Source organism: Synechococcus sp. W60.3 (assembly GCF_047502615.1).
GTDB lineage: Bacteria > Cyanobacteriota > Cyanobacteriia > Thermostichales > Thermostichaceae > Thermostichus.
The window spans coordinates 38,628-95,774 of the sequence record NZ_JANSHJ010000005.1 but is presented as its reverse complement, the minus strand read 5'-3'; the positions used below and the strand labels follow the sequence as shown (position 1 = coordinate 95,774).

Here is a 57,147-nt window from a genome sequence, read left to right as displayed (position 1 = left end):
GGAATGATCTCGTCCCGGATCCCATGCACAATCAGGGTGGGCACAGGCCGGCGCAACGCCCCATCCGGGTAGCGTTGGGCATCGGTGACAAAACCGTACTCCAACGGCAGCGGACGGCCTTCTCCGTAGTGAAATACTGGCATTTGGCCGGTGCGTTGCCAGCTTTCCACCGCTTCCGTCCCCAGCCGCGGCAGCCAATGGCCCAGAAAGCCAAAGGCCGGTGCCAAGAGCACCAGACGCTGCACGCAGGGTTGCTGCTCGGCCACCCAGGCGGCCACCAGTCCCCCCAAGCTCGAACCAATAAGGGTAACGGGAGGATGGCCCATTTGCGCCAACTGCTCAGAAACCTGCCGGATCTGGCGGGTCAAGGTAAGCTGGGCAAAGTTGCCCTGGTTGAGATCGGGCACCTGCAGAGGGATCCCAAGCTGCTGCAGCCGCTGCCGGAAAAAAGTAGCCTTAGCCGATTGAGGCCCAGAGCCGAATCCGTGCAAGTAGATGACCGCCACGATGACAGGGATCCCTAGGGGCCTGTGGCTGCCAAGAGCCAGCCTGCCCCCAACACCACGCTAATGGAGAGGAAGAGGGTGGCCACCGTCCAGGTGATGCGGTTGAGGTTCTGCTCGGCACTTTTGGAGCTGGAGAACAATTGGGCCTGGCCGCCAATGCCCGCCAGCCCATCCCCTTTGGGGCTATGCAACAACACCAGTATCACCAGCAAAACGGCCGAGGCAGACCAAAGGAACTCGAAGAAGGCTTCCATCGCAGAGGATCCCACTAGGGCACGTTGCTGAAGCTATTATCGCCTGTATCTCCACCCTGGCACACCCTGCGCTCCCCTTCCAAAATCCATTAGATTGGAGTTTCAGCGTGGGATCTCTCACTGCCAACTTTTCCCTCTCTGGGGGACGTTATACAGCCGAGCCTGACCCCGTCTTGACACTTCCCCGACTAAGGGGGGGGATTCTTACGCAGTTCAAAAACGAACTTGTAAAGGCGTTGCCAAACCGCCTCTAGACAGTTCTTTCAGTCAAAGCCCCAAGGTTCTGCTTACTTGTCTGATCGCGTCAGCGGGACGGAGTCCTTGCAGGTTGGCCGAGAGGTTGGCATCTCGCAGACGCTTGCCACCGGTCGGGTTTTTCACCGTGATTAGAGGCTCGCCTGGGAACGGTACGCCTCGTCTACACTATTGGCAAGCAACTAAAGCTGCTTACGGGCTTTTCCGCTCCGCACTAAAGTACGGGGCTAGCAAGCTATCCTTCTGTATTGCTGGTGTCCTGTATGAGCTCTCTTCCGCCTCCTCTGAGCGGGGCCATCGCGTGGCTATTGCTACTCTTGCCGTTGTGGACGGTGGCCAGAGCAGTCGCGGACTTCTTGCATCAAGCTCAACAGATGCACCGCATCCCCTGCCACAAGTGCAGGTTTTACAGCGGCGATCCCCACCTCAAGTGCGCTGTCCATCCTCAGCAAGCTCTGACAGAGGCGGCAATCGGCTGCCCCGACTGGCTTCCAATTTCTGGAGATCCTCGCCAGGGGAGCGCAGTAACCAACAACTGAGCTGCCAGAAGGTGATACTTGCGAGTTTCCCAGGGGATCCCCTAAGTGGGGGGAAACAGTCTCTGATGAACATCGCCGACAAAGGCTTCCACCGCTTCTCGGATCACCTCTCGCAGGTTGGCGTAGGCTTTGGCGAAGGGCGGGATCCGCTCGCTGAGGCCGAGCAGGTCGTGGGTGACGAGAATTTGGCCGTCGCAGGCCGGGCCAGCCCCAATCCCCAGAGTCGGGATCCCGACTTGCTGGGTGATCTGGGCAGCCAATTCCGCCGGCATGTGTTCCAAAACCAGGGCAAAGGCTCCTGCTCGCTCTAGGCTCAGGGCTTCCTGGCGCAGCCGCTCCGCCTCCGAGGGGGTTTTCCCCTGCTGGCGATACCCCCCCAGTTGATGTTTGGCCTGTGGGGTGAGGCCGATGTGGCCCAAGACCGGGATCCCTCGCTGGACCAGAAAGGCCACTGTTTCCACCATGTCTGGGTAGCCCCCCTCCAGCTTCACCCCATTCACCCCTGCCTCCTTCATCAGACGTCCTGCCGAGAGGAGGGCCTGCTCTTTGCAGACTTGGTAGCTCAAGAAAGGCAAGTCGGCCACCAAAAAGGCTCGTTCTACGCCGCGGCGCACTGCCTGGGCGTGGTGGATCATCTGTTCCAGAGTCAGGGGCAAGGTGCTGCTGTGCCCCAAGCTGGTCATGGCCAGGCTGTCGCCTACTAAGATCAAGTCGATCCCGGCCCGATCCAAGATCTGCGCTGTGGCGTAGTCAGCAGCCGTGAGGGCCACCAACGGTTGACCCGCCTGTTTGGCCTGGCGAAAGTGGTGAATGGAAAGGGCAGCCATACCTCTATGATCTCATTTGCCCCGCCATTTCCGGCTGGTCGGGCCGTACCCCCCAAGGGCTTTGGCCCTGGGGTGCTTGGCCAGCTTGCATCTGCCCCATTCCACGAGAGGGGATCCGGGCAGGATAGCCCGTTTGCCGCTAAGATGGTAAAGCCCTATGCAGACTGGAAGGGTGACAGAGTGGTTGATTGTGACGCTCTCGAAAAGCGTTGTGGCCGCAAGGTCACCGTGGGTTCGAATCCCACCCCTTCCGTCCTCGATCAATCCAATGGCGCTCAACGCTGCCAACGCCCGCTAGGGTCAGCATCCGGCCCTCTCCACCTCCGCCAAAGCCCCCGGCAGCCCTGGACTGGCTGGGATCCCTCGCTTTATTAAGTCCCACCTCAGCTTCCTGAAACCTGGATCTCAGGAGGGCACCTTTGCGGATTGGCCCGGCAGGGCTTTCGAGGACTTGTCGCTTAACCGGTCTTCTTGGCTCCCATGTTCACCGCCCCTGCTCTGCAAGCGCAACTGCATCCCCTCATCCAGCGCCTTTCGGAGGCGATTCTGAGCATTTGGGGATCCCACCTCAGCCTGGCTCCCTATGCCCTGCCGGCGGAGCTGGGCTATGTGGAGGGCCGCCTGGAAGGCGAGAAACTGCAGATCGAAAACCGCTGCTACCAAGGGGATCCCTTTCGCAAGCTGCACCTGGAGCTGGCCCAGGCCGGGCAAAGCCTGGATATCCTCCACTGCGTCATGTTTCCGCAGCCGCAGTACCCGCTGCCGCTGTTTGGCTGTGACATTGTGGCCGGCCGCGGCCAGGTGAGCGCCGCCATCGTCGATCTCTCGCCGGTCACCCCCACTTTGCCGGATCCCTACATTCAAGAGCTGGAAGCCTTGGGAGCTCATCTCGCCCCTTTCCAAAACCGGCGCCAGTTGCCGCCGTGGGGGACGATTTTTTCTCCCTACTGCCTGTTCATCCGGCCCGGCGATGAGGCGGAAGCCGACCGCTTTTTGTATTTTGCCTGCCGTTACCTGGAAATCCACTGCCGGCTGGCGCAACAGATCCCCCCGCAGACAGATCCTGTCCAGATCCTGGCCCACTACCAAGGGCAGCAGCGCTACTGCAGCCAACAACAGCAAAACGACCGCACCCGCCGCGTTTTGGAAAAAGCTTTTGGCCCCGCCTGGGCCGAGCGCTACCTGAGCACCGTCCTTTTCGATTTGCCCCCCAGTCCTATGCAGATCTAGTGCCGATTAGACGGGATCCCCTTGCAGCCGCTGCTGGATGCTCAACGCCAATTTTTGCCCTAGGAACTCCGGCAGGGTTGGAGTTGCATCCGGCCCCAGCAAGTAGAAAATGAAGCGCGTCTGCTTGCGGCGGAGCATCAGATTGAGGTGAACAACGGTCAACTCCTCCTGCGCCAGAGCGGTCATCACCCGGTAAAACACGCCCGGCTGGTTGTCCACATCCACCAACAGCGTGGGCAGATGAAACACCGGGTCAAAATAAAAAGAAACCTGGGTGTCTTTCAAGCCGGCCTTGAGATCAAACTCCAGCGCCAAGGTTTCGTGAACGGGAAACACCCCCGCCAAGCACTCGTGAATAGCCCGTTCTAGGTTGAGCTTGGTCTGGGCAGAAAGGCTGTGGCCATCGCGCGAGACGGTGACGCGGATAAACACCAAGTGCGGTGAGTAGATCTGCCCGTAAAGGTGGATGCCGTGCACCGAGAGATTGAAAGCGGTGAGCACCCCAAACAGGTCGCTGAGCAGAGAAGGGCGGTTGCGATAGGCCAGACAAACCACCGTCTTGCTGCGCTCGTCCCGCATCTGTACCACGGCCTTGCGGGTTTGGTAGAGGGCATAGGCCAAGCGCAGATTTTGAGCCTGCACCTCGCTGCTGACGAACTGGCTATAAAAAGGCGGAAAGCTGCGGTTAAAGCGCTGCATGAGAGCCGTTCGCGCCAGCGGGACGGAGTGCTTGCGAGTGCTGACTGCGAGCGGCTGGGGATCCTCGTGGCCAGCCCTTTCCCCTCTGGCAAGAAGAGCCACCTTCGGCTGCTGCGCTGACTGCTCGGTTGACATCGACTTTGCCGCCTGCATTGCTTCCTCTCCATCGTTACTCAGCATGCCCCGGCCAAACCTCATCTATCAGTAAAATCACTGAGGCTGGAAAGCACGTCAACGCTGTACCCAATTCTTGTTCAATGCTTTTGGATTTAATCTATCTCACAAGGCCGAGCTGGGCATCCAAGGAACCGCTGAGGGCCATCCCCCAATTGGGGGGAAGTCCATCCCTGCGTCGCTGCCAAGCCGACGGGTGTGCGCCTTCAAATCCCAGACCAACCAGGAACAGTGGGGCAGGCTCTTAAAGCCTAAACTATGAATTGAGGGGAGAACTGCAATTTTTGATATAGAGTGCTGGATTAAGTGCTAGCCTGCTGGCAACTTGGAGCGCTATTCTGTTAGCCAAAACTTCGGTTTTCCTTAGGTTTGTTGAAGGGATCCCCGTGAGCACAACCGTTGCCGACCCCAGCCTGCTCTCGCCTGCCCAAGCGCCGGATCCCGGTGGGGCCTGGTGGGCTCTCAACATCATCGCTTCCCCTGCCCAGGAGGATCAGATCTTTTGGCGGCTGGAGAGCTTTGGCTGTCAGGGCATGGCCAGCCAGGCTCATGGCGAAGATCGAATCAGCATTCACGCCTATTTGCCCTGGTTCCGCGCCACCCTTTTGGATTTGGCCGCTCTGGCGCTGCGCCTGCGGCAAGACGCCCTTGTGGCTGGCCAGCCCATCCCCAAACTGCGCTGGGAACGCATAGAAGCGGAGGATTGGAGCAACAGTTGGAAGCAGCACTGGCAGCCCGAGCCAGTTGGGGACAAGCTGCTCATCTGTCCGGCCTGGCTGGATCCCCCCCCCCATCCCGGTCGTCTCCTGTTGCGGCTGGATCCGGGCATGGCCTTTGGCACGGGCACGCACCCCACCACCCAGCTCTGCCTGGAGGCTTTGGAGATGCGCCTGGGGGCGGGCACAGAGGGGGTAACAGTGGCCGATGTGGGCTGTGGATCGGGCATTTTGTCGGTGGCGGCGGCTCTTTTGGGGGCAAAGCGGGTGTTTGCGGTGGACATCGACCCGCTGGCGGTGCAGGCCACGCTCCACAACCGCGACCTCAACGGCCTCACCGATCGCATTGTGGTGGCCCAGGGGAGCCTGGAGCACATTCCCGAGATGGTGGACGGGCTGGTGTGCAACATTCTGACGGACGTGATCCTGGATATGATCCCAGAGTTTGGCCTGGTGGTGAAAAAGGGGGGGTGGCTGATCCTCAGCGGTATCCTCCTCGAGCAGGCCAAGTTGGTGGCGGAGATGTTGGAGGCCAACGAATGGGCGGTGGCAGCCCTCTGGCGACGGGGAGAATGGTGCTGTCTGAACGCACGCATGACCTGAGTTCTCTGCCCCGCCTGGCCATCGACCCGGCTCAACGGGATGCCGGCGGTGTTCTCCATTTAACCGGCCCGCAAGAGCACTACTTGCAGCGGGTGCGCCGCCTCAAGCCGGGGGATCCGTTCTTGGTTTTGGATGGCTCCGGCAAGCTGTGGCTGGCCCATTGGCAGCCGCAGGGATCCCAGGTTATGGGCGAGGTGGAGGCGCTGCCGCGGGAGCTGCCCGTTTATTTGCATCTGGGCTTGGCAGTGGTCAAGGGGCCGGGGTTTGACGAGGTGTTTCGCCAGGTCACCGAGCTGGGAGCGGCGCGCATTACCCCTCTGCTGACGGAGCGCACCGTGGTGGAGCCGGGATGGGGCCGGCGGGAACGCTGGCAGAAAATTGTGCAGGAGGCCGCCGAACAATGTGAGCGGCTGCGCTGGCCCCAGGTTGATCCCCCTACCCCTTGGACAAGTTGGCTGGCCGAGCTCAAAGCCGATTGGTGGGGCATTGCTGTGGCGCGGGAGAACGCTCCCCTCCTGCTGCAAGCCCTGCCGAAGCTGAGGCTCTCGGAGAGGGATCCCGTCTTGGCGGTGGCCATCGGCCCAGAAGGCGGCTGGACGGAGGCCGAGCGCCGTCAGGCGGAAGCCCATGGCGGAGTGCCGGTTTCCCTGGGCACCACCATTTTGCGCTCCACCACCGCCGCTGTGGCTGCCAGCAGCCAAGTGGCCGCCACCTACTCCTGTTGGGGTTTAGCTCAGGCTCAGCTTGCCCCGTCGGCAATGGGGAACGCGGCTGCCGATAGCCGATAATCGATAATTGAGTTGATAGGAAAAAACTGACGCCGACCATTGGCGCAGCAAGCCGTGGTTCTGGGCGGGGGAGAACAGGCATGGAGATGATCCAGGCGGTGCGCGGCACCCGAGATATCCTGCCGCAGGAGGTACGGCTTTGGCAGCAGGTGGAGGCCAGCGCCCGCGAGATCTTGGGGCGAGCCAACTACCAGGAGATCCGCACCCCGATTCTGGAGCTGACAGAACTCTTTGCCCGCAGCATTGGCAGCGCCACCGACGTGGTGGGCAAGGAGATGTACTCCTTTAGCACCCGCGGCGAGCAGGAGGTGAGCCTGCGCCCCGAGAACACCGCCGGCGTGGTGCGGGCCTACATCCAGCATGGGTTGCAGGTGGCCGGCGATGTGCAGCGCCTCTGGTACTGTGGGCCGATGTTTCGCTATGAGCGTCCCCAGGCGGGGCGGCAGCGCCAATTCCACCAGTTGGGGGTGGAGCTGCTGGGCAGCCGCGATCCCCGCGCCGATGCCGAGGTCATCGCCTTGGCCTGGGATCTGCTGCGGGCAGTGGGGGCGGAAAACCTCACCTTGCGGCTCAACTCCCTCGGGGATCCGCAGGATCGGCGGGCCTATCGCCAAGCCCTGGTGGACTACCTTACCCCTTTGAAGGAAGAGCTGGATCCGGACTCCCAGGAGCGCCTTGTCCGCAACCCGTTGCGCATCCTCGACAGCAAGGATCCCCATACCCGCACCATTGCTGAACAAGGGCCCAAGCTGCCCGATTACCTCAGTGCTGACTCGCGGGCCTTCTTCGAGCAAGTGCAGGCCCATCTCCAAGCCCTAGACATTCCCTATGAGCTGGATCCCTACCTGGTGCGCGGCCTGGACTACTACACCCACACCGCCTTTGAGATCGTCTCGCCGGAGCTGGGATCCCAGAGCACCGTCTGTGGGGGTGGCCGCTACGACGGTCTGGTGGAGGAGCTGGGCGGGCCTCCCACCCCGGCGGTGGGCTGGGCCATCGGCCTGGAGCGGCTGGTTTTGCTGCTGCAGAAGAAACAACAGGAGATTCCGCCAACATCGGTCGAGGTTTACGTGATCTCCCGCGGCGCCAAAGCGGAGGCCCAATCCCTTCAGATTGCCCAAGCTCTGCGCCAAGCCGGCTTCTGCACCGAGCTGGATCTGAGCGGCAGCGCTTTCAGCAAGCAGTTCAAGCGGGCCAGCCGCAGCGGTGCGACCTGGGCTGTCGCGCTGGGGGATGCGGAAGCTGCGGCCGGGGAGGTGCAGCTCAAGCACTTGCCCACGGGGCAGCAGCAAACCCTCTTGCAAGCTGACCTGGTGAAGTATTTGGTGTCCCAGAGGTGAGGGAGCGATGTTGAGTTTTTGGGTGCGGCGCAACGGCCGAGAAGACTGGCAGCCGGTACCAGCCGAGGGAGCCATTTTGGAAGAGGACACCTACACCATCGTTGCCCGTTCTCCCCAGCCCCACTTCACCATCACAGTGGAAGTCCGCCAGCGCCCTCTGCCGACCGAAAATAGCGGATCCCCAGCGGTAGCCAACCCCAAGACAGCCGCCTCGCTCATGCAAACCCGTTCTGTTCGCACCAACGAGGAGGGGATCGGCGTCATCCTGCCGGCCACCCACCTCGCCCCTGGTTTTTGGGAGTTGCACTGCCGAGATGCCGATTTGATCGCCGAGTTATTTGGCGAGGCGGAGCTGAACAATTGCCTGCGCTTCCAGGTTGTGCCCGCCCCGGTGCAGCGGAAACAGGCACTATCCCCGGCGGCCCAAGAAGTCGCGTCTGAACCTCCTGAGCTGGCTCAGAAAAAAGAGGTTGCCATCCCGCCAGAGCTGTTTTCCCTGATGCACAGCGAATTGGAGGGATCTCCGGGGGAAGTGCTGGTGGTGACGGGGCGGATTGGCTGTAGTGGCGAGCTGCGGGTACGAGTTTGGCAAGAAGATGAAGGGGAGCAGAGCCCGGTTTTCGAGGGGCAACGGCTGATTCAATTTCCGACTGAAGCCCGGACGGCAGTGTTCAGCATTCCCATCACCCTGCCGAGCCATACCTGGAGCCGTCCGCTGCGGGGGGAACTGCGCCTCACTCCCTCTTCCTGGTCGGATCCAGAGCCGCTGCGGATCTCCTTTTCCGTTCGCTGTCGCGGCCAGGGGGAAGTCCTCCCACCCTCCCCAGGGATCCCTGCCGGTCAGCAGCGGCAAGAAGAAACGCCAGCCGCAGCCGGCAGTTCTTCCCCGCCCTCACCCTTGCTGTCCCCCGAACGCACCCTGCAGAAGTTGTTGCGCATCTCGCAGCGCAGCGCCCCTGCGGAAAAAGAGGAGGCTGGAGAAGTTTTGGGCCCGCTTCAGCCAGAAGAGCTCCCAGCCTCCCTAGCAGACACCGCGCCCGAACCTGCCGCCCAACCTGAGGTTGGGCCAGTGCCCATCTCATCCTCTTCTCCACCACCCCAACCTGAGCCACCTCGCGAGGAGGCGGTTCCGCCGCCACCGCTCGCCGCCGCCAGTCCGGGAACCTCGCCTCTTTCCCCGCAGGTGCCGGGAGCTTGCCCGGCGCCGCAACTGGTGGTGCCTGAGCAACTGCGGGCAGGTGACAACTTCGATGTAGTGCTGCGTTTGCCGGCTTCCGTCAATTCTGCCAGTAGCTCCACCGCTCAGCCTCCTTTGTGGATTAAGTTTTGGGTCAAGCACGGTCACACCCGCTCTTTGGTGGATGGCCCCCGGTGGTTGTTGGACTTCTCCCGCGACGAGCAGGGGCGGTGGCAAGCCCTCACCCGCATGACCATCCCCCCTGGCGTCCCTGAGCTCATCTTCGAGGCTTGGGCCGTCAGCCCGGATCGCCAGCAGCAAAGCGACCGCGTGACGGAGCGCCGTTCTATCCTGCCTTAGGGAGTGACCAGTCTCTAGTCTTGAGCAGACCGCACCATCAGCACGGGGCAGCCGATGTGCACCCGCACATAGTCGGAGATGGAGCGCCCCAGCAGGCGATCCAAATCGGGGATGCTGCGGGCAATGCTGGGCCGGCGATCTGGGGATCCCATCACCAGCAGGTCGGCCTTGCTCTCTTCCGCCAGGCGCACGATCTCGGCGCCGGGATCGCCGACGGCAGTTAACACTCGGTGGCCAATTTGGCGACTTTTGAGGGTAGCGATTGCCCGGTCTAGGGTTTCGTCCCGAGCTTGGGCATCGGCATCCAGTTGCACAGAGGCTAGGAAAATCTGGGCTCCCGGGATGCCGGCCACTAGATCCAGGGCCGTGGCAAAGGCGGCCTGGGCGGCGGGGGAGTTGTTGAGGGCCACCATGACGTGGCTGGGGTATTTGACGTAGGCGTCGTCTTTGACCAGCAGCATGGGGCAGGAGGCGAGCTGGAACACGTATTGGCTGACCGAGTTCTGCAAAATGGCCATGATGCGGTTGCGCCCCCGCGATCCCATGACAATCAGGGGATTGGGTAGAGATTCCGCCACCTGCAGCACCACCACCTTGGGATCCCCTTCCACCAGTTGAGTGCTAATCTTCAGCCCAGGCCGCGGGGGAAAGGTCTGCAGCGTCTGGGCCAATAGCTCCTGCCCCTTTTGCCAGGCAGCCCGCATCTCCTCGGCAGAAGTCTGGGAAGGCACCGCATGCAGCAGCGTCACGTGGCACTGGGCAAAGGCCGGCAAGGACAGGAGGGTATGCACCATCTGCTCGGTGGGGCCGCTGCCGTCGATGGCGGCAATGATGTTTTCAAAGCGAGGCATGGGATCCGTTCTCCTGGCCAACAGCTGCCAAGACTCATCCTAGATCTGGCGCTGCGGATCCCTGTTACCGAGGCGGATATCCCGCAACATTTTGTTGGGTTTTAGTAACTCAGCCACACATAGCCAGTGAAGCCGCCGCCGGCATTGGTGTTGCGGCCTGTTAGAAATTGAAACCCGCCCAGCCCCAGCGTCAGACCTCCCTGTAGCCGCCAGTTGAGCTGGCCGGAGAGCTTGAGGCTGTCGTAGTCGGGATCCTGCACTGCCACATCCCCAAAGAGCAAAGGGGCGCCGTTGCCGAGGGTAAAGTCGCCATCCAGAGCCACAATGGCCTGCACCTCAGGGCTGAGATCCGCTCCAAAGGTCAAGTTGGCTTTGAGGCGGTCGCCCGGATAGCCCAGGTAATCCCGAAACGTAAGACAAGAGTCGAAAAAGGCGGGCAGGGATCCCAGCTCGACATTGGCTGCCGCTCCTAAGCTGAAGTCGTAGCCAAAGACTCCGTACCCCAAGGGCAGGGGGGTATTTTCGGTGGCGTATCCAGGCGGGATGAGGGCCGTCAACTGAGCTGAGAAAAAGGGATCCCCCTCTCCCCAAGTATGGCGCAGGCCCAGTTCCAGATCCCGCAGGCCCTGGTTGCGCTGGGTCACGAGCTGGTCGCCGCTGGCGAAGCGGTTTTCCAGGAAAACATAGCTGGTGTTGAGGTTGAGGGTGAGGCGATCGCTGAGGCCGGTTTCGGCAAACAGGTTGAGGCGGGTCTCGCCGTACTCTGAAGGGGCCTGCTGCAGGCGTCCCCCCTGGTCAAAGCGAGTGCGGGGTTGGTACACCTCGGGCTGCAGCGAGAAAAACGTCTTCCCTTCTCCGCGAGGAAAGCCACAGCCTGCCCAGGCTGGCAGCTCCAGACCCAAGACAAGGCTTAGGCCCAGCAGCCAGCTTCTTGCTATGGCAAAAGGCTTCATCTGGGGATCCCCAACAACAGCGCCGCCAAGGGGGATTGTATCTGCCAAAGGCCGTTTTGGGTCCTCGTCTCCACGGCTACACCCTCCTGGCAACAGCTGGCAAACCTACCCGGGCCCGGAATTGCCGCGCTGCTGTCAGCGCCCCATAGGGATCCCCCTTGTAGAGGCCGTAGTGCATGAGAGACATGCGCCGCAGCCCCAGTTGCGACACCTCCTGCAGCCACTCCCGCCGGCTCATGATCGCAAAGTCCACCTGGACCGTGTCGGCCCGACCGCCGTTGGGGTGTTTGTCCTTAATCGATGGCTCGTAGTGGGCCAACATCAGGTTGGAGTGGATGGGGGAAAACAGGCGGCAACAGAGGCGGATCTGCTCAGGGTTGCCCGGATCCGGCCCGTTCAGCTCTGGGTTAAACTCCCCTGGCCGCCGCTGGCGCATGGACTGGAAGGCGATCCCGTCCATCCGGCTCAGGGTCTCGGCAAAGGGCTCCACCATGCTGCGCCCCGACCCGCGCTGGGGATCGTCGAAGGTGGCAATCCACCCGCCCCAACAGAGGGCCACTTCGGCCTCTGGCAAACGCTCCTTGATGGCCTGGCGAGCTCTTAGGACGTTGCGCATGAGAGCCTGGTAGTAGGGGGCAGTGTCGGCGTTGTAGGTATCGGCAGGGATGCGCCAGTAGGAGAACTCGGTGGCCAAGCTCCAGTAGGTAGGGCGGCCTTGGGGGTTGGCTTGGGCAATATACCCCGCCAGCTCGGCTACGTCTTGGATAAACTGCTGGGAGATGTGGTAGTCGCCGCAGGGGCGGTGGGTGTCGTCTTCCCAGGTGATGATGTGGAGAGTATAGCCCCGCTCAAACCACTGCCGCAAAAGCCCGGCCTGGTGCCAGTTGCGCCAAAAGGAGAGATCCCCCTGGCGGTGGTCAAAGCTGTTGAGCCAGCCACTCAAGAAATGGGGATCCCACCCCTGCGCCACTGCCGCCACCTGAGGATCCGACTCAATCTCCCAGAGAAAGCGACCGGGATCTGCCCCGATGCCCACTTCCCAGCGGGCCAGCAGCTTTGACAAGTTCAGGTTCCCAAGGGCAACGCTTTCGGAGCTTTGACCACAGCTGGCAACTCCATAGGCAGCTAGCAGCGCTCCGCCCATCTGCAGCACCTGTCGCCTCGGCCATCGTCGTCTCCAGCTCATTCCGTCTCCTCCTCAAGCTTTACCTGGCGGGCCCACAGCCGCACCTGTGGGGAGCTGTAGACCTCCCTGAAGCCCGGCAGCCCCTCAAAAGTAAGCCCAGGCCAAAATTGCAGGATGCGATCGACACTCCGCAAGGGATCCGCTGGCCCCGCCACCAGCAAGTAGTCCACCCGCTCCTGGGGGTGCTGCAAAGCCAGGGCAAACTCGTACTGGTGAGGGGTGAGAAACAGGCGCGGGTCTCTTGCCCAAAAGATAGCCTCAAAGTGGATGTCGTCGTCCACCAGCACCCTCTCGCCGGGCAATAGGTGGCGACGGAGATATTGCCCCACCTGGCGCTTTTCCTGGCGCTGTCTTCGCCATGTTTCTAGAGCTTGCCCGCTAGGAGTTACTTCGTACAGGTCTTGGGCAGCTTCCAACTGGGGGCTTATGGGTGCTACCCCTGCCACCAGTCGCTCCCAGAGATCCCGCTCTTCGGCTACCAAGGGCGCCCAAAAACCCGACTCTTGGCTTAGCCCATAGCCGGCGGTCAAGCAGTTCAGCCCCAAGAGAGCGGTGATCAACAGGCACCTAGCCCAACGAGAACCAGCTCCACGAGCGAGGTAGGCGCTCATCCCAAGAGGCAAGGGTACCCAGAAAACAGCAAAACGGCATAGCTCTGGCAGAAACAGCCCTTGCCCTAGGGAAGCCAAGAGGAGCCCTAGCGGCATCCCCCAGATCAAGGCCCAGACGCGACGGCCCAAACCGTGACCCAACAGGGATCCCATCCCCAACAGCAAATAGGCAGGAGCCAGCAGCGCCAGCCACTTCCCCGCTTCAAGCAGCCCTCGCCAGCCACCCACCTGCTGCAAGTCTTCCCGCAATTGCGGCAGCCGCAGGCCACTGCCCACCTGAAAGGTAAAGGCCCAGGGATCCCCCACCGACAGCCAGTTGACGTACAGCCAGCTCAGGATCAAGGCCAGACTGACAAAGCCTGCCACCAAAAGCGAAGTCCAGCGAAAGCCCCAGGATTCGCGGCGAAAAGCTAATAGCAGTGCTATCGCCAGCCAGGGCAGCAGCCAGCTACTTTCCCAGCGCAGCACCATCAGAGGCCCCAAGGTCAGGCCAATGAGCAGCAGCCGCAGCGTAACGGGCAGCTCATCCTTCTCCACTGCTTGTTTCTCATCGGCCAGGGGAAACAACAAGGCCATGTTCACCCCCAGCAAAAGCGAGGTGGCCGTCCAGGCGGGGCTACGCAGCAGCATCAGGATCAAAGCTGGCTGCAGCAGCAGCAACAAGCCCCACAGCCAGCGCCACCCCAGGCCAGCGGGCAGACGGCGCAACTGTTGCCCCATCCAGCCCAACAACAGGGCTCCCAAAATGGCCTGCAGCAACAGCGGCGATCGCCCCAAGATGGCTGTGGCCAGCACCAGGGAAGGGGGAAAAGTGGTGCCGACAATGGGCAGGCGCGGATCCGGCCCCAGGGCGGCTACGGATCCCTTGTAGCCAAGAAACTGCATCTCCAGGCTTACCCAGCCCCAGCCTTCCTTGAGCCCCCACAAAAGGCCAGCTAGGAGCAGCAAGGGGATCCCTGCCGGCGCAACGAGCCTCCAGAAGGCTTTAAGCTGAGTTGCAAACATAGATGCTTCACGAACAAACTTAGCTAAACTTCACAATTAGTTCTAGGAGACTTGAACACCTCATCGAATCCCAAGGAGTGACTTAATGCCAACAAGTTTCAGAAAAACTATTTGGGATCGATGGACGTGTTTTGGGATCCCTACAAAGCTAGACTAGTTTTCCCTTTTTTGAGGCGTTTCTTCTACGCATTTTGGCGTATTGGGTTCAGCAAAATGGTCGATGAAAAGTTGGCGGGCTGCAGGTGAAGATAGGAAGGTCTTTGAACGGGAACAGGGTGTGACCTCAATGCTACAGTCTGCGCGGGACAGGGACAACGCGGCAATTCCGGCGCTGGAGCTTTTGCCCTCCCAGGCTGAGACCCGCCCCTGGGGCTCCTTCTGCGTCTTGGATGAAGGCCCGATGTATAAGATCAAGCGCATCGAGGTCAAGCCCGGCCATCGCCTCAGCCTGCAGATGCACTACCACCGCAGCGAGCACTGGATCGTGGTCAGGGGCACAGCGAAGGTTACCCGTGGAGAAGAGGTGATGCTGCTGAGCTCCAACGAGTCCACCTACATTCCCCCCTGCACCAAGCACCGCCTGGAAAACCCTGGCACTACCCCTTTGGTCGTCATCGAGGTGCAGAACGGGGAGTATCTTGGGGAAGACGACATCGTGCGCTTTGAGGATGACTACGACCGCGCCTAGGCCAGTTCCTGAGCGAGAGGGCTCTCCTGTGGCCAATTGATAACTATTGCGCCATATACTTCTAAAAGCTTGGCAGTTGCCCCTGCTTTGGGTCTAGGCTTTTTTTGTCGTCGGGGCAGGTTCTGGGGATCCAGCAAATGGCTGAGGTGAGGCAGGCAAGAAGGCGGTGGGGATGGCTGGTGGCCGGCTTGCTCTGCTGCGTGCCGACCCAGGCAGTGGGGGCGGAGCCTCTTTCTTTCCAGAGGCTGGGCTACGAGCGTTCGGTGCTGCTGCAGGGATCCAACCCGCGCCTGGATGTCACCGTCCCTGCGCCCATCAACGGCATCGACCCGGAAGCCAGCTTTGTCCAGTTGCGCCTGGATCCCTCGCCGGTGCTCAAGCCCACCTCTACCGTGCGGGTGCTGATCAACGACGAGCTGGCGGGGATCTTTCTGGTGGGAGATTTGCGGCAGGAGCCAGTGGTGCGGGTGCCGATCCCGGCCCTGCCCCCAGGGGAGCGCTTCATCACGGTGTCGGTGCAGCCGTTTTTGAGCATCACCGACGACATCTGCGCCGATCTCAACACCGGCAATCTGTTGCTGACGGTGGGGCGGGACAGTTTCTTTGAGTTGGTGCCCCGCGTTCCGGATACCACGGTGGCTGGCTTTCTGCGCCTGGTATACCCCCAGCTCACTTTGGTGGTGCCAGCTAACCTCACTCCTGAAGCCGCAGAAGCGGCCCTTTGGCTGTATAGCTTGCTTTCCCACCTCTTTCCCCAGACCCCTATTCTCTGGAGCAGCCGCCCGGTTACAGGAGCTCAAGTTACCCTAGAACCGGCCAACTTCACCCCCCACTTGCAGCATGAAATTACCCCCGAGGGATCCCGCCTACGGGTAGCCGCCCGCCGCGAGTCCATTCTTGCCCTCTATGAAGAGTGGAAGCGGGCAGGTCTGGTGAGCCGAGGGATCCAGGTGGTAGCAGTATCCGATTTGGAGAAAGCTCTCAGGGCCAACCGCCTCAGCTTCCGTGAGCTGGGGATCGTGGATCCCCTGCTGCGGGGGTTTGGCAGCCAGTCTTTGGTCTTCAACTTCAACCTGTCCCAATTAGGGGGACGGCCGCGGGATCTGGCGGCGCAACTAGACGTCATTATGAACCCGGTGGATGGCCGAGTGGGGGATCGCCTGACGGGCTACGTGTTCTTGAATGGCGTTCTGTTGCGCACCTACAACCTAACCGGGCGCACCCAGCTCAACGAGACCGTTACCCTGCCCACCCGCCTGCTGCGCCGCTTTAATCAACTGGAGCTCCGCTTTGACTATGGCGCCAGCCCCGGTAATTGTCGAGGATCCCTGACACCGCTAACAGTCCAGGTGCGCTCGGATAGCTCTGGCCTTCTCTGGAGTGGCTACCAAGCTCCCACTGGGGAGCTGCAAGAGATTCCAGCAGTGCTGCGGGGATCGGGCCAAGTGTGGCTGGGGGATCCGCAGTTGCTGCCGGCTGCTGCCTATTTGGTTGGGGCCCTGAGCCGGCTGGCCGCCCGACCGCTTTTGCCCGCCGTGAAGTTTCTGCCCAAAGAGGGAGGCAAACTGGAGAGCGGAAACTTCGCTTGGCAAATCCTGGTAGCCGCCCCAGAGCAGGTGGATCTAAATAGCCCCATTCGGCTGGGATCCCAGTTTGAGATCCTCAATCCCTTAAACCAGCAGGTGGCCCTGGCTGCTCAACCACAAGAAAACCTTGGCCTGCTGCAGTACTTTTTGGTTCAGGGCAAGCCCACCCTGTGGCTGTCTTGGTGGGGATCCGATCCAGCTTTGGCAGAACGCCTCAGCCGTGGCCTTGCCGATCCGCGCAGTCGCCTAGCCAGCCAACTGCAGGGAAATGTGCTCACTGCCTACGCTGCCACCCCCCAGCTCACCCAGGTACAGAGCTGGGATCTCACCCCGGCAGGCTATCGAGTGCGCTACCCCGGTCGCTTCAGTTGGCAGCTTTTGTTGTGGCAATACCGCTATTGGTTAGTGCTGCTGCTGGCCCTTTTGCTGGCAGTAGGAGCCTGGAATACCTACCAACGCTTGGCCCGCCGCCCTGAGTCGCCCACCCTTTCCTAGGGGGGTTGGCAGAGGACTTCCGGTTAAACCAGACTTGAGTCAAGCAAGGACTCCGTCCCACTTGCGCGAATAGGGTTTCCAGCCACGCTCTATGCTCCAGTCCCTCAAATCCTCGCTTTTGCGCACGGGCTACCTTACCCGGCAGCAATTGGCTAAGGCTGAGGAGTATCGCGAAGCAGCTAGTTGCTCCTTGCCTAGGGCTCTTTGGAGCCTGCGGGTCATGCACCCCGACAAGTTCGCCGACCTGTGTCGCCAGATTCTGGATCGGCCCAAGCTAAGAGACTGGCTGCTCAAGCACTCCCTGGATCCAGAGCTGCCTTGGCTGATCGAGCCTATCGATCTGGTGCCGGTGCGCTTTTTGCCCTGTGGCTGGCTCAACCCGCAAACCGTTGTCGTGGCCACTGAAGAGCCGGGCTACCCCGGCGTTTGGCAGGCTGTGAAACGCCTGTGCCCGGAAGCAGAAAAACTCTGGGAGATCCCGGCTACCGAAAAGCAGATCCTGACGGTCATCCTTGAGCGCAAGCTGGCCGCCGAACTGCTGGGCAGTCGTCTTACCTTAGAGCAGTGGCAGCAGGCTTTGGACATCCGCCGCCGCACCGGCTCCAGCCTGGGGCAGGTGCTGACCCGGCTGAGCTACCTCTCCACCCCCGAGTATCTCAGCATCCTAGCCCATTTGCTGGGCTACCCCGCTGTTTCAGAACTAATGGGGACAGGGCTGCTCCACCGCGACGAGAGCCTGAGCCGGCAGTTTGATCCCGAGGTGATGATGCGCCACCTCTTCTACCCCTTGAGCTGGACGGATGAGCACACCCTTACAGTGATGGTCAATGACCCCCTGGACTGGGCGGTGGATGAGATCCTTTACAGTTGGCGGCCAGGCTTGCGGATTGAAAAGGTGCTGGGCACCGAGCAGGATATCACGCAACTGCTCAGCCAAGACCAGGGATCCCGCTTCAGCCAAGAGGCGGTGTACAAGCTCATGGCCCGCCTGCCAGAAGAATCGGCCTCGCGGGTGTTTACTCCTTCTCAGATTGCAGTGGGCTACGGCCTGCTGCTGCTATTTCTATTGGGGTTGGCCACTGCTCCCTGGACGACTCTGACCATTTTGGTGCTGCTGATCAATCTTTTTTACGTCGCTTCGATCCTGTTCAAACTGCTGCTCAGCCTAGTGGGATCCGCCGATCGCTTCCACCAGATTACCGATGAAGAAGTGGCCGCCCTCGATGACCACACCTTGCCCATCTACACCATCCTGGTGCCGGTTTACAAAGAGCCAGAAGTGATGCCAATTCTCATCAACTCCCTCTCCAAGCTGGATTACCCCCACGAGCGGTTGGATGTGCTTATTCTGTTGGAGGAAAACGACCGAGACACCATTGAGGCGGCCCGGGCTGCCAAGCCCCCCCGCTACGTGCGCCTGCTCATCGTGCCAGATAGCAAGCCCAAGACCAAACCCAAAGCCTGCAACTACGGCCTGGCCTTTGCCCGCGGCGAATACCTCACCATCTACGACGCTGAAGATATCCCCGACCCCGACCAACTCAAAAAAGCGATCATCGCCTTCAAAAAAGGGGATCCCAGCTTGGTTTGCGTCCAGGCTGCCCTTAACTACTTCAACCGCAACGAGAACTTCCTCACCCGCATGTTCACCCTGGAGTATTCCTACTGGTTTGATTACCTCCTGCCAGGCTTGGAAACTCTGAAAATGCCCATCCCCCTGGGTGGCACGAGCAACCATTTCCGCACCGACCGCCTGCGGGAGCTGCAGGGATGGGATCCGTTCAACGTCACCGAAGACGCCGACTTGGGCATCCGCGCCAGCCAGCACGGCTATACCGTGGGCGTGATCAACTCCACCACCTACGAAGAGGCCAACTGTGCCGTTAAAAACTGGATCCGGCAGCGCTCCCGCTGGATCAAAGGCTACATGCAAACTTGGCTGGTCCACAACCGCAACCCCCTGCGCTCCTTGCGCAAGCTGGGCCTCAAAAACTGGCTATCCTACCAATTTTTTATCGGGGGCAGCTTCTTTACCTTCCTCACCAGCCCCATCATGTGGCTGCTGTTTATTTACTGGCTGCTCACCCGCGCCCATTGGCTGCAAAACATTTTCCCGAGTTGGCTGATCTACCTAGGCTTGTTCAATCTCCTGGTAGGAAATGCCATCGGGATCTACCTAAACTTGGTGGCTGTCTTCCGACGCGGCTACTACGATCTGGCCTTCTATGCCCTGCTCAACCCCATCTATTGGCAACTGCACTCCATCGCAGCCTATATGGCCCTGTGGCAGCTTTTTACCAAGCCCTTCTACTGGGAAAAGACCATCCACGGCCTGAGCAAGTTTACCCACGCCAAAGTCCAGGAAGCTGCTCACAAAGCAGCCTAGGCTACGGACTGAGTTCCTAAGCAGTAGCAGCGAAGTGAGGACAGCCAGCACCCTTCTAGAAGCTGTAGTCCGAGTCTACGATCACAGCACAACCACTGGGGTGGAGACAGCTAGCCATGATCACCTTGACAGAAAAGTTGCCCTCGTAGGGCGCCTGCACGATGGGGAAATCGTCCAACAGTTCGTCTGCAGCCACCACCTGACCGCTGGCATCGTAAAGCACCAGATCCACATCGAAGCAATCCTGGTCGCACTGCGCCCAGATGTTTTCACCTCGGTAGAAATAGCCTGTAACTACGGTCGATTGTCCATTAAGAAGCCACAAACTACGGCTCTGAGCCCAGGCGGCAGCACCCCCGACAACCGCGGCTGCCCCTATCAGGCTTGCCACCAACCAGCCCCGCACCGAAGCCATAAGACTGCCCTCCTACTGAAAAACGGAGATAGATTTTCTACAGGGATCCACCTCAACGCTCACACTATAGCACCCAGATCCGTTTCTCCCGAATGATCCAGATCACGTTAAGGATCTTAAGAATCTCATGCTGAAAATCGCGAAAAAGAGTTACAAAAAAAGGGATCCCGAGTAGAGCAGGGATCCCTCAATTCTGACCAGAAATCCGGCGAAGCTCCCGCATCGGTCTGGCCGACTTCTCATTGCGGCAAATTCAGCCACCTGCAACGTCACCGCAACCGTGTCTGTTGCACTGGCCGGGATCACCCGCGTGGAAAGCACCGCCCCTTCTGCGGTGGGATCCCCGGCAAATACCCCTTGAGGGAACCCGGGCTCTCCCAGGGGGGGAATGGAGGAACTGGAGGTGCCCCCACAGGCAGCCAGGGCAGCTGCCCCACCTCCAAACATCAGCAACTGCAGGAAAAAGCGACGGGAACGCAGGGAACTCATGAGACCCACCTCAGGGACGCAGGCAAATGTAAAGGGATCCGCAACAAAGGCCAACCGCCCTCAGTCAAGCATTTTTGCGCCCAAACTGAGGTTGTGGGCCGGTGAAAACTGGGTTAGCTTCTGTTTAAGAACGCCGACCTCCGTGCGCCGGCTTTTCACAACCCTTGCTGAGAAGGCTAAAATTCCATTAAGGTTTTTTGCTTTTTGGCTCTGTTTTCCGGTTTTGCGTTCTAGAACCTCTTGTTGACCCAAGGAGGGATCGTCGTGGCTACGGAGACTCTGGTTAAGCCTTCTGTAACCCCGAAGCACATGCCCATGTACCGGGTGTTGCTGCACAACGACGATGTCAACACCATGGAGTACGTGGTGCAGGTGCTGGTGAAGGTGATCCCATCGATGCTGCCGCCGCAAGCCACCGAAATCATGCTGGAAGCCCACAACAACGGCGTTGCTGTGGTCATCGTGGTGCCGCGGGAGCATGCGGAGTTTTACTGCGAGCAGTTGCGCCAGCACGGCCTCACCAGCTCGATCGAGCCGGAACGCTAACTAGGAGCGGGTTGGGTGGGCCTGCAGATTGCCAGACTAAAAGCTTTTCCATTTCCGCTGCGCCTGTTGCTGTTTTTGGGGATCCCCCTTTTGGCCTGGCTGCCGTGGGTCGGCCTAGGGGGGTTTTTCTTTGGGCGAGAGTACCTCTGGCTGCCGCTGTATGCCCTGCTGCTCCTTTGGCTGTGGCTGTGGGGATCCGGGTTTGCCGCCTATGGCTTAGACAAGAGTTGGGCCTGCCGGGCTGGGATCCTCTGGGGCCTGGGGATGGGTGTTGGCGGGCTTTTTCTGCTCTTTGGCCTAGAGGGTGCCCTGGGCTGGCTGAGCTGGCAGCCGGTGGCAGGGGGATCCCTGCTCGGCTATGGCTTGCTGGGGTTAGGGGTGGGCCTGGCGGTGGCGCTGGCGGAAGAGCTGTTGTTCCGCGGTTGGCTGCTGCAGGAGATGGCCTTGGACTACGGCTGGACAAGCGCTCTGTGGGGATCCAGCCTTCTCTTTGCTTTGGCCCATTTCTTAAAGCCGCTGGCGGAGATTCTCGCCACCTGGCCCCAGTTTCCGGGGCTATGGCTGATGGGCTTGCTGCTGGCCCAGGCCAAGGTGTGGAACCAAAACAAGCTAGGACTCAGCCTGGGGCTGCACGCCGGCTGGGTGTGGGGCATCACCTGGGTCAACAACTTGGCCTGGATAGACTACACCGGCAGGGCGCCAGCGTGGCTAACGGGGATTGGTGGCAACCCCTTGGCGGGCCTGATGGGCTTGCTTTTTCTAGGAGGGACTTTCGCATTTCTCAACGGCCTGGCTCAAGCTGGCTGGCTACCGGCAGACCTGGAAAAGCGTTGATTGAGCTGATCGATAAAGAATAACCTACTCTCCCCAAGGCCCTTCCTCGTAGTAGGCGGTCACCTGCTCCTTGGGCGGCTGGGTAAGCAAGCTTACGCCAATTAACACCCCACTGCCGATCACCACTGCCGGGATTACGGGTAACCAGCCCCCTGTCCAAGCCCGCGGCAACAGACCCGACAGCCAACCTAAAGTCAGGCCACTGGAGACGAGGGCCCCGGCTACTGCCCCGGCGCGGGTAGCCCGCTTCCAGTACAGGCCGGCAATTAAGACAGGGAACAGCATGGCGTTGCCCTGAAAGCTCCAGGTGGCAATCTCCACAATCAGCCCCGGCGGGTTAAGAGCAATCACAAAGGAAGCTAGGCCGATCCCCAGCACCACCCAGCGGCCTAGCAACTCTTCTTGGTGGGGGGAAAGCTGGCGCCTGAAGAAGGTAACCACCAGATCCCGCGTCACTAGGGAGCTGGCGGTGAGAAGCTGGGAGTCAGCTGTGGACATGAGAGCAGCCAGGGCCGCCGTAATCACCACCGCTGCTACGCCGCTGGGCAGGGTTTGCAACATCATGGGCATAATCTGATCCGTTTTCTCCAGGCTGGGAAAAGCCAGGCGGCCCCAAACCCCAAGAAGAGCTGCCGGGAAAAAGACCAGCAGAATCAGCAGCGGCCAGACTACCATCAGGGTCTGGAAGGGCCGGGCACTTTTGGCCATGTAGAAGCGCTGGAAAAATTGCGGGAAAAGGGGCGTGGCCATGAAAAACAGCAACTGGTTGCCAAATAGCCCCTGCCAGCTCCAGCGCCCATTGAGGCCGGGCAAGCTCAGCCAGGGATCCAGTTCGCTACCCGCTTCTCTCCCTAGGGAGAAAGCCACTGCAACAAAGGCCACCCCCATCCCCAGAATCAAGATGATCCCCTGCACCACGTCCGTCCAGACCACCGCCTGGGATCCGCCAAAGAGCACATACCCCAAGATCACCAGCGCCACCACCACTGCCAAGGGCCAGTAGGGAATCCCCTCCCCCAAGACAGCCGCCAGGGTGCGGGCTCCGCCAATGATCTGGATGCTGATGTAGGGGGCGGTAAACGTCAGGGCGCTAAGGCAGTAGAGTAGAGCCAAAAGAGGGCTGTTGAAGCGGTGGCCGAAAAACTCGGAAGGGGTGATGAAGCCAAAGTGTTGGGCTGCTAGCCATACCCGGTAGCCCACCCACAAAAACAGCCCCGAAATGAAGGCGGTGGTCACTCCCACCCCCAGGAAGATCCCTAGGCCGTGGGTATAGGCATCTGCCGGCACCCCAATGAAGGTAAAGGCACTGAGCAGCGTCGCCAGCGTCGTCAAGGTTAGAGCCAGGGATCCCAACCCCCGCCCTGCCAAAAAATAGCTCACCGGATCCTGGCCGCTGTGGCGATAGCTCCAGAAGCCAATGGCCGCCAGCAGCAGCAAGTATGCCCCCACCACACCCAGACTCAAAACCGTGTTACTCATCTCCGCCTCTCGGCCAGCAAACGCGCACAATGTAGAAGTTAAGAGGTACCAACAGCAGGACAGCCAATGCCGCCAGCCAATACCAGGCCGGGATCCCCAAAAACTGGGGCTGGGCCGAGCGGGATCCCACCCAGGTCAACAGCCACAGCAGGGGATAGGCCCCCCACACCCAAGCTTGGCGCATCCGCCCAAACCGCAGCTGCCTTGATCCTTGAAGGTTACCGGCGGGATCCAACCCTGACATCTACCCATCTCCTGCTTTTTTGCCAAGCGTTCCTTTTGCCAATCATTTTAAGATACGGCCACTACTGCGCAGAGCTAAATTGTCTTTTCCCCTTTCCCCTTCAGATCCTGTTGGCAAGAGGGAGCCTTCCCGTGGGCCAGGCCATGAAGAACGGGAGCGGCCCTACTGGCTAGCTTGGGCCCGCATCAAAGGGATTGGCCCCCACCGGCTCAAGCGGCTGGCGGAGTTTTTTGGATCCCTGGAACGAGCTTGGCAAGCGGATGCCCCGGCCCTGCAGCAGGTGGAAGGGATCGGCCCCACCCTGGCCCAGGCTATTGTCTCTGCCCGTCCTGGCCTTGATCCCGAGCAGATCCTGGAGGAAACCCTCAAAGCGGGGATCCCCTTTCTCACGCCTGCAGATCCGGACTATCCGCCGCTGCTGTGGGAGGTGCCAGATCCCCCGCCCATTCTCTATGCCCTAGGAGAATGTCCCAATTGGCAACAGCCGGCTATTGCCATCGTCGGCACCCGCGCCCCTACGGCCTACGGTCGACAGTGGACCCAGAAAGTCAGCGCTGCCCTGGCGGAAGCTGGCTGTGTGGTGGTCTCGGGGCTGGCAACGGGGATCGACGGCATTGCCCACCAGGCCTGTCTGGATGCCGGCGGCAAGACGGTGGCCGTGGTGGGAACGGGGGTGGACAAAGTTTACCCAGCTCACCATCAAGCTCTCTACCGGCGCATCCTGGCCCAAGGGGCCATCCTCAGCGAATATCCTCCCGGCACGCCGCCGGCCAAGGAGCACTTTCCCCAGCGCAACCGCATCATCGCCGGCCTCTGCCGCGCCACCTTGGTGATGGAGGCCCCAGAGCGCTCGGGGGCGCTGATTACCGCCCACCTGGCCAACCACTACGGTCGGGAAGTGTACGCCCTACCGGGGAATATCGACACAGCGGCGGCCCGCGGCTGTCTGCAGCTCATCCGCAACGGCGCCGGCATGATCCTGGGGATTGAGGAGCTGCTCCAAGAGCTGGATTTGGTTCAGGGATCCCCTCCCCCAGAACAGCCCCCCTCCTTCGGCCCCAGCGATCCCCAGCAGCAGCTTCTCTGGCAGCTTCTGGGCAACGAAATCCTCAGCCTCGACGCCCTGGTTCAGGCCACCCAGATGGACATTGCCACCCTCTCCAGCACCCTGCTGCTTATGGAACTGGAAGGCTGGCTGGTGCAACTGCCGGGGATGCGCTACCAGCGGGCTCGCTGAGGTTGGATCCCTGCCCAGCTTCTCCGATGGGAGCACGACACGTGGGATCCTCGTGGCGCGGGTTGTTCACATGGGTGCTGACGGGGTAGGCGGCCATGGCCTCTGCCGGGTAGGGGCGGAGCAGGGGCAACAGCAGCTTGGGATCCCGCACCCGTGGATCCAGCCATAGGTCGTAGTCGTTTTCCGTCAAAATGGCCGGCATCCGCTCGTGGAAAGGCTCCATCATGGCCGGCGTGTTGAGGATGGCGCAAGTTTCTATCTCCACCCCTTGTGGGCTGCGCCAGCGCTCCCAAATACCGGCAAAGGCAAACACAAGAGGATAGCTTGCTAGCCCCGCACTTGAGTGCGCGCCGGAAAAGCCCGCTAGCCACTTTAGTCGCTTACCCATGATGGGGGTCGTTGATATAGTTTCATAGCTCAAACAACCTCTTCCTGACTTCTCCTACCAACACCTTTTTCCTTCTCTTTGGCCAAAAAATAAGATAAACAACCGCTAGCCCCACACCATGGTTGTAGTGATTGTACCGTTGACTTTCCTCTCGCACTATCGCTTATTTAGGTTGGAACAAAGAACAAAAACAAGAATGCGGTTTTAACCAAAACTTTGTTTTCATTCCAACAGGTCGGTTCAAGGAGCGTATTGCGCAATTATGTCGGCATTATGGCATGGAGTTTATTGAGGTAGAGGAGGCGTACAGCTCGCAGGCAAGCTTCCTAGATGGAGATGAGCTACCTAATTATGGTGAAAAACCCGACGGGTGGAGACCCTCTGGAAAGCGTGTCAAGCGGGGCCTGTACCAAACGGCAAAGGGGTGGTTGGTCAACGCTGAGGCAAATGCTGCCGCCAACCTGCTTAAGAAAGTCAGCAGAACCTTGGGGCTTTGCGTTAAGGAACTGTCTAGAGGCGCTTTGACAACGCCGTTGCGGGTTCTTTTGTGGACTGCGTAAGCATCCCCCGCCTTTAGGCGGTGGGAGTGTCAATACTCAGGCGATACTGGAAAAGCTCTTCTCCAGGGATCCCATCATGCCTCACGCCAGTGCCTTTCTCGAGGTGATCCCCGCCATCGACCTTTTACAAGGCCGCGCCGTGCGTCTTTACCAAGGCGATTACGCCCAAGCCGAGCAGGTGGCCGCCGACCCCGTCCAGCAGGCAGAAATCTGGGCCACCCAAGGGGCGCCTCGCCTGCATGTGGTGGATCTGGACGGGGCCAAAAGCGGGGATCCGGTTAACCTGCCCATCATTGCAGACATTGTCCGCAAACTGGCCATCCCGGTACAGGTGGGGGGTGGGATCCGATCCCTGGAGCGGGCGCGGCAGTTGCTGGACTTGGGGGTGGAGCGCGTGATCGTCGGCACGGTGGCTGTAGAGGATCCCGCCCTGCTGGAGGCCATGACCCAGGCTTTGCCGGGACGCATCTGGGTGGGGATCGACGCCCGCCAAGGTCAGGTAGCCACCCGCGGCTGGCTGAGCACCACTCCCCTAGCCGCCACCGAGCTGGTGCAACGGGTCCAAGCCCAAGGGGCTGCCGGGATCATCTACACCGACATTGGCCGGGACGGCACCCTGGCCGGCCCCAACCTAGAGCAGTTGCGCCAGATCCTGGCTGTCTCCCGCCTGCCGGTTATCGCTTCCGGGGGGATTGGCTCGCTCACCGATTTGCTTGCCCTGCTGAGCTTGCCGGGTTTGGCCGGAGCCATTCTGGGCAAGGCCCTCTACTCAGGAGCTATCTCCCTGCCAGAGGCGTTGCGCGCCGTGGGGCCGGGCCGCTGGCAAGATCTGCCGCCAGAAACTGGATCCCGGTGGGCCTAGGGAGAAACAGCCCTGGCAAAACTTTTGCCATACTGGACGGAATCGACATGTAACTGATACATTTACGCTGAACACTGCTGAACATCACTGTTCAACTATGCAGCGATAGCATTCTGTTTGTTTCCAAACAGAATGGCGGTATCCCGCAAAGCTTTGAGTAGAATACCCAAAGCGCAGTTTCCGTGTCGTCTTACTACCAATTTTCTGCTTTGCTTTGGCTACCATGTTGGCAGACTCGCAAGTAAACAGAAAGATCAACTGGTAGTAATCCGTACTGAACATATTGTACATTATTTTCAGTATAGTTGAGCTTATTATTGACTAGAGTCATGCTCTAAACAGCTTCTAGGAAACCAACCGGGAAGGAAGATCTTCCCCAGGCTGACTCTTGTCTAAGCGTTTTTTAGGATAGCCATGGAAGTTCCCGCCCTTCGCCCTGCCGTTCAAGCCTTACAGCCGGAGTTGGTGACCTGGCGCCGCCACCTGCACAAGTATCCAGAGCTGGGTTTCCAGGAGAAGCAAACCGCCGCCTACATCAGCCACCGCCTGAGAAGTTGGGGGATCCCGCACCAGACCGGCATCGCCCACACCGGCATTGTGGCCACCATCGCGGGAGAAGAGCCAGGGCCGGTTTTGGCGCTGCGGGCCGACATGGATGCCCTACCCATTCACGAAGCCAACGAGGTCGAATACCGTTCCGCCATCCCCAACGTTATGCACGCCTGCGGCCATGATGGCCACACGGCCATTGCCCTGGGCACCGCCAAGCTGCTGCAGCAGCACCGCCAAAGCCTCAGAGGCACCGTCAAAGTTATTTTCCAGCCTGCTGAAGAAGGCCCCGGCGGAGCCAAGCCAATGGTGGAAGCGGGGGTGCTGAAGAACCCAGATGTAGAAGCCATCCTCGGCTTACACCTGTGGAACAACCGACCTCTGGGCACCATTGGCGTCAAAAGCGGCCCCTCGATGGCCTTTGCCGATCGCTTTCAAATCGAGGTCATTGGGCGCGGTGGCCATGCCGCTCTTCCTCAGCAGACGGTGGACGCCATTGTGGTGGGATCCCACATTGTGAGCGCTTTGCAGACCATCGTCTCCCGCAACGTGGATCCGCTGCAGCCGGCGGTGGTGACGGTGGGCCGCTTCCGGGCCGGCGACACCTTCAATGTCATTGCTCCCCGGGCAGAAATTTGGGGCACCGTGCGCAGCTTTCAGCCGGAAGTGCGGGATTTGCTTGCAAGACGTATAGAAGAAATCGTGGCCGGCATTTGCCAAGCCTATGGGGCCACCTACGAGTTCCAGTACGAGCGGGGCTATCCGGCGGTTCACAATGACCCGGCCATGGCAGCCCTGGTAGAACAAGCCGCCCGCCAGCTGTTCGGTTCAGAAGCGGCGATTATTCCAGAGATGACCATGGGCGGCGAGGACGTCTCGTTTTTCCTCAACGAGGTGCCCGGCTGCTACTTTTTCCTGGGATCCGCCAACCCTGCCAAAGGGCTAGATTATCCCCATCACCATCCCCGCTTTGACTTTGACGAAGCTGCCCTCGGCATTGGGGTAGAGCTGTTCTTGCGCTGCATTGAAAACTACACTGGAAAGACTTTGGATTAAAGGGGGCACTTCCCAAAAAAGCCGTGACCATTTGAATAAGCCGTTCGCTACGTCAAATCCTAGCTCCCCTCTCCCTCAGGGAGAGGGGCCGGGGGTGAGGGGAGACTCCCTCTAGGGCCGAAGTAGGTCGGCGGATCCAGCGCCGGGAATCGGCAAGCGTTCCAGCGGTTTTGGAGTGGCAGGAGCGGGGACAGGATTCAAGTCGGCGGGAATGTACAGGGGCTTGGGATCGGGATCCCCGCCGAAGGCGAGCACAAGCTCCCGCAGCAGGGCCTGTCGCTGTTGCCGGCTCAGGGCTTGCACGGCTGCCTTGTCTTGGGCATAGGGGTTGACCGTCAGCCGCTCGGCACCGGGGTAGCGCTGGGCAACTATCGGCTCGTTGGCGTCCAGATAGTCTGCTAGCGTCAGTTGCCAGTCAAAGCGGTCGGTAGGAGAGCGACCGACCACCTGCAAGTGATAGACCATCATCCGCCGCACCAAGGTATCTTCCTCAGGCGCGGGGCCGCCGTCATTGGGGTTCACGGGGGTATAGGTGTTTTCCAGAGGCAGATCTGGCAAGGCCTCGTAGACCTGCCGCGCCGCCTCAGGGATCAGCCGCAACTGGGCATAGGCAGGGCCGGATCCCAGCAGGGCCACAGCGGCAATGCCCACCCAGCCTCGCCAAAGAGCTTGCTTTTTCACCACGACTTTCTTCTCCACCGGTAGCAAACCATCGCTCAAATTTTTGAGCGGCAACTCTTATCTCTCCTGATTGGAAAGAACTTGGGATCCCAGAGCAGTTGGGAAGCGTTGCAATCTAGACATGGACATGAACCATTCTAAGCTGCATAGATTTTTTTGGCTCAGCGTTTATAGACAGGATAGCCGGCTGCCAATTGACCCCAGCTTTTAACGATCTCTAGTCAATGCTCAATCCCTCGACCACCTGAGGCTGAGAACGTGGCCTGAGAGGGGCAGATTGGGCTACGCGATCCTGTCGTCGGTGGGGCTGAAAGTGATTTTGCCACAAGCCGAGGATATCAAGTGTTTCGCCACCATGCTGGGTGTAGCGCTGCCGTACTTTACACAGAACAGGGGTATTGACACACACGCCGGAGACAATCACCTGACCCTTGCTCAAAGCCGGCAATTCCTGTAACAAATCCCGTCCGGCAGCCTCAACACTGTGGCGCAGATTTTCTTGATCGGAAGGGTTGACAATTCGCATCAAAAATTGGCTCATGCATTGCGATAGAATGTCCGAGTCCAGCTTGCCGGGGCGTTGCGTGATTAGACCTACTCCTAAGCCAAACTTCCGCCCTTCGCTGAGAATGGTGCGCAACACCTGCTTGCAGCGGGAGGGCTCGTGGGCAGGGGCAAAGCGATGGGCCTCTTCCAACAAGATAAAAACAGGATAGGGCAGGTAATTTTCATCCCCCGGTTGGATCTTGCCTTTATGGGTGTTAATGCGGGCGTAATTGGCCTGGCGCAGGATGGCGGCGGCAATGACTTGCTGCTCTTCCTGGCTAATCTCGTGCATCTGCAAAATGGTTACCTGCCCTGGCTCAAACAAATCCTTGGGGGCCAGGTGTTCCACATTGCTAAAGTAGGGAGAGCGATCGATCTGCTCTAGCTTCCACTCCAAAGCAGCGGCTGAGGATCCCCGGGATCCGTCCTCTGCCGAATCTTCTTCGTTGACGGTGTCGATCAGATCCCGAATTGTCCAACGTAGTGGATTGAACTGGGTAACCTTGCGGAAAGCTTTCTCTAGGAAAGATTTCTGCCGGTCGGTGGTCTCCGGCAAGAGGGTAAGGATATCGAAAAAGTTGAGAGAAGACACGCGGATCTTGATTTCCTGTGGGGAGAGAACCTTAACCTTAGGGCGGTAGCCGTCTTCGCCCAAAAACTTGGGGTGGGACTGCATCTCTGCCAGTGTATGGTATTCCCCATGGGGATCAAAAATGAGAACAGCAGCCCGGTTTTTGGGCAACATCAGCTCTTCAATCAAGACCCCCGCCGTGTAGGATTTTCCGGATCCCGTCCCCGCCAAAATAGCCAGATGGGTGCTAACCATTTCCTTGACATCCAGCACCACGGGCACCGCTCCCTCGTCGCGCAACAACAGGCTGCCCAAGTGAGCGCCCCCAACGGCTGTTTCATCTCGTTTGTTCAAAATCGATTTCAGCAGACGATTGGAGGCCAAAAAGACTTTGGCACCGGGATCCGGAGGGCGACGGGGGTTAATAAAGCCCATGGCGCGGTGAAAATAGCCGATGACCTCGACGGTAACTGCGTAGATTTCCGGGTTGGGGTGGGTAAAGCCCACCAAAGCCACAATGGTGCTGGGATCGATCTCGGTGTCGGCAAAGATGCGATCGGGAATGTGATCCAAGAGCTGGACTTGCCTGATCTTGCCGAGAATTTTCAGGGTTTGGGACTGGGTATCCTGAACCTCATAGTAGACAAAATCGCCTACTCTTACAGCTTGGGTATTGGAGGTGATAAAAACATACTGGTTGGAGGTTTCACCGGGGCCCTTGACAGTGCCGATTACTTCTGGGGCCTCTTCATCGGAGGAGAAGACAGCTTTTGGATAGTGTCCATTGTCAAGAGACTGGGCGATCCCTACAGTTTTTTTGGTCATCAGCGCATCGCTCCTACGGTCATTTTCCAGGCCAGTTCTTTGCTTAGAATTTGCAGGGCCCGCCGTTGAGCCGGATCGGAAAACATGGGTATGATATCATTCAAGACTTGATAAACAAGGTGGTCGGCAAAGTTGCCGCCGCTGCTCAAGAGCAATCCATAATACGAAAATTGGGTTTGACCTTGGGAATCTTGGTGAAAACGTAGGATTTCTTCTTGGCTCATGCGAAAAACGGGCGTGTTCACAGGCACCACCACGCGCGGGATCCCTTGCCGGCCACAGCCCCGCTCTTCGTCCAAAGCTCCGATGAGAACCACCGAAAGCAGCGTGCGCACCTCGTTTTGTAAATCGGGGGAAAAATAGGGATCCGGCTGGCTGGAGAGGCGCGGGCCGGAGTTGAGAAAGAGCGGGTTTACAATTTGGGTGTTATAGACCAGACCTACAGCCCAGTGCCGTTGATCATTCTCCAGCTTAACAAAGCTGCCAAAGCCATAGTCATCAGGAGAGGGAGGATTTTTGACTTCTAGGGCGTCATCCACCTGCACTACGTAGTCGCAGTGATTGTTGGAGCGAACCACCTTGCCCAATCTCATCGGACTCGCCTCCGCTGCAGTTTACTCACCGTTTTCCGAGATAACCTGAGGTTGAGCTTCTCGCGGCTTGCCCAATCTTGCATCAGGCGCAGGAAAAGGTTGCGATCCTCATTGCGAATAACGGCTATTTGATCGGCTGTCTCTAACACATAGGGATAGCCTCTACCAATGATGACCTCGCAGCGCACCAGATCCACGACCCAGTCCAAAAGTCCTGCCTCGTAAACCCAAACCGGTATCTCCAGCCGGGCCGGAAAGTTGTCGTTGGTGCGCAAATAAACAAATCCCACTCGCTCTCGCATTTCTTGGTAAGAGTTGAGGATCCCATCTTGAGGGTTAAGGCTGCCGCCGCGAGCACAGATAAAAAAAGGGGTGCGCTCCCCCCACTCCAGCCACGGGCTGAGGAGTTGGGCATCGTGAAGCTGAGGAGCTTCAGGAAGATCGAAGCAATGCCGCAGCAATGTCACCAGATCTGAGGTATAGGTAGTGTCGATGTAGGCCACAACAGGGATCTGGTTTTGCTCGCTGGCCCGCAGCACCTGGAGTAAACATTGTACGTAGAAATCTCGGCTTTCTGGCTCAAGGGCTTCCGCAAAGGTAGCCACCAGAGCCCCATCTAAAAAGGCCAACTTTCGGGATCCAGGCTGAGCTCCCCGGATATATTCCACCAGCTTTTCTGTTTCCATTTGGAAGCGACGCATGTTGACGACGCGCTCTTTGGGCTCGCCGCTGCTATCGGATCCCAAATCCTTTGGAGTCAGTACATCGACTTGAATATCTTTTTCGTACAGGCCTTGGGCACAGTGATGATTCTCATACCAGCCGATCTGCACCAAGGCCACCGGAATTGACAGATCCTTGCTGGGATAGATTTGGGATCCATCTACTGCAAAGGTGGAAATATTTTTAATAATCGACCTTGCCCATTCATCGCTTTCCTCATGGCTAGTCCATGCCTGTTCAAAAGGAACTGACCAACTGGAGTAAAGATCCCACTCTTGAGTAGGTAGAGCACCCGGAAAGTCCAAGGGCGCTATTTTTTCGGCAATCTCTGCGCTCGACCACTGGCACAATCTTTCCATGGCCTGCCGATATCCCTCTCTGCGCTCCGATAGCCCTTGATCAAAAGTGACGAAAGCCTCCCGCTTTTGCTGCAATACTGCCAGAACCCGGTCAGCTCTAAATACCATAGGTGGGATCCCTCCTCATCTGGCCAGAGCCAGCGTGCCTCTCCACCCGAATGATGTTCTCCGTTACTTGCTCAAAGGTATCGTCGTGGCTGATCACAAATAGCTGCTCAAAAGAGCGCAAATTGGTAATGGACTCGGCCAATCGCTGTCGGCGCTGGGCGTCCATGTTGGTGGTGGGCTCGTCGAAGAAGGCAATATCCAACTGTCCTAACACCTTGAGCAAGGCTAGGCGAACTGCCAGAGCTGCCGACATCTGCTCTCCTCCAGAAAGGCTGGCAAAACGTCGTTTGGGGCCGCCTCCCTCTTGAACGCGGATCTCGTAGTCGGCCTCCCAGGTGAGGGCAACATTGGGGCGGTTGAGGATTTCCCGGAAGAGGTGATCGGCAATGTTGTTGATCTGCTGTAGATAGTATTGGGTAATTTGAGGGCCAGCCTTTTTGTAGGTATCTCGGCTAAACTTAATGAAGCGATGCAGACGCTCTTTCTCGATTCGTTGCGTCTCGACTTGTTTTAAGGTTTCTCTCACCCGCTCCAGTTGCTGTAACCTTTCCTGGATTTTCTGTAGTTGAGGGGCAAGGCTTTCCAGGCGAGCTTGAGCCTCGGCCTTTTGAATTTCGGTGGCCTGCAAAAGGGAGCGCAGACGTTGGTGCTCCTGAGGCTGATAGAGGGAAGCCAAAGGATCCCGCTGTGCCCGCAATTGGGACAGTTGGGTTTGCAATGCTTGCTGTTGCGCCTTCAGTTCACTGAGCTTCCGTTCTCGTTGGGGGAGCAGTTTGGCAATAGGCTCCAGACCTAGATATTGCTCGTGATCCGCTCGGTAGTGTTCGCGCTGTTCTTGCAGGGATCCCAGCTCTCGATCCAGGTGTTCGGTTTGCAGCAGCGCTTCCTCGAGGGGGCGGAGTGCTGCCTCCAAATCCTGGATTTGCTGTAGGCAACCTGCCTGCGTTTGCAGGTACTGTCTTTCCAGCTTGAGCTCCGCTTTCAGCCACTCAGCCCGGCTTCTCGGATCCCCCAGGGACTTCAAGGTTTCGGCGGCTTTTACAATTTGGGCTTGCAGGTAATCTTTGGATCCCTCTATTTTCTCCCAGCGATCAATTTGGGCTTGTTTTTCCTGCTTAGCTTGCTGGATCTGTTCTAGAGCCAACTGAGCTGTTTGCAGTTCATCTTTTCGTTGTGGCAAACTTTGGACAAGTGGTTGCATACGGATAACGGTTTCATAGCTGTTGCGATGGCAACTCTGCTCCTCCCGTAAAGCGGCAATTCTCTCGTCTAGATCGGCAAGGGGCTGAAGCTGCTGCTCTAGGGCTTGTATCTGTTGTTGAAGTTGCTGGATGCTGGCTACAACTTGCTGGTACTCTTGCTCAACTCTCGGCTTATTGTTGAGCTCCTTTTCCAGGCGCTGGATTTGCCCCCTGGGATCCCCCAGTGCCTGCAGCGCTTGGCCAATTTCCTGTTGTTGCCGAAGAAAGTCTGGCTCTGCCTCGAGGCTCCACTGAAGATCCTCAATTTTGCTCTGGCGTTCGTTTTGCCATTGCAGCAACTGTTGAATTTGAGCTTCTAACTCGGGAATCTGCGCCGTTAAGCCCAGCAGGGGCTGCAAAGTCTTGAGTTGCTCCTGGATATCAGCCAGTTGCTGGCGTAGCTGAGGCTCGCAAGTTTGGGGGGAAAGATCCTGTAGGATTTGTTGGATGGATTGCAGTAACTGTTGGCTGAGGGCTGAAGACTGGGCCAGAACTTGCGGGATCCGCTGCCATAGAGGTTGGAGTTGCGGATAACTCTGTTGGCAAGCGGCCAGCTCCTCCACAAGAGTTTGAATGCTGCGGTTGTGCTGGGCCAGTTGGTGAGAGCCCTGCTCGAAAAGGGCTTGGAGTTCCCGCTGAAATTGCCGCGCCGCGGCTAGGCGGCTGAGCTGAGTTTGCAGTCGCTCTTGTTGAGCCTCCAGGAGGGGAATCTTGGCTACGTGCTCTCGATCGGCCTGTCGCTGTCGAAGCTGCAGCCGCAACTGTTCCAACTGGGCCCGGCCCTGTTCCTGTTCTGTTTCTCTCTGTCTTAGCTCTAGGCGCAGGGCCTGAAAAGAGGCCAACTTCTGGCCAATTTGAGAGTACCGTTGTTCCAGGACGGTTTGCTTTTCGCAGAGCGTTTGCAGGTGTAGCTTTTCCTCCTCGATTTTCTGGAAGAGTTGGAGCTGCTGTCGATACTCAGATTCTCGCAGTTGGAGTTGGTGGAGCTGCTGCCGTAAAGTTTCCCGCTGAGCTGTCAAGGTCTGCCGTGTTCGTCGCAACGCCTCTTGCTCTGCCACCCAAGCCTCCAACTCCAGATAACGCCTGTAGGCCGATTCGTGCTGTTGACAGATGGCCTGCGCCTGTTCAGCCTCTTGGACGCGGCTTTGCAGCAGTTGACAGCGCCCGGCGTGGGCTGACCATTCTCCCTGAAGCTGCTCCCATTCGCGGTGCAGTTGGAGCAAGGTGTCGAGCTGCTGAGCCCAATGGCTTTGCCGGCGCTCTAGCTCCTCTTGGGCTTGAATTTGGGGAGCCAGCTCCTCTAGCTCCTGCTTGCAGCGCTGTTGTTGGCTGAGTTTTTCCTGCAGCCTCGCCAGTTGGTTTTCGAGGTTCTGCTTTTGCGAGAGCAGGGCCTCCCGCCGCTTCAGCCACTCCAGGCGCTGCTGCCGTTGCTTTTCCAGCTCCCGCAACCGATCTTCTATGGCCAAAAAGCGCTGAGATCCCTCTTGGTGGTGCTGTTGTTGTGCCTGCGCTCGCTGGGCCTCTGCCCACAGCTTTTCGGCTTGCTCAAGGGCTACTGCCAGCAGGGATCCCTCTTGCTCCAGTTGAGCAATTTGCCGGTCGAGCGTTTGGATTTGCTCAAGCAGCTTCTCCAGCCGCTCCAGCTCCAGCTTCACCTCGGCCAAGGTATGGGTATGGTGGCTTAAGCGCTCCTGCCAGTGGCTCAGTTCTTGCTCGATTCTCTGCTGCTCTACTTGCAGCGGATCCCAGTCTTGCATCTGTTGATGGAGCAGCTCAATTTGATGCTTGACGGCCAGAACTTGCGCCTCGCTGTATTTTTCAACTGCCAGCAGATCCTTTGCAACTTGCTGGTACTCTTCTACCTTCAAGATGCGGTCGAAAACTTCTTTCCGCTCCCGACTGGTTTTGAGAAAATCTGCTGTGAAAGTGCCCTGGGGCACCCCAATCGTTGTAGCAAAGAGCCGCGCCAAATCAGTACCGGCGGGCACACCCAAATGTTGCCTCAGCCACGCTAGCACATCTGCCTTGCGCTCGTAATCTAGGCGCTGCTTCAATTGCGGATCGAAGAGGCGATATCCCTGCCTGACACTGCGGCGAACGTCGTAGGTGCGCTGATCCCACTGGGAGATAAACTGGACAGTAGCCACCGCATCGCTGGCCCCTGTGCGGATGAGTTCTTCTTGGTTGTAGGGGCAGTAGTCAAACAAAACCCAGGCGATGGCCTCTAGAATGCTGGTTTTGCCTGCTCCATTTTCTCCACAAATGGCGTTGATACCGGGCTCAAACTCGAAGAAGGCGTCCTCATGAGACTTGAAGTTCTGCAGAGCCAAAGAGAGGATCCGCATGGTCAGTCTTCTTCCCCCAGAAAGGCGCCGCTCAGGTGAGCGTACACTTCCGCTTCGCCTTGCTCATCTAAGATTTTCTCTTTGAGATCTAAGAGTAACCGTGCCAGCTCTTCGCTGCGCTTGCGGTAGTGGGCATGGCTGCTCAGCAGATCCCTGTAGATTTTCTCTTCAATGTAGATTTTCTCTTCAATTTGCAGCCTGCGCCCTTCTTCTTCGAGGGAAAGAGCAGCCGACCCGATCTCCAAAGTAGTGGCTTCGAAGCGGAAGAGAACCAGCAGGGCACCGGTAAGCTGCTGAATCTGCTGCTGCAGGGCGCGGCTATCCAACTCGTGCTTGGCAAAGCCCACCTGCCCCGCCAGCCGAAACTCCACCATTGGCGCTGGCCCACCTTCGGGAAGGTCGGATCCCTTGGCCAAGGCAATTGCGGCTGCAGCAATCTCTTCGGGCGTTTCCCGGCCCTTGGCCTCAAGAGAGATCCGTCGGTGAGGCCGCCGGTAGTAGTCCTGCACCAGCTCAGCCTGAGGCGGGCCCTCTCCCCAGCGGACGCGGTAGGCTCCCCGCGGAAAGTCCCACTCGGCAGTACTGTTAGCCTCCAGGGATCCCGGATTGAAGATCCAGCCTTCTTCTGTATAGCTTTTGTGGATATGTCCCAAGGCTAAATAGCCCACCCCTGCCTCCCGCAAAGGCAGCAGATCCCGGTAGCGCAAGGCGCCCTGGTAGCGAGCAATTTGGCCTTCCAGGCCGTGGTGGAACATGAGCACCACCCGCTCAGGGCCAGGGGGCAACCGGCGAATGGCCGCCGCCAACTGCTCAATCGACTTGGGGGCCGCCGACCCATACCACTGGGATCCGATCACCCGCACCCCACAGGGCAGATCCAGATAGCCCCCCCGCCCACCTGACCAGGGGCGCAGCTCTAAACCCTCCTCGCCTGCTTCCGGCTCCAGCAGGATCAGGTCGCCGTGATCGGCCAGGTAGCGCAGCCAACTGGTCTTGACACCGTAGGGGCGGCTGTCGTGGTTGCCCTCAATGGCCAAGACGGGGATCCCGGCCTGCTTCAGCTCCCGCAAGACAATCTGGGCTTGGTTGAGGACACCGGGCTGAATTTGCCGGTGCTCAAACAGATCCCCGGCAATGAGGACAAAATCCACCGGGTTCTGGATGGCATGGCGGCGCACCACATCCCGAAAGGCCAAAAAGAAATCTTTGCTCCGCTCCGGGCTGTTGTAGCGGTCGTAGCCCAGATGCACATCGGCCAGGTGCAAAAAGGTGCAGGTGGAAGTGGCCATCGCCCGAACCTGCCAGCAAATTGCCCACAGTTTAGCAGACAAACCTCAGTGCTCAACTAGATATAGGGATCCCTTCCCGGCCATTTGCGGCTTTGCTCGGGTTGCCACCCCTAGAGCTAGGCGCCGCCCCGCCGGGCTGCCTGTTGCCCAGTTCCAACCTTTCATGGGCACAGCTTGGGTTGGTGAAAGTTCGTTACATATATTTACATCTTTATTGGAGAAACGATTGCCAAGCAACCCTAACTCCGATAGGGCAAGGGATCCCTGGTTTAATTATTGTGAAGCGACGGGGGGGTTACAAAGGCTGACCTATAATGCCAGGTAAATCCCGCCTTGGGAGAGATCCCCGAGCTTCACGGCTGCAGACAGGCGGGAGCGCTTCGTTCCTTGTCGCAAGAGAGGAGTTCTTGATGACAACTACGCCAAAGGAGCGAGAGCCAAAGGTCAAGGTTTCGGTGGATATCGATCCGGTCCCCACCTCATTTGAGAAGTGGGCCAAGCCGGGGCACTTCGATCGCAGCCTGGCGCGTGGGCCCAAGACCACGACCTGGATCTGGAACCTCCATGCTCTTGCTCATGACTTCGACAGTCACACCAGCGACTTAGAAGACGTCTCTCGGAAGATCTTCTCCGCTCACTTCGGCCACCTGGCGGTGGTCTTTGTCTGGCTGAGCGGCATGTACTACCACGGAGCTCAGTTCTCCAACTATTCTGCTTGGCTGGCGGATCCGATTAACATCAAGCCCAGCGCCCAAGTGGTCTGGCCCATCTTCGGCCAGGAGATCCTCAACGGCGATGTGGGCGGCGGCTTTGAAGGGATCCGCATCACGTCGGGTCTATTCCACCTCTGGCGAGCTGCCGGCATCACCAATGAGTTTCAACTCCTCTGCACCGCTATCGGCGGTCTGGTGATGGCTGGCCTCTGCCTGTTCGCCGGCTGGTTCCACTACCACAAGCGGGCTCCCAAGCTGGAGTGGTTCCAAAACGTGGAGTCGATGCTCAACCACCACCTGGCGGGCCTGCTGGGGCTGGGCTCGCTGGCCTGGGCCGGTCACCAAATCCACGTGGCCATCCCCATCAACAAGATGTTGGATGCGGGCGTGCCGGCGGCTCAGATCCCTCTGCCCCACGAGTTCATCCTCAAGCCGGCCCTGATGAAGGAGATGTTCCCCAGCGTGGATTGGGGCCTCTTCAGCGGGGTGGTGCCTTTCTTTACGTTGGACTGGGGCAAGTACGCGGAGTTCCTCACCTTCAAGGGTGGCCTGGATCCGCAAACGGGCGCCCTCTGGCTGACGGATCAGGCCCACCACCACCTGGCCATTGCCGTGCTCTTTATCGTGGCCGGCCACATGTACCGCACCAACTGGGGCATCGGCCACTCCATCAAAGAGATCCTGGAAGCCCACAAGGGCCCCTTCACCGGCGAGGGCCACAAGGGTCTCTACGAAGTGCTGACCAGCTCCTGGCACGCCCAACTGGCCATTAACTTGGCCATGGTGGGATCCCTGAGCATCATCGTGGCCCAGCACATGTACGCCATGAACCCCTACCCCTACATGGGCATCGACTACGCCACCCAGATCTCCCTGTTTACCCACCACATGTGGATAGGGGGCCTGTTTATCGTTGGCGGCGCTGCCCACGGGGCCATCTACATGGTTCGCGACTATGACCCGGCGGTGAACCGCAACAACGTGTTGGATCGGGTATTGCGCCACCGCGACGCCATCATCAGCCACCTCAACTGGGTGTGTCTGTTCTTGGGCTTCCACGCCTTTGGCTTCTACGTCCACAACGACACGATGCAGGCCCTGGGCCGTCCGCAGGACATGTTCTCGGACACCGGCATCCAACTGCAGCCCATCTTTGCCCAGTGGATTCAATCCCTGCACACTAAGGCCATCGCCAGCACCGCTCCCTATGTGGGCGCTTCGGTCAGCCCCATCTTCGGCGGCGACGTGGTGGCTGTGGGCGGCAAGGTGTCGATGATGCCGATGGTGTTGGGCACGGCGGACTTCATGGTGCACCACATCCACGCCATGACCATCCACATTACGGTGCTGATCCTGCTCAAGGGGGTGTTGTTTGCCCGCTCTTCCCGGTTGATCCCGGACAAAGGCAAATTGGGCTTCCGCTTCCCCTGCGATGGCCCGGGCCGCGGCGGCACCTGCCAGGTCTCCGGCTGGGATCACGTGTTCCTGGGGCTGTTCTGGATGTACAACTGCATCTCCATCGTGATCTTCCACTTCAGCTGGAAGATGCAGAGCGACATCTGGGGCACCGTCAACGCCGATGGCACGATTGAGCACATCACCGGCGGCAACTTTGCCACCAGCGCCATTAACATCAACGGCTGGTTGCGGGACTTCCTGTGGGCGCAATCGGTGCAGGTGATCAACTCCTACGGCTCGGCTCTGTCGGCTTATGGGCTGCTCTTCTTGGGCGCTCACTTTGTCTGGGCCTTCAGCCTGATGTTCCTGTTCAGCGGTCGCGGCTACTGGCAGGAGCTGATTGAGTCCATCGTTTGGGCCCACAACAAGCTAAAAGTCGCTCCGGCCATTCAACCCCGCGCTCTGAGCATCATTCAGGGTCGGGCGGTCGGTGTGGCCCACTACCTGTTGGGAGGGATCGTCACCACCTGGGCGTTCTTCCTGGCACGGTTCGGCGCACTCGGCTAAGGCAAGGAGGAAGAGAGAATCATGACAACTGCAACTCGTTTTCCCCAATTCAGCCAAGACCTGGCCAGCGATCCCACCACGCGTCGGCTGTGGTATGGCATTGCCACCGCCCACGACTTCGAGACCCACGATGGCATGACGGAGGAGCGGCTTTACCAAAAGCTGTTCGCCACCCACTTTGGCCATCTGGCAATCATCTTCCTGTGGGCCTCCGGCAACGTCTTCCACATCGCCTGGCAAGGCAACTATGAGCAATGGGTAGCCAACCCCATGGGTGTCACCCCCATCGCCCACGCCATCTGGGATCCCCACTTTGGCAAGGCAGCGGTGGAAGCCTTTACCCAACCGGGGGGCGGCGGCCCCGTCAACGCGGCCTACTCTGGCCTGTACTACTGGTTCAACACCATTGGCCTGCGCACCAACGGCGATCTCTACGCCGGTGCCATCGGCCTGTTGTTGTTGGCGGCGGTGTTTCTGTTTGCCGGCTGGCTGCACCTACAGCCCCGTTTCCGCCCCAGCCTGAGCTGGTTCAAGAACGCTGAAGCCCGCCTCAACCACCACCTGGCCGGCTTGTTTGGGGTCAGCTCCCTGGCTTGGACCGGTCACTTGGTGCATGTCGCCATCCCCGAGTCCCGCGGGCAGCACGTAGGCTGGGACAACTTCCTTACCACTCTGCCCCACCCGGCAGGTCTGAAGCCCTTCTTTACCCTCAACTGGGGGGTGTATGCCCAGAACCCGGACACGGCCAACCATGTCTGGGGCACGGCAGAAGGGGCGGGCACGGCCATCCTCACTTTCTTGGGTGGCTTTAACCCCAACACCCAGTCCCTGTGGCTGACGGACATGGCCCACCACCACCTGGCCATCGCGGTGATCTTCATCGTGGCCGGCCACATGTACCGCACCAACTGGGGCATTGGCCATAGCATCCGGGAGATCCTTGGCGCCCACAACCCCCCCAAGGGCACTCCCTTCGGAGGCCTGCTGGGAGAAGGCCACAAAGGTCTCTACGACACGGTCAACAACTCCCTGCATTTCCAGTTGGCTTTGGCTCTGGCCTGTCTGGGGGTGGTGACCTCGCTGGTGGCGCAGCACATGTACGCCCTTAACCCCTACGTGTTCATGTCCATGGATCACACCACGGAGGCGGCTCTTTACACCCATCACCAGTACATTGCTGGCTTCTTGATGGTGGGGGCGTTTGCCCACGGGGCCATCTTCCTGGTGCGGGACTACGATCCTGAGGCCAACAAGAACAACGTGCTGGCGCGGGTGCTGGATCACAAGGAAGCGATTATCTCCCACCTCAGCTGGGTATCGCTGTTCCTGGGCTTCCACACCCTGGGGCTGTACGTCCACAACGACGTCATGCAGGCCTTTGGCACGCCGGAGAAGCAGATCTTGATCGAGCCGGTGTTTGCTCAGTTCATCCAGGCCTCTCACGGCAAGATGATCTACGGCATGGATGTGTTGTTGTCCAACCCCGACAGCCTTGCTTCTACCGCTTGGCCCAACTACGGCAACGTGTGGCTGCCGGGCTGGCTGCAGGCCATCAACGATCCCAATGGATCCCTGTTCCTGCCCATTGGCCCGGGTGACTTCCTGGTGCACCACGCCATTGCGCTGGGCTTGCACACCACCACCTTGATCCTGGTGAAAGGTGCGTTGGATGCTCGCGGCTCTAAGCTGATGCCGGATAAAAAAGACTTCGGCTACAGCTTCCCCTGCGATGGCCCGGGTCGGGGCGGCACCTGCGACATCTCCGCCTGGGATGCCTTCTACCTGGCCATGTTCTGGATGCTGAACACCATCGGCTGGGTCACCTTCTACTGGCACTGGAAGCAGCTTGGGGTTTGGAGCGGCAACACTGCCCAGTTCAACGAGAACTCCACCTACCTGATGGGCTGGCTGCGGGATTACCTCTGGGCCAACTCCGCCCAGTTGATCAACGGCTACAACCCCTACGGGATGAATAACCTGGCGGTTTGGGCCTGGATGTTCCTGTTCGGCCACCTGGTGTGGGCAACTGGGTTCATGTTCCTGATCTCCTGGCGCGGCTACTGGCAAGAGCTGATCGAGACCTTGGTGTGGGCGCATGAGCGCACTCCCTTGGCCAAGCTGATCCGCTGGAAAGACAAGCCGGTGGCCATGTCGATTGTCCAAGGTCGTCTGGTGGGTCTGGCTCACTTCACGGTGGGTTACGTGTTGACCTACGCGGCCTTTGTTATCGCCTCGACAGCCTCTCAGTCGGGGTAGCAAGCCCATAACCTGCTGAATAGGGATCCCTCGGCTGGTCCAGGGATCCCTTTTTTGTGAGTTGGTAGAGTGGTGATATGAAGTTTAGGGTCTGATGAGTTTGGTCGATGACTCTAGCCGCCCGATTGGATCCCTATATCAGGCGATATACCTTTGAGGAGTTTCATCGACTAATTGAGTCTGGACAGATTGAAGAGCCCAATCAGTTGGAGCTGATTGACGGGCTCCTGGTTCAAAAGATGACGAAAGGGGAGAGGCACGCCGCCTACTGTAGCCGCCTGTACCGACTGTTGGTGGGCCTTGTGCAGGAGCAAGCTATTGTGCGCACCCAGGATCCGGTGCAACTGCCCCCCAATCACGAGCCAGAGCCCGACTTTGCCATTGTGCGCTTTCAGCAGGATGAGTACCGCTCTCGGCATCCTCAGCCCGAAGACATCTATCTCATCATCGAAGTGGCTGATTCTTCCCTTACCTATGATCGGGAAGTCAAACTCGGACTCTACGCCAAAGCCGGGATCCCCAACTACTGGATCTTGAACTTGCAGGAGAACTGCCTAGAGGCTTACAGCTTGCCAACAGGGTCGGGAGTTTACCAGAAAAGAGAGGCTTACACCCCCAAGGAAAAAGTTGGGATCCCAGGGATCCTGGCTGGAGAGTTGAGTCTGGATCAGGTTTTTTCCATCGGTTAAGGCAGGGATCCCTTGCCGGCAGATCGAGTCTTGGCTGGCAGGAGTATTGTGGGTGGAGAAGCGTTTGCAGAAGGATTGTTGATGAGCTACGACGCGGTGGTGATTGGGGCCGGGCATAACGGGCTGGTGAGCGCTTGCTATTTGGCCAAGGCCGGGCAAAAAGTGCTGGTGCTGGAGCGCTATCACACCGTTGGTGGTGCTGCCATTACAGAAGAAATTCACCCGGGCTTTCGCGTGTCGGTGGCTTCCTATTCCTGTAGTTTGCTGCGCCCGGAGATCATCCGCGATCTGCGCCTGCCGGACTATGGCTTTGAGGTCTACGCCAAGCAACCTTCCTACTTCATGCCTTTCCCGGATGGGCAGCACCTCTTTCTGTATGCCGATAACCGTGCCAAGAGCAAGGCGGAAATTGCCAAGTTTTCTCGCAAAGATGCGGAAGCCTACGACCGCTGGGAGGAGTTTTGGGATCGGGTGAACGAGGTGGTGGAGCCAACCTTAATGCAGCCGCCGATTTCACTGGGCCAACTGGCGGATCGCTTTGCAGCCGCCGGGTATGAAGACGATTTCCGCCGCATTATGCTTCTCTCGACCACCGATCTTTTGGATGAATTCTTCGAGTCGGAGCAAGTCAAGGCGGCGATGGCTCCCCAATCTTTGATCGGCACCTCTGCCGGGCCGATGACTCCGGGTACGCCCTACATCTGGCTAGTCCATGCGGTAGGTCGGGCCATTGGCTCGCGTGGGGTCTGGGGCTATGTGCGCGGTGGGATGGGATCCATTACCCAAGCGATGGCCAAGGCAGCTCTGGACTTAGGGGTGGAGATCCGCACGTCTGCTCCAGTGGCGGAGATCTTGATGGAAGGTGGGCAGGCCGCTGGGGTTATCCTCGAATCGGGGGAAACCGTGCGGGCGCGGGCGGTTCTCTCCAATGCCCATCCCCAAATCACCTTTTTGCGACTCTGCTCCTCTTTGCCCCCAGACTTGCGCGACCGACTAGAACGGCACTACCGCACCTCAGGCCCGGTGTACAAGCTCAATTTGGCCTTGGAAGAATTGCCCCGCTACACGGCGGCCCCTGCTGAAGTGCCCCCAGAAGTGGTCAGTTCCGCCACGGTAGACATTGCTCCCTCGGTGGCCTATCTGGAGCGGGCTTGGGATGACTGCAAATACGGGATCCCTTCCCGGGATCCGTTTATCGAGATCTACAGCCAATCCCCCACCGACCCGACAATGGCTCCCCCAGGCAAGCACATTCTCTCCTGCTTCTGCCAGTTTGTGCCTTACCAACCCAAAGGGCGAGACTGGAACGATGGCCTGCGGGAAGAATTTGCCGATCGGGTAATCGACAAAATTGCCCAATTTGCCCCCAACATTAAAAACGCCGTGATCGCACGGCAGATGTTGTCGCCCGTGGATCTGGAGGCCCGCTTCGGCCTTGTGGGGGGCAGCATTTTTCACGGGGAAATGACGCCGGATCAAAGCTACAACCTGCGGCCCATCTCCGGCCTGGCCGACTATCGCTCCCCCATTCCCGGCCTTTACCTCTGCGGCTCAGGGGCGCACCCAGGAGGCGGAGTGACCGGGATCCCTGGCCATAACTGCGCACAGGTGGTGCTCAGCGATCTGCCCAAGCTCTGACCGACGAAAAGGCCAAGCCAGAGCGGATCCCTGCTCTGGGATCAAACGGGTTGCCTGGGTTACAGCCGCACCTGCGTGCCCTCAAAGAATCCACGAATAATGAGAATAACTCCCCCTGCATCAGGAGTACCCGTATTTCCGTCGCCAGTTGGTGGGTTCGGGCCTATAACTTGGTTGTCAGTGGGGAACTCTTGCTCAATAAAGAATTGCCCAGAGATATTCGAGCCAGAGGTGGTTGGATCGAAAACCAAATTCAAGTTGCCTCGCAGCAGAGAACCGCCAATATCTGCCCTATTAAACGGCCCGGCCAGTTGTGCCCCAGCTAAGGTGCGGAAGACAAAATCTCCCGTGGTGGGGACAATGCCCTGAAGGATAACAGGACTGAGATTAGTTCCCTCCACAGGGGATCCAGGCAACGTACCTGTGGAGCGCTCCGTGCGCAGGGAGAAAAAGTAGTCAAAGGCTGTTGGGGCACCCGGCGTGGGTGTCGGAGTCGGGGCGACAGGTAACTGGGGAATCGGGGTGGGGAAAGGTCGCGGTGGAGGGCTGACCTGCACAAAGTTGAGAACTGTGCTGGTGTTGGCCGGATCAAACTCCGCTTGAACACGACCGTTCAACAGGCGGCGGATGCGAACCAACTGGTTGGGCAAGATGTTGGGCCGAGTCGGATCTGGAGCAAACAGCACTGACTGGGTGCCCACCTGGGCAGGACGATAGACAATCTCCGCCTGGTTGGGCCGGAAGTTCAGGCGGGCAAAGAGAGCCAAGGCATCTTCAGGAGTGCCATCGCCGGCAACACCCCGCTGGCGCACCACAAAGCTGGCGGAGAAACTACCTGTCTGGAGAATGGCAGATACTCCTTCTGTTGGGTTCACGAAGCTTCCTGCTGGCGGGTTGCCACCTGGGCCAGGATCTTCATAGAGTACCCCCGTGGTGCGGACAATGAGAGAAGAATCTCCCTCTAGGACAACTTGGTTGCCATTCCTATTCACCAAGATTCGGCGCACGGTGAGAGTCAAGACAGTACCTTCCCTGGCGGCTCTAAAGGTTGTGTTCACTCGAATGCGCTGGTCGTTGGGGAGGGTTGAAGTTGCAACCAGCCCGGCGATACTAAATTGCGTAGATAGTCTGCCGTCATTAGGGCCAAAGGCAATGAGATTCACCAGCGGTGTGGTTCGCCCAATTTGGATGGCCAGCGTGCTGGAGCGAAGGGTGGAGTCGATTGTCAGCTCACTGGCTGGGATCTCGTTCACGGGCAAGATGCGGGCTTCAACATTGGCGATGCGAGCTTCACCGCTGCCTTGGAGGGGGTTGGTGCGCACAGGGATCGCGTTGTCAAACCTCGGATTGACATAGTCCAAGCGGAGGCTGGTGGTCTCCAGCACCGAGCCGGGGGTAAAGCGATACTCTTGGGCCGAGACAAAGGCAGCCGGATCTACCTGGACGGGCCCAGGCAAGGTCGGAGACTCATTAACTTCTCCGCAGCCGCCTAGCAGCAAGACTCCACACAAAACCGCCAACGAGCGACCTTTGAAGTTCATACGGCACTTCCTCACACACCTTAAATCTGGGCAAATCCACACACAAAATGGGGAGAAGGCACCCAACCCCTAACGCTACAGGTAAGCTGGCCGCCCCTGCTCGAGGCTATGATACCCCATATCTAGGGGATGGGCCATTTCCAGAACAATTTCTTGCATTTGCTCTGCCGCTTGCTTGACAACGCTCTAGGATGCAGTAGAACTAACAGCAGGCATCCCCCTTGAACATTGTGCAGATGCATAAGACTTGAGCAAGCTCGGTGGATCCCCGCTGGACGCTGCCTAAGACGTTTGCTGTGGTGTGAGTGAGTGGAGATTTTTCGATGAGACGACGTTTTGGCTCAGCCCTTGGCCGTGGCGGCCTCTCTCTTTGGGCAACCTGTGCTTCGGTTGCGCTAATTACCGGCTGCAGTAGCGAGACCACCAGCGGGGTGCCGCCTCTACTGGCTTCTAGCGGTGCCACGCCTCCTCCTGTGGCCGTTGCCCCCACGATTGCCCCCAATCTCACGCCTATCACCTTCCGCCCAGGGCCGGACTTTGCCCCCATCACCCCACCGCCGGTTCAACCCGACCTACCGGATCCGCCTAGCTTGCGGCCAGCTCCAGATGGGGAGTTTAATCTTTTGCTGTCCGCCCCGGCAAACCCTGCTGTGATTCCCCCAGTGGGATCCGCCTTTGTAACTATCACCTTGCGCGGCTTACTTGCTCCAGGAGTGATCAGGAGCGTAGAGGTTCAGTTTTTTAACATCAGTCGCGGCACGGATATTACCAGCATCTTTTTGCCGACGGCAATTGAGCAGTTTAGAAATACGCTGATAGGCAGAGGCAATAGCTACGACGACCGAATCAACGGGATCACGCTTACCAACGGCTTCACCTTCCCGGCGGATCCAGCCGCCTACAACACCAACGTTGCTGCGGGAGAAAGGGTTTTGGTAATCGTGGTCATTCGAGATTCATTTGGTCAAGCTCTGAGGCTGGAAGCGCGCGCCCAAGCCACCTAAGCTGGAGCTGAGCAAAGCTGTTTGTATCTGTGCCACGAGAGAGTTGAATGGCAGGAGGATGAGGGAATGAAAACGGGAAAAGTAGCTGGGGTTTTGGCTTGCTTGTGCTTGGGCTTGCTAACAGCTTGTCAACAAACTAAAGAGGGGAATCCAATCAGCTCGCTGCCAGGGCCAATCATCCCTGTGCAAAACCCGAATACAGAACCTGGAGGAACGGGGGTAGGGCTGCCATCCACTCCTCCGATTGGATCTGTTCCCCCAGGTCAACCCAGCCCTCTTGTGCCCCCTCCTGTGTCGGCGCCGACGATCCCGCCCCTGCCCACTCCAAATCCCTCTCCCAGCATCGTTGGCCTGCCTCCAGGCCCCCTGGCTGCCCCGACGTTTACTAAGAGCTTCAGTCCTTCCACAACCTCAGTGGGTGTTCCCGTAACCCTAAGCTTCACAATCACCAACAACTCCGGGATCCAACTGACTGGCCTCAACTTTGCAGACAACCTGCCTGCAGGGTTAGTTGTTGCCACTCCGCCCAACTTCACCAATACCTGTGGTGGATCATTTGCTCCGACTTCAGGCGCGGCCCTAATCACTCTAAGCGGTGGAACACTGGCTGCCAATGCAACTTGTACAGTTACTGTTCAGGTTGTTGCTGCAGGCACAGGTACCTATACTAACCCTGCCGTAACTCTGACCAGTAACCAGGCTCCTGCTGTTCAAAGCACACCTGTTAATCTGTCAGTGATCTCGGTTCCTGCTCCAACGTTCAATAAGCAGTTTGTTCCTAACTCGACTCAAAACGGCAACGTCGTGGCTGTTGTCTTCACAATTACGAACACTGCAACTGTTCCCATAACCGGCCTCAGTTTCATCGACATTTTGCCCACAGGGTTACGAATTACGAATCCAGCAGTTACCTCAAACACCTGTGGTATGCTTACGGCACCTCCCCTTGGGACCGCGATTTCTCTCATGAACGGAAGCCTAGCCGCAGGCGCCTCCTGCGTGGTTTCTGTATCGGTCGAGCAAGCTCCGCCCCTGCCTCCACCACCACCACTACCAGTGACCTACACCAACCCACCAGTTACTCTCTTGAGCAATGGCGCGCCGCCAGCGATTTCTGGTTCAGCTACTGTAACTTTTACACCGTAACTTTTAAGTAGAGTTCTTACCCTTGACCCAAGTAAAAGTGAGGCAGATGGGTCAAGCTGTGAGCATTCCTATGCTGCTCAAGACAGCTCAAGGAAAGGAGCTGCAAGTTTAGACAGCCCTGTAAGCTGTAGGCAATTCCCAGGCACTCTGTGCCGCTGCCGCGCCACCCCCCAACACTTGCGCAGGACTTTGGAACCAGCAGACAACAGCAGGCAGCGAGGCTAAGAGGAGGTGGCTGCCATCTCCCGTGCCAAGACCCATTCCACGAGGGTGCGCACGCCGTAGCCAGTGGCGCCTTTGTTGGTGTAGCCCGAGTCTTTTTCAGCCCAGACGGGACCAGCTATGTCTAAGTGGGCCCAGGGGGTTTTCTCCACAAATTGCTTAAGGAAGAGGGCGGCAGTGATGGAGCCGCCAGAGCGGGGGCCAGTGTTTTTCATGTCGGCTACGGTGGAGCTGAGGCCCTCGAAATAGCTCTCTTCCAGGGGTAAGCGCCAGATCTTTTCGCCAGAGAGGTTGGCTGCCTGCTGCAGCTCCTGGGCCAGCTTCTCGTCGGGGGTGAAGAGGCCGGCGATTTCCTCTCCTAGGGCAATGACGCAGGCGCCGGTCAAGGTCGCTAGGTCAACAATGGCGTCCACCCCTAGTTTCTCGGCAAACACCAGGGCATCAGCCAGGGTGAGACGGCCCTCGGCATCGGTGTTGTTGACCTCGATGGTCTTGCCGTTGGAAGCGGTGAGGATGTCTCCCGGGTGCAGGGCCCGACCGCTAATCATGTTTTCCGTGGCGGCCACGATAAAATGCACCTCTACCCGCGGCTTGAGGGCGGCTAGCGCACGGGCCGCTCCCAAGACGGCTGCCGCTCCGCCCATGTCGGTTTTCATCATGGCAATGCTGCGGGAGTCGGTTTTGATGTTGAGGCCGCCGGAGTCGAAGGTGAGGCCCTTGCCCACCAGGGCCAACTTGGCAACGGGATCCCCTTCTTTGGGCTTGTAGGTGAGGTGGATAAACTGAGGCGGCAGATCCGAGGCTTGGGCCACGCCTAGGAAAGCCCCCATGCCTAGGGCTTTGCACTCTTCCCGACCCAGGATCTCCACCTCTAGGCCGTAGTCTTGGGCCAGTTGCCGGGCAGTGTCAGCCAGGGCAGGGGGCGTGACGACGTTGGCCGGGGCAGCCACCAGTTCGCGGGCTAGGATTGTCCCGGCAGCCATCTCGGTGGCCCGCTGAAGGGCGTTCTCACAGTCTTGGCGAGCCTGGGCCAGTCCTGGCACCAAGAGCGTGACTTCCTCAACGGCAAAGCCGCGCTCTTCGTCGGGCTTGGGGGGAGATTTGAAGCGGTTATCCTGGTGGGCCACTAGGAGGCTGGCTTCGGCCACTGCCTGCACTGCTCGCCCCTGATCCAAGCCAGTTTCCGGCAAAGACAGCACTACCTGCTTGGCTTTAAGGCTGTGGGCCTGGCGCAGGCCGTTGGCAGTAGCCCGTCGCAGTCCTTCCAAAGTCAGCGCTGCGGGATCCCCCAGCCCCACCAGCACCAGCTTGCGGATAGGCCCTGGCAGGCGCAGGGCGAGGCTGCTGTTGGGCTTGCCCTGAAACTTCTGTTCCTGAGCCGCTTCCGCCACCAGCCCCGACCATACCTTCTCGTCCAGGGAAGCGATCTCAGCAGGCAGCGGGAAGGTGGCGTTTTCGCCGCTGGGGGCAAAGCAGTAGACCAGGGCACATTCGGCCTGCGTTAGAGGCGGCTCGCCAAGACGAAGCTGCATGGGAAACCTTTGGCCAAGCTAGGGACAGCAGACTCTCAGTGTAGCCAATTCCGCCACTTCTGGGCCAGGGGATCCCTCGGCTGGCATCGACGTGGGCCTTTCCAGTCAATAGCCTTTAATCAGAAAGGGAGAGACCCAAGGTATGGTCTGGCGGCGGCGTTCCATCCTTCAGCTTGGGGTTATTGCCTGCGCAATGCTCCTTGCCCTGGCGGTAGGGGGGGTGGGATCCCTGGCCCAGGCGCAGAGACCCCTGGAAGAGCTGCCGCAGCCGGTTCGCCTCAAGCTGCCCCCAGGCCTAGCCCGCTACGCCTACGACAAGTCGGCGGGAGACTACTTCGAAGAGATCGAGCCGCTGCTGCCAGGCGGAGCTTATGCCCAGTGGGCCTTCTACCCCATCCCCGTCTACATCCAGGGGGATCACCCCCAGTGGAAAGCCTTTGTGGAGCAGGCGGTGAAGGAGTGGTCGGCCTATATCCCGCTCAAGGTGGTAGCCAAAGAAGAGGAGGCCTTCTACGGGATGAGCATCTACCGCGTTCCTCCCATTGGCGAGGGAATAGTGGGGGCAGCCCGCCCAGAGTTTTTCTTCGCTGCCGATGGTTCGCTGCAGCAGCGGGTGCGCATCGTTATCGTCGAAGGCCAGGGGCTGGCAGAAGTTACGGCAGTGGCTCGGCACGAGATTGGCCATGGGCTGGGGCTGTGGGGCCATAGTCCCAACCCGCGGGATCTGATGTACGGCGGCCACCACGCCGAGGCCACTGGCAATCGCCGCCTGCTGCGGGTGCCCACCATCACCAAACGGGATCTCAACACCCTAAAGCGGGTTTACGAGCAGCCTACCCTCATGGGCCAGGTCTTCCCGGAAAGCTACCGCCGCCTCTTTGGCCAGGTCTGGGGGGAAAGGCCGTTTCAGAGGGCTTTTGGGGTTGCCGGCAGCTAGAGGCGTAGGAGTTGCCATACCCCCTTTAGTGCCATCGCTAGGAGAAAAAAGAGCAACTGGGTGGCAACAATGCTGGGTCCGGAGGGCAGATTAAAGGCTGCCGAAAGGAGGATCCCCAGCACGGCGCTCAAGCCTCCCAAGGCCATGGCTAGCAGCACATAGGTTGTAAAGCTGGATCCCAAAAGCCGCGCCGTCGAAGCGGGGATGACCACAAAGGCGCTTACCAGCAGCACCCCCACCGAGCGGATCGACAGGGCCACCACCAGGGCCAGCAACACCACAAAGGCCAGCCGCTGCCAGCCCACTTCCACCCCCCGCGCCCGCGCCAACGACTCATCCAGGGTCAGCAACATCTGGGCAGTCAAAGTCAGCCCAATGTACCCCAGGGCCAGCAGCAGGAGCAGGCCGCTCATCCAGAGGGCCGGCGGGCTGATGCCCAGGATGTCCCCGAGGAGCAGTTGGTTGAGGTTGCCGCGGTAGCCAGGGATCAGGCTCAAGCCGAGGATGGCTAGGGCCAGGGAGGAAGAGTAGATGATGTTCAGCACCGTATCCGGCGAAAGCTGGGTGCGTTCCAGGATAAAGGTCACGCCCAGGGCAAACACCACCCCAAACACCATCAGCACCGCCGTAGGATTCAGTCCCAGAACCACTCCCAGGACAATACCCAAGAGCGCCGAATGCCCCAGGGCATCGCTAAAAAACGCCAACTGCCGAAAGATGACAAAACTGCCCAGCAGTCCCCCCGTCACCCCTGTGAGGACCCCGCCTAGGAGGGCCCGCTGCATGAAGGGCAACTGCAGCAATTCCACCACCCGCGCCCAGGTCTCCAGCATTTCCCCTCCTCAGTGATGGTGGATGTAGCGGGCAAACTCGGGGCCGTAGACGCAGCTCAGCATCTCTGGGGCCAAGGCCACCTCGGGGGATCCCTGGCAGATCAGGGAGCGATTGAGGCACAACACGCGGTCGCAGTGGCGAGAGACCATCTCCAGGTCGTGGGAGACCTGCAAAATGGCCCAGCCCAGGGATCGGCGCAGCTCTTCCAACAGCCGATAGAACTCCCCTTCACTGGGGCTATCCAGGCCAGCGGGGGCCTCGTCCAGCACTAGGAGCCGCCGCGGCCAAACTAGACAATAGGCCAGCAACACCCGTTTCAGCTCGCCGCCGCTGAGTTGACCCAGGAGTTTAGAGGCCAGGTGTAGAGCCTCGGCCCGTTGCAGGGCTTTCTGGACGGCTTCCTGCCGAGCAGCTTGCTGCTGCCAGGGCCAGCGAGGTTTGAGGGATCCCCAGCCCAGGGCGACAAACTCCGCCACGGTCAGGGGGATGGCGGGGTTGAACTGCAACCGCTGGGGCACGTAGGCAATCTGCTGCCGCACTTTCTGGGGCAAGTACCCCGACAGGCGCAGCGGCTCTCCCAGAATGCCAATCGAGCCACACTGCCGCGGCAGGATGCCCAGGATGGCCTGCACCAACGTGCTCTTGCCGGCACCATTGGGGCCGACAATGGCCGTATGGGATCCCGCCCCCAGCGCAAACGACACATTCTGCACGGCCAACTGGGATCCCCGATAGACCGTCAGCCCCTCCACCCAAAGGACAACTTCGCCCAAGTGGGAGGTCATCGCCCCCTCGCCAGCAGGTGTTCGAGGGCAGCTTGGCCCACCAAAGGCAACTGCAGGGGAACCCAGGCCTTTTCCTTCTCAAAGGCGGAGACCAGGTTCTCCACGTTTTGCCGCATGACGGTTAGGTAGTACTCCGGCTCCAGACCCTCTGGGCCAGCCGTTTCGATGGGATCGAAAACGCGGACCTGTACCCCCAGGTCTCGGGCTAAGACCTCAAAGGGGTTGTCTTTGCCCACTTGGGGCTCCACTAGGATGGTCTTTAAGCCCGACTGCCGTACCGTCTCCATGACCCGCCGCACATCTTCCGGCGAGGGATTGGCTTCCGGGATCTCCACCAAGAACTCGGCCTTGAGGTTGTAACGCTCGGCAAAGTAGGGGACAAAGTTGTGGAAGACCACAAACTTTTTCCCTGCAAAGGGGGCTAGGCGCCGCTCAATTTCCTCGTCCAAAGCCTTGAGCTTCTCGATAAAGGCAGCCGCGTTGGTGCGGTAAATCTCTGCCCCCTCGGGATCCGCAGCCATGAGACCGTCGCGGATGTTTTCCACCTGCCGGATGGCCCGCCGCGGATCCAGCCAGATGTGGGGGTTTAACTCGCCGTGGCTGTGCTCATGAGGGTGACTGTGGGAGTGTCCATGGCTGTGGCCGTGGGAATGCCCATGCTCTGGCTCCTCCGTCTGCAGAGTCGGGATCCCTTGGCTGCTGTCAATAAGGCGCAGCTTGGGGTTTCCAGCGTTGGCGAGCAATCCCTCCAAAAAGGTCTCCATTCCCAACCCATTGATCACCAGCACATCTGCCTGGGCCAGCAGACGCGCGTCTTCGGGCCGAGCCTGAAAGCTGTGGGTCCCCATCTGGGGAGGGATGAGAGGCCTCACCTCCGCCCGATCCCCCGCCACGGCGCGGGTAAATTGCGTCATCGGCAGGATGGTGGTCACCACCTTCGGGGGGGCGGATCCCTGCTGCGCCTGGGACTCTTCTTGGCGCATCTGCAAGCCGCCCAGGATCCCGACCGAGAGGGCGGCCACCAGCGAGACCAGTGACCGCACAGGTCGAGCCGAACGCAGAGAGTTAGCTTTATCAGCCATGAGCCTTAGTACCTCACAAGACGACAGAGACAGCAGAGCCGGAAGCGCCTGACTTCTGAAAAGCCAAGGCCCGCTGCTGCAGCAGCGAAAACATGCTCACCAGGCCATTGCTGCGGGAAGGGCTAAGGCTAAAGTTGAGGCCCATCTCCCGCACAAACTCTAGGGAAACCTCCAGGATCTCCTCTGGGCGCAGACCGCTCAACCCCTCCGCCAAAACAGCCACCAAGCCCTTGACCAACTGGGCATCGGCATCCCCTTGGATGTAGACCTTGCCGTCTTTTAGCTCGGTGGCCAGCCACACCCGCGAGGCACAACCCCGCACCAGATTCTCCTCTGTTCGCTGCGACTCGGGGAAAGGGGGCAGGCGCTTGGCATAGGCCAGAAGCAATTCGTACTTCTGACGGGAGGTTCTGGCCTTTTGAAAGCGACCTACAATCTGCCGCAGAGCTTCGGGCATCAACCCACTGGCCTGAATGAGAATGATAATCAATCATAACACCCTCGCCGAGAGCGCCTACTGCGCGCGGGGGTGGGTCGGAAAAGCCAAAGAGGGAAGGGTTGTCTTCGCTACCGCACCGAGCGATAGCCGTCCCTTACTCCCCTGGGCGAGAGGACCAGTTGCCAAAGCTGGCTGGCACGGGCCTTGAAGCTGCCGGCGCTCATCAGCAAATAAAGCCGCCACAGGCGGCGAAAGCGCTCGCCGTAGCGGCCGGCCAGTTGTGGCCATGCCCGCTCAAAATTGGCGTGCCAAGCTTTTAGGGTGGCCACGTAGTTGATGCCAAAGTTGTGCCAGTCTTCCAGTACAAACAGACCCTCAAAAGCCGCTGTTATCAGACGAGGCGAGGGCAGCATCGAGTTGGGGAAAATGTAGCGTTCAATCCACGGATCCCGACCCTGGTAGGCAACGTTGGCGCCGATGGTGTGGAGAAGAAACAAGCCATCGTCTTTGAGGAGGCGACGGGCTACCTGCATAAACGTTCGGTAGTTTCGGTAGCCAACATGTTCAAACATGCCGACAGAAAGGATGCAATCAAACTTTCCCTGGGTCTGGCGATAGTCTTCTAACCGAATCTCGACCGGCAGGCCGCGGCAGCGTTCGCTGGCCAGTTTGGCTTGCTCTTTGGAAACAGTAATCCCCACAACCTGCACCCCGTAGCGTTCGGCCAGGTACTGGGCTGTGCCGCCCCAGCCACAGCCGATGTCGAGCACCCGCATGCCGGGTTGGAGTTCCAGCTTGCGGGCAATGAGGTCAAGCTTAGCTTCTTGGGCTTCATCCAGAGTTTGCGCGCCCCCATCCCAATAGGCACAGCTGTAGATCATGCGGCGATCCAGCATGGCCTCATAGAGATCGTTGCCAATGTCGTAGTGGCGCTGGCCAACCACAAATGCCCCCTTGCCCCGCTGGCGGTTGACAAAGTAACTGTCCAAAGCCACTAGAGGCTGAATTAGCCAACCCACCCGCTGCGGCACCTGGGCCGTCAGGAGACGACAAACCAGCTCGTCAATAGCCGAGCAATCCCACCAGCCCTCCATGTAGGCCTCGCCAAAGCCCAGGGATCCCTGGAGCAGGCAGCGCAGGTAAAGCCGCTCGTCGTGGACTTGTAGATCCCAAGGCCGCGAGCCGTTGACGGCTATATCGGCAGCCTCCAGGAGCCTAAGCCCATAGCGGCGCGCTAGCCGATGCCAGAGGGTGAGGTTTTTCCCCATTTTCTTTTCCCCCCAAAGGGGGGACTTGAGCTTGTAGCTAGTAGGGATTCTGGCAGATGTTTCCAATTTCCAGGGATCCCCCCGAAGGGGGAACTTGCCGCCACGAGGCGCGCGCCGCGCTCGGTGAGCCGCTGATCATGGGCCGCAAGACCTGGGAGTCGCTGCCGCCACGCTTTCGCCCGCTGCCGGGCCGCACCCACATCGTCCTCACCCATCAGCGCGGCTCGGCCGCCGACAGCGCGCAAACGGTGCACACGATCGACGAGGCACTCGCGCTGTGCGGTGACGCGCCCGAAACCAGGGTGATCGGCGGCGACACCCTGCCATCGGCGCCCGGGGCCGGCCGCCGCGCGCGCCGACGACGTCAGTAGGTCTTGTACGGCAGGAACTTGCCGCTCATGACGATGCGGACGCGGTCGCCCTTAGGGTCGGCCTCCCGCTGCAGGTCCATCTTGAAATCAATCGCGCTCATGATGCCGTCGCCGAACTCCTCGTGGATCAGCTCCTTGAGGGTGGTGCCGTAGACGTTGACCAGCTCGTAGAAGCGGTAGATCAGCGGATCGGTCGGCACGCTAGTGGGCAGCGAGCCTTTGTACGGCACCACGGTCAGCCACTTCTTTTCCTCGGCGGTGAGGTCGAAGATCTCGCCGACCACGTCGGCCTGCTCATCAGTCAGCGTCATCTGGCCGAGGCAAGCGGCGGTCACCCACACCTTGCTCAGGCCAACGCGCTCGGCGATCTCCGACCACTTAATACCCTTCGCCACCTTGGTGGCGATGATCTTCTCGGTAACGTCGTTGCGGTTCATAGTGCTTCCCTCTGACGGTCAATGGATGGATGTGCGGCGGCAGTTGCGGCCGCGCGCTGAAATGAGATGCCGGCCGCGCTGCGGCCGGACTCTGGCTCGCTGTCGACGCCGGGCATGACCTCCGGTGGGTGCTCGGGCGCACGCCCGTGCGCGAGCGTCGCGGCGCGGCTGACCAGGAAATCGACCAGGTAGTTGCGCACGGCGTAAAAAAGTTTCCAATTTCTAGGGATCCCCCCGAAGGGGGAACTTGAGCCCCATTAAACCCAAGCAGGGCAAGGAATGCAAGGCCCATTTGCGAGGGATCCAGAAAAAAGTCGGCAAAAAGGGCTCCGGCGAGGGAGCTTTGGGGCCTGAAAGCCTTGTGGTGCAAGGCGGGGTAGAAAAGGTTTCTTCTATCTCAAGGGCCAGATGACTTGAAAGTCATCAGCACCTCTCTTGAGATCGTCGAGATACTTTCTCCTAGGATCCACCGTTGCCCCAAAAACAGTAACCACTTGGTCATCATCCAAATCGGCAATCCAAACCGGAGAAGGCACAGCACCACCCTGGACACCCCCGCACACAAATCGGTCGTACTGGCCTTCCCCCCGCCGACCCAAGCGATGCAAAGTTGCCAGGGCATAGGGCTTGTGAAAACCTTTCCTGCCGCTGCAGACTACAATCTTGCAGTTACAGCCTGTTAAGGGCTCAAGGGGTACAATAGCAGCACTTAGCAAACCAACTTCGGAAGGAGGATGGATTGATCAGTAGTAAAGAAGTCTTCACTATCTGCTCCATGCTATATTTCCCAATTCTGCAAAGCTGCCGAGTAAAATGCTTCAACACTGACCACATCATCTCAATGGGATTCAACTCCGGCGCATACACAGGCAGGTATAGGATTCGTGCTCCTGTCCCCCTAATCAATTCCTCAACTTCCCGACTCTTGTGGATATTTAAATTGTCCATAATCACAACCTTCCTCGCATCTAGCTTCGGACATAGCTCGCTTCTCAAAAACTCCAAAAAGTCTCCTTTCTTCATCCCACCCTTGATGACACGACAGCCAACTACACCTCTCAAGGAAATAGCTCCAATAACCGTATACTTTTCACCCTTGTATCTCTGACGATAATGATA

49 protein-coding genes, 1 tRNA gene and 3 pseudogenes (1 of these 53 cut by a window edge) are annotated in these 57,147 nt (G+C 59.2%); 22 read left to right on the top strand and 31 right to left on the bottom strand.

The window, feature by feature from the left end:
• The 4 genes from NW846_RS03195 to panB all read right to left on the bottom strand — a co-directional run.
• Positions 1–506: the 5' portion of a YqiA/YcfP family alpha/beta fold hydrolase gene (locus tag NW846_RS03195; protein WP_414346160.1), read on the bottom strand. 157 nt of this gene lie to the left of the window's left edge; only the first 506 of its 663 coding nucleotides appear in the window; the start codon lies at positions 504–506; its stop codon lies off the left edge, out of view.
• Positions 507–520: 14 nt separating this feature from the next.
• Entirely contained in the window at positions 521–760 is a 240-nt protein-coding gene (gene secG / locus NW846_RS03190; protein ID WP_414346163.1) for a preprotein translocase subunit SecG, read from the bottom strand.
• A 566-nt stretch (positions 761–1,326) separates the two neighbouring features.
• Positions 1,327–1,458 carry a hypothetical protein gene (locus NW846_RS03185; RefSeq protein WP_255322492.1) on the bottom strand — a complete coding sequence of 44 codons (132 nt, stop codon included), beginning with the start codon at positions 1,456–1,458 and terminating at the stop codon, positions 1,327–1,329.
• A 137-nt stretch (positions 1,459–1,595) separates the two neighbouring features.
• Entirely contained in the window at positions 1,596–2,381 is a 786-nt protein-coding gene (panB, locus tag NW846_RS03180; protein WP_011431283.1) for a 3-methyl-2-oxobutanoate hydroxymethyltransferase, read from the bottom strand.
• A gap of 166 nt (positions 2,382–2,547) precedes the next feature.
• Between panB and NW846_RS03175 the strand changes: the two genes are divergently transcribed.
• Both NW846_RS03175 and NW846_RS03170 read left to right on the top strand, forming a co-directional pair.
• Positions 2,548–2,634, top strand: a tRNA-Ser gene (locus NW846_RS03175).
• 227 nt (positions 2,635–2,861) lie between these two features.
• Complete coding sequence (locus NW846_RS03170) at positions 2,862–3,611, top strand: phycocyanobilin:ferredoxin oxidoreductase (protein ID WP_099812816.1); 750 nt, start codon at positions 2,862–2,864, stop codon at positions 3,609–3,611.
• Positions 3,612–3,617: 6 nt separating this feature from the next.
• Here NW846_RS03170 and NW846_RS03165 read toward each other — a convergent pair whose 3' ends face one another.
• A complete protein-coding gene (locus NW846_RS03165) occupies positions 3,618–4,445 on the bottom strand; it encodes a hypothetical protein (protein ID WP_414515298.1) in 828 nt (275 codons plus the stop codon).
• A gap of 452 nt (positions 4,446–4,897) precedes the next feature.
• Here NW846_RS03165 and prmA point away from each other — a divergent pair, with 452 nt between their 5' ends.
• The 4 genes from prmA (at position 4,898) to NW846_RS03145 (ending at position 9,468) form a co-directional block, all read left to right on the top strand.
• Positions 4,898–5,803 carry a 50S ribosomal protein L11 methyltransferase gene (gene prmA / locus NW846_RS03160; protein WP_049749840.1) on the top strand — a complete coding sequence of 302 codons (906 nt, stop codon included), beginning with the start codon at positions 4,898–4,900 and terminating at the stop codon, positions 5,801–5,803.
• Positions 5,773–6,591, top strand: coding sequence for a 16S rRNA (uracil(1498)-N(3))-methyltransferase (locus tag NW846_RS03155; RefSeq protein WP_414346168.1), 819 nt, complete (start codon positions 5,773–5,775; stop codon positions 6,589–6,591). The genes prmA and NW846_RS03155 overlap by 31 nt, the downstream gene beginning before the upstream one ends.
• Positions 6,592–6,671: 80 nt before the next feature.
• Positions 6,672–7,931, top strand: a complete 1,260-nt coding sequence (gene hisS, locus NW846_RS03150) for a histidine--tRNA ligase (RefSeq protein WP_099812814.1) — start codon at positions 6,672–6,674, stop codon at positions 7,929–7,931.
• 7 nt (positions 7,932–7,938) lie between these two features.
• Complete coding sequence (locus NW846_RS03145; protein ID WP_011431289.1) at positions 7,939–9,468, top strand: hypothetical protein; 1,530 nt, start codon at positions 7,939–7,941, stop codon at positions 9,466–9,468.
• A gap of 14 nt (positions 9,469–9,482) precedes the next feature.
• Here the strand turns inward: NW846_RS03145 and NW846_RS03140 are convergent, their stop codons facing one another.
• The 4 genes from NW846_RS03140 to NW846_RS03125 form a co-directional block, all read right to left on the bottom strand.
• Entirely contained in the window at positions 9,483–10,319 is an 837-nt protein-coding gene (locus tag NW846_RS03140) for a universal stress protein (RefSeq protein ID WP_414346171.1), read from the bottom strand.
• Positions 10,320–10,420: 101 nt separating this feature from the next.
• Positions 10,421–11,272 (bottom strand): hypothetical protein, encoded by an 852-nt coding sequence (locus NW846_RS03135; protein ID WP_414346173.1) that lies wholly within the window; start codon positions 11,270–11,272, stop codon positions 10,421–10,423.
• Positions 11,273–11,348: 76 nt separating this feature from the next.
• Complete coding sequence (locus tag NW846_RS03130; protein WP_414515295.1) at positions 11,349–12,335, bottom strand: hypothetical protein; 987 nt, start codon at positions 12,333–12,335, stop codon at positions 11,349–11,351.
• A gap of 119 nt (positions 12,336–12,454) precedes the next feature.
• Positions 12,455–14,074, bottom strand: coding sequence for a hypothetical protein (locus NW846_RS03125; RefSeq protein WP_414348528.1), 1,620 nt, complete (start codon positions 14,072–14,074; stop codon positions 12,455–12,457).
• Positions 14,075–14,360: 286 nt separating this feature from the next.
• Here NW846_RS03125 and NW846_RS03120 point away from each other — a divergent pair, with 286 nt between their 5' ends.
• The 3 genes from NW846_RS03120 (at position 14,361) to NW846_RS03110 (ending at position 19,229) form a co-directional block, all read left to right on the top strand.
• Positions 14,361–14,762 carry a phosphomannose isomerase type II C-terminal cupin domain gene (locus NW846_RS03120; protein ID WP_414515307.1) on the top strand — a complete coding sequence of 134 codons (402 nt, stop codon included), beginning with the start codon at positions 14,361–14,363 and terminating at the stop codon, positions 14,760–14,762.
• A 137-nt stretch (positions 14,763–14,899) separates the two neighbouring features.
• Positions 14,900–16,843 (top strand): cellulose biosynthesis cyclic di-GMP-binding regulatory protein BcsB, encoded by a 1,944-nt coding sequence (locus NW846_RS03115; RefSeq protein ID WP_414515293.1) that lies wholly within the window; start codon positions 14,900–14,902, stop codon positions 16,841–16,843.
• A gap of 91 nt (positions 16,844–16,934) precedes the next feature.
• A complete protein-coding gene (locus NW846_RS03110) occupies positions 16,935–19,229 on the top strand; it encodes a glycosyltransferase family 2 protein (RefSeq protein ID WP_414515291.1) in 2,295 nt (764 codons plus the stop codon).
• A 55-nt stretch (positions 19,230–19,284) separates the two neighbouring features.
• Here the strand turns inward: NW846_RS03110 and NW846_RS03105 are convergent, their stop codons facing one another.
• The gene (locus tag NW846_RS03105) at positions 19,285–19,644 is read right to left on the bottom strand and encodes a hypothetical protein (protein WP_414515289.1); all 360 of its coding nucleotides are present in this window, start codon (positions 19,642–19,644) and stop codon (positions 19,285–19,287) included.
• A 150-nt stretch (positions 19,645–19,794) separates the two neighbouring features.
• Positions 19,795–20,133 carry a hypothetical protein gene (locus tag NW846_RS03100; protein ID WP_414347852.1) on the bottom strand — a complete coding sequence of 113 codons (339 nt, stop codon included), beginning with the start codon at positions 20,131–20,133 and terminating at the stop codon, positions 19,795–19,797.
• 264 nt (positions 20,134–20,397) lie between these two features.
• Here NW846_RS03100 and clpS point away from each other — a divergent pair, with 264 nt between their 5' ends.
• Both clpS and NW846_RS03090 read left to right on the top strand, forming a co-directional pair.
• Positions 20,398–20,679: an ATP-dependent Clp protease adapter ClpS gene (gene clpS / locus NW846_RS03095; protein ID WP_011431300.1), complete on the top strand. Its 282-nt coding sequence runs from the start codon at positions 20,398–20,400 to the stop codon at positions 20,677–20,679.
• A 15-nt stretch (positions 20,680–20,694) separates the two neighbouring features.
• A complete protein-coding gene (locus NW846_RS03090; protein ID WP_414347849.1) occupies positions 20,695–21,513 on the top strand; it encodes a lysostaphin resistance A-like protein in 819 nt (272 codons plus the stop codon).
• Positions 21,514–21,537: 24 nt separating this feature from the next.
• Here the strand turns inward: NW846_RS03090 and NW846_RS03085 are convergent, their stop codons facing one another.
• Both NW846_RS03085 and NW846_RS03080 read right to left on the bottom strand, forming a co-directional pair.
• Positions 21,538–22,992 (bottom strand): sodium:solute symporter family protein, encoded by a 1,455-nt coding sequence (locus tag NW846_RS03085; protein WP_414347847.1) that lies wholly within the window; start codon positions 22,990–22,992, stop codon positions 21,538–21,540.
• Positions 22,985–23,176 carry a hypothetical protein gene (locus NW846_RS03080; protein ID WP_414347844.1) on the bottom strand — a complete coding sequence of 64 codons (192 nt, stop codon included), beginning with the start codon at positions 23,174–23,176 and terminating at the stop codon, positions 22,985–22,987. The genes NW846_RS03085 and NW846_RS03080 overlap by 8 nt, the downstream gene beginning before the upstream one ends.
• Positions 23,177–23,315: 139 nt before the next feature.
• Here NW846_RS03080 and dprA point away from each other — a divergent pair, with 139 nt between their 5' ends.
• On the top strand, positions 23,316–24,473 hold the full coding sequence (gene dprA / locus NW846_RS03075; protein ID WP_414515287.1) for a DNA-processing protein DprA: 1,158 nt from the start codon (positions 23,316–23,318) through the stop codon (positions 24,471–24,473).
• Here dprA and NW846_RS03070 read toward each other — a convergent pair.
• Complete coding sequence (locus tag NW846_RS03070; RefSeq protein ID WP_240531061.1) at positions 24,412–24,786, bottom strand: SOS response-associated peptidase family protein; 375 nt, start codon at positions 24,784–24,786, stop codon at positions 24,412–24,414. The genes dprA and NW846_RS03070 overlap by 62 nt on opposite strands.
• Before the next feature lie 100 nt (positions 24,787–24,886).
• Positions 24,887–25,018, bottom strand: a pseudogene (locus NW846_RS03065) (IS200/IS605 family transposase); the annotation flags it as partial.
• A 479-nt stretch (positions 25,019–25,497) separates the two neighbouring features.
• Between NW846_RS03065 and hisA the strand changes: the two are divergent.
• Positions 25,498–26,283 (top strand): 1-(5-phosphoribosyl)-5-[(5-phosphoribosylamino)methylideneamino]imidazole-4-carboxamide isomerase, encoded by a 786-nt coding sequence (hisA, locus tag NW846_RS03060; protein ID WP_011431306.1) that lies wholly within the window; start codon positions 25,498–25,500, stop codon positions 26,281–26,283.
• A 95-nt stretch (positions 26,284–26,378) separates the two neighbouring features.
• Here the strand turns inward: hisA and NW846_RS03055 are convergent.
• A pseudogene (locus NW846_RS03055) lies at positions 26,379–26,562 on the bottom strand (hypothetical protein); the annotation flags it as partial.
• Positions 26,563–26,697: 135 nt separating this feature from the next.
• Between NW846_RS03055 and NW846_RS03050 the strand changes: the two are divergent.
• Positions 26,698–27,888 carry a M20 metallopeptidase family protein gene (locus tag NW846_RS03050; protein WP_011431307.1) on the top strand — a complete coding sequence of 397 codons (1,191 nt, stop codon included), beginning with the start codon at positions 26,698–26,700 and terminating at the stop codon, positions 27,886–27,888.
• Positions 27,889–27,999: 111 nt separating this feature from the next.
• Here NW846_RS03050 and NW846_RS03045 read toward each other — a convergent pair whose 3' ends face one another.
• The 6 genes from NW846_RS03045 to NW846_RS03020 all read right to left on the bottom strand — a co-directional run bounded on the left by NW846_RS03045 (position 28,000) and on the right by NW846_RS03020 (position 37,169).
• Complete coding sequence (locus NW846_RS03045) at positions 28,000–28,623, bottom strand: hypothetical protein (protein ID WP_228375336.1); 624 nt, start codon at positions 28,621–28,623, stop codon at positions 28,000–28,002.
• A gap of 163 nt (positions 28,624–28,786) precedes the next feature.
• On the bottom strand, positions 28,787–30,511 hold the full coding sequence (locus NW846_RS03040) for an ATP-binding protein (protein ID WP_011431309.1): 1,725 nt from the start codon (positions 30,509–30,511) through the stop codon (positions 28,787–28,789).
• The gene (locus NW846_RS03035; RefSeq protein WP_414515285.1) at positions 30,511–31,104 is read right to left on the bottom strand and encodes a hypothetical protein; all 594 of its coding nucleotides are present in this window, start codon (positions 31,102–31,104) and stop codon (positions 30,511–30,513) included. Before NW846_RS03035 ends, NW846_RS03040 begins: the two co-directional genes overlap by 1 nt.
• On the bottom strand, positions 31,101–32,186 hold the full coding sequence (locus NW846_RS03030) for a DNA double-strand break repair nuclease NurA (RefSeq protein ID WP_228375337.1): 1,086 nt from the start codon (positions 32,184–32,186) through the stop codon (positions 31,101–31,103). Before NW846_RS03030 ends, NW846_RS03035 begins: the two co-directional genes overlap by 4 nt.
• A gap of 97 nt (positions 32,187–32,283) precedes the next feature.
• Positions 32,284–35,880 carry an AAA family ATPase gene (locus NW846_RS03025; protein WP_011431312.1) on the bottom strand — a complete coding sequence of 1,199 codons (3,597 nt, stop codon included), beginning with the start codon at positions 35,878–35,880 and terminating at the stop codon, positions 32,284–32,286.
• A gap of 2 nt (positions 35,881–35,882) precedes the next feature.
• Positions 35,883–37,169 (bottom strand): metallophosphoesterase family protein, encoded by a 1,287-nt coding sequence (locus NW846_RS03020; RefSeq protein WP_414515283.1) that lies wholly within the window; start codon positions 37,167–37,169, stop codon positions 35,883–35,885.
• Positions 37,170–37,579: 410 nt separating this feature from the next.
• Between NW846_RS03020 and psaA the strand changes: the two genes are divergently transcribed.
• From psaA to NW846_RS03000, 4 genes are all read left to right on the top strand, one after another.
• A complete protein-coding gene (gene psaA, locus NW846_RS03015; RefSeq protein WP_414515281.1) occupies positions 37,580–39,847 on the top strand; it encodes a photosystem I core protein PsaA in 2,268 nt (755 codons plus the stop codon).
• 21 nt (positions 39,848–39,868) lie between these two features.
• Positions 39,869–42,103, top strand: coding sequence for a photosystem I core protein PsaB (gene psaB / locus NW846_RS03010; RefSeq protein ID WP_414515279.1), 2,235 nt, complete (start codon positions 39,869–39,871; stop codon positions 42,101–42,103).
• A 107-nt stretch (positions 42,104–42,210) separates the two neighbouring features.
• A complete protein-coding gene (locus NW846_RS03005; protein ID WP_414515277.1) occupies positions 42,211–42,792 on the top strand; it encodes a Uma2 family endonuclease in 582 nt (193 codons plus the stop codon).
• Positions 42,793–42,873: 81 nt separating this feature from the next.
• Complete coding sequence (locus tag NW846_RS03000; RefSeq protein ID WP_414515275.1) at positions 42,874–44,430, top strand: phytoene desaturase family protein; 1,557 nt, start codon at positions 42,874–42,876, stop codon at positions 44,428–44,430.
• Between the two features lie 59 nt (positions 44,431–44,489).
• Here the strand turns inward: NW846_RS03000 and NW846_RS02995 are convergent, their stop codons facing one another.
• Positions 44,490–45,971, bottom strand: coding sequence for a hypothetical protein (locus NW846_RS02995; RefSeq protein WP_414515273.1), 1,482 nt, complete (start codon positions 45,969–45,971; stop codon positions 44,490–44,492).
• Between the two features lie 323 nt (positions 45,972–46,294).
• On the opposite strand from NW846_RS02995, the gene NW846_RS02990 reads away from it, so the two are divergent.
• On the top strand, positions 46,295–46,975 hold the full coding sequence (locus tag NW846_RS02990; protein ID WP_414515271.1) for a hypothetical protein: 681 nt from the start codon (positions 46,295–46,297) through the stop codon (positions 46,973–46,975).
• Positions 46,976–47,041: 66 nt separating this feature from the next.
• Positions 47,042–48,121, top strand: a complete 1,080-nt coding sequence (locus NW846_RS02985; RefSeq protein WP_414515269.1) for a hypothetical protein — start codon at positions 47,042–47,044, stop codon at positions 48,119–48,121.
• Between the two features lie 221 nt (positions 48,122–48,342).
• Here NW846_RS02985 and NW846_RS02980 read toward each other — a convergent pair whose 3' ends face one another.
• The gene (locus tag NW846_RS02980) at positions 48,343–49,875 is read right to left on the bottom strand and encodes a leucyl aminopeptidase (protein WP_414348001.1); all 1,533 of its coding nucleotides are present in this window, start codon (positions 49,873–49,875) and stop codon (positions 48,343–48,345) included.
• 142 nt (positions 49,876–50,017) lie between these two features.
• Between NW846_RS02980 and NW846_RS02975 the strand changes: the two genes are divergently transcribed.
• Positions 50,018–50,812, top strand: a complete 795-nt coding sequence (locus tag NW846_RS02975) for a hypothetical protein (RefSeq protein WP_414515267.1) — start codon at positions 50,018–50,020, stop codon at positions 50,810–50,812.
• Here the strand turns inward: NW846_RS02975 and NW846_RS02970 are convergent.
• From NW846_RS02970 to cfa, 5 genes are all read right to left on the bottom strand, one after another.
• A complete protein-coding gene (locus NW846_RS02970) occupies positions 50,809–51,645 on the bottom strand; it encodes a metal ABC transporter permease (RefSeq protein WP_414347996.1) in 837 nt (278 codons plus the stop codon). The two genes, NW846_RS02975 and NW846_RS02970, sit on opposite strands and share 4 nt — an antisense overlap.
• A 9-nt stretch (positions 51,646–51,654) precedes the next feature.
• A complete protein-coding gene (locus NW846_RS02965) occupies positions 51,655–52,431 on the bottom strand; it encodes a metal ABC transporter ATP-binding protein (protein ID WP_414347994.1) in 777 nt (258 codons plus the stop codon).
• Positions 52,428–53,474: a metal ABC transporter solute-binding protein, Zn/Mn family gene (locus NW846_RS02960; protein WP_414347991.1), complete on the bottom strand. Its 1,047-nt coding sequence runs from the start codon at positions 53,472–53,474 to the stop codon at positions 52,428–52,430. The genes NW846_RS02965 and NW846_RS02960 overlap by 4 nt, the downstream gene beginning before the upstream one ends.
• Before the next feature lie 52 nt (positions 53,475–53,526).
• Positions 53,527–54,003 (bottom strand): SufE family protein, encoded by a 477-nt coding sequence (locus NW846_RS02955; RefSeq protein ID WP_228375339.1) that lies wholly within the window; start codon positions 54,001–54,003, stop codon positions 53,527–53,529.
• A gap of 77 nt (positions 54,004–54,080) precedes the next feature.
• Complete coding sequence (cfa, locus tag NW846_RS02950; RefSeq protein WP_414515264.1) at positions 54,081–55,220, bottom strand: cyclopropane fatty acyl phospholipid synthase; 1,140 nt, start codon at positions 55,218–55,220, stop codon at positions 54,081–54,083.
• Between the two features lie 56 nt (positions 55,221–55,276).
• Here cfa and NW846_RS02945 point away from each other — a divergent pair, with 56 nt between their 5' ends.
• Positions 55,277–55,591: a dihydrofolate reductase gene (locus NW846_RS02945; RefSeq protein ID WP_414515262.1), complete on the top strand. Its 315-nt coding sequence runs from the start codon at positions 55,277–55,279 to the stop codon at positions 55,589–55,591.
• Here NW846_RS02945 and cynS read toward each other — a convergent pair.
• On the bottom strand, positions 55,585–56,028 hold the full coding sequence (gene cynS, locus NW846_RS02940) for a cyanase (RefSeq protein ID WP_414515260.1): 444 nt from the start codon (positions 56,026–56,028) through the stop codon (positions 55,585–55,587). The genes NW846_RS02945 and cynS overlap by 7 nt on opposite strands.
• 687 nt (positions 56,029–56,715) lie before the next feature.
• A pseudogene (locus NW846_RS02935) lies at positions 56,716–57,147 on the bottom strand (IS630-like element ISSoc15 family transposase); the annotation flags it as partial.

Bases quoted from the DNA above. Each gene is read 5' to 3' on its own strand.
- secG (WP_414346163.1), bottom strand. From the start codon at position 760: ATGGAAGCCTTCTTCGAGTTCCTTTGGTCTGCCTCGGCCGTTTTGCTG.
- NW846_RS03185 (WP_255322492.1), bottom strand. From the start codon at position 1,458: ATGGACAGCGCACTTGAGGTGGGGATCGCCGCTGTAAAACCTGCACTT.
- panB (WP_011431283.1), bottom strand. From the start codon at position 2,381: ATGGCTGCCCTTTCCATTCACCACTTTCGCCAGGCCAAACAGGCGGGT.
- NW846_RS03170 (WP_099812816.1), top strand. From the start codon at position 2,862: ATGTTCACCGCCCCTGCTCTGCAAGCGCAACTGCATCCCCTCATCCAG.
- NW846_RS03165 (WP_414515298.1), bottom strand. From the start codon at position 4,445: ATGTCAACCGAGCAGTCAGCGCAGCAGCCGAAGGTGGCTCTTCTTGCC.
- NW846_RS03155 (WP_414346168.1), top strand. From the start codon at position 5,773: ATGGTGCTGTCTGAACGCACGCATGACCTGAGTTCTCTGCCCCGCCTG.
- hisS (WP_099812814.1), top strand. From the start codon at position 6,672: ATGGAGATGATCCAGGCGGTGCGCGGCACCCGAGATATCCTGCCGCAG.
- NW846_RS03145 (WP_011431289.1), top strand. From the start codon at position 7,939: ATGTTGAGTTTTTGGGTGCGGCGCAACGGCCGAGAAGACTGGCAGCCG.
- NW846_RS03140 (WP_414346171.1), bottom strand. From the start codon at position 10,319: ATGCCTCGCTTTGAAAACATCATTGCCGCCATCGACGGCAGCGGCCCC.
- NW846_RS03135 (WP_414346173.1), bottom strand. From the start codon at position 11,272: ATGAAGCCTTTTGCCATAGCAAGAAGCTGGCTGCTGGGCCTAAGCCTT.
- NW846_RS03125 (WP_414348528.1), bottom strand. From the start codon at position 14,074: ATGTTTGCAACTCAGCTTAAAGCCTTCTGGAGGCTCGTTGCGCCGGCA.
- NW846_RS03120 (WP_414515307.1), top strand. From the start codon at position 14,361: ATGCTACAGTCTGCGCGGGACAGGGACAACGCGGCAATTCCGGCGCTG.
- NW846_RS03115 (WP_414515293.1), top strand. From the start codon at position 14,900: ATGGCTGAGGTGAGGCAGGCAAGAAGGCGGTGGGGATGGCTGGTGGCC.
- NW846_RS03110 (WP_414515291.1), top strand. From the start codon at position 16,935: ATGCTCCAGTCCCTCAAATCCTCGCTTTTGCGCACGGGCTACCTTACC.
- NW846_RS03105 (WP_414515289.1), bottom strand. From the start codon at position 19,644: ATGGCTTCGGTGCGGGGCTGGTTGGTGGCAAGCCTGATAGGGGCAGCC.
- NW846_RS03100 (WP_414347852.1), bottom strand. From the start codon at position 20,133: ATGAGTTCCCTGCGTTCCCGTCGCTTTTTCCTGCAGTTGCTGATGTTT.
- NW846_RS03085 (WP_414347847.1), bottom strand. From the start codon at position 22,992: ATGAGTAACACGGTTTTGAGTCTGGGTGTGGTGGGGGCATACTTGCTG.
- NW846_RS03080 (WP_414347844.1), bottom strand. From the start codon at position 23,176: ATGCGCCAAGCTTGGGTGTGGGGGGCCTATCCCCTGCTGTGGCTGTTG.
- hisA (WP_011431306.1), top strand. From the start codon at position 25,498: ATGCCTCACGCCAGTGCCTTTCTCGAGGTGATCCCCGCCATCGACCTT.
- NW846_RS03050 (WP_011431307.1), top strand. From the start codon at position 26,698: ATGGAAGTTCCCGCCCTTCGCCCTGCCGTTCAAGCCTTACAGCCGGAG.
- NW846_RS03040 (WP_011431309.1), bottom strand. From the start codon at position 30,511: ATGACCAAAAAAACTGTAGGGATCGCCCAGTCTCTTGACAATGGACAC.
- NW846_RS03035 (WP_414515285.1), bottom strand. From the start codon at position 31,104: ATGAGATTGGGCAAGGTGGTTCGCTCCAACAATCACTGCGACTACGTA.
- NW846_RS03030 (WP_228375337.1), bottom strand. From the start codon at position 32,186: ATGGAAAGATTGTGCCAGTGGTCGAGCGCAGAGATTGCCGAAAAAATA.
- NW846_RS03025 (WP_011431312.1), bottom strand. From the start codon at position 35,880: ATGCGGATCCTCTCTTTGGCTCTGCAGAACTTCAAGTCTCATGAGGAC.
- NW846_RS03020 (WP_414515283.1), bottom strand. From the start codon at position 37,169: ATGGCCACTTCCACCTGCACCTTTTTGCACCTGGCCGATGTGCATCTG.
- psaA (WP_414515281.1), top strand. From the start codon at position 37,580: ATGACAACTACGCCAAAGGAGCGAGAGCCAAAGGTCAAGGTTTCGGTG.
- psaB (WP_414515279.1), top strand. From the start codon at position 39,869: ATGACAACTGCAACTCGTTTTCCCCAATTCAGCCAAGACCTGGCCAGC.
- NW846_RS03005 (WP_414515277.1), top strand. From the start codon at position 42,211: ATGACTCTAGCCGCCCGATTGGATCCCTATATCAGGCGATATACCTTT.
- NW846_RS03000 (WP_414515275.1), top strand. From the start codon at position 42,874: ATGAGCTACGACGCGGTGGTGATTGGGGCCGGGCATAACGGGCTGGTG.
- NW846_RS02995 (WP_414515273.1), bottom strand. From the start codon at position 45,971: ATGAACTTCAAAGGTCGCTCGTTGGCGGTTTTGTGTGGAGTCTTGCTG.
- NW846_RS02990 (WP_414515271.1), top strand. From the start codon at position 46,295: ATGAGACGACGTTTTGGCTCAGCCCTTGGCCGTGGCGGCCTCTCTCTT.
- NW846_RS02985 (WP_414515269.1), top strand. From the start codon at position 47,042: ATGAAAACGGGAAAAGTAGCTGGGGTTTTGGCTTGCTTGTGCTTGGGC.
- NW846_RS02980 (WP_414348001.1), bottom strand. From the start codon at position 49,875: ATGCAGCTTCGTCTTGGCGAGCCGCCTCTAACGCAGGCCGAATGTGCC.
- NW846_RS02975 (WP_414515267.1), top strand. From the start codon at position 50,018: ATGGTCTGGCGGCGGCGTTCCATCCTTCAGCTTGGGGTTATTGCCTGC.
- NW846_RS02970 (WP_414347996.1), bottom strand. From the start codon at position 51,645: ATGCTGGAGACCTGGGCGCGGGTGGTGGAATTGCTGCAGTTGCCCTTC.
- NW846_RS02965 (WP_414347994.1), bottom strand. From the start codon at position 52,431: ATGACCTCCCACTTGGGCGAAGTTGTCCTTTGGGTGGAGGGGCTGACG.
- cfa (WP_414515264.1), bottom strand. From the start codon at position 55,220: ATGGGGAAAAACCTCACCCTCTGGCATCGGCTAGCGCGCCGCTATGGG.
- NW846_RS02945 (WP_414515262.1), top strand. From the start codon at position 55,277: ATGTTTCCAATTTCCAGGGATCCCCCCGAAGGGGGAACTTGCCGCCAC.
- cynS (WP_414515260.1), bottom strand. From the start codon at position 56,028: ATGAACCGCAACGACGTTACCGAGAAGATCATCGCCACCAAGGTGGCG.